General features: G+C 65.0%; 50 protein-coding genes (2 of these 50 only partly in view). 25 read left to right on the top strand and 25 right to left on the bottom strand.

Annotated features, from left to right (window positions below; translation table 11 throughout):
- The 7 genes from EPD66_RS05660 to uvrB form a co-directional block, all read right to left on the bottom strand.
- Positions 1-199, bottom strand: partial view of a molybdenum cofactor biosynthesis protein MoaE gene (locus EPD66_RS05660; protein WP_142847512.1) — the start only. The gene continues 284 nt to the left of window position 1, outside the view; 199 of the gene's 483 nt are visible here — the first part of the coding sequence; the start codon lies at positions 197-199; its stop codon lies beyond the left edge, outside the window.
- Between the two features lie 4 nt (positions 200-203).
- Complete coding sequence (gene moaD, locus EPD66_RS05655; RefSeq protein WP_142847511.1) at positions 204-455, bottom strand: molybdopterin converting factor subunit 1; 252 nt, start codon at positions 453-455, stop codon at positions 204-206.
- 171 nt (positions 456-626) lie between these two features.
- A complete protein-coding gene (gene pgsA, locus EPD66_RS05650; RefSeq protein WP_142847510.1) occupies positions 627-1,271 on the bottom strand; it encodes a CDP-diacylglycerol--glycerol-3-phosphate 3-phosphatidyltransferase in 645 nt (214 codons plus the stop codon).
- A gap of 36 nt (positions 1,272-1,307) precedes the next feature.
- Positions 1,308-3,206 (bottom strand): excinuclease ABC subunit UvrC, encoded by a 1,899-nt coding sequence (gene uvrC, locus EPD66_RS05645; protein WP_142847575.1) that lies wholly within the window; start codon positions 3,204-3,206, stop codon positions 1,308-1,310.
- 452 nt (positions 3,207-3,658) lie between these two features.
- Positions 3,659-4,090 carry a dihydroneopterin aldolase gene (gene folB, locus EPD66_RS05640; RefSeq protein ID WP_142847509.1) on the bottom strand — a complete coding sequence of 144 codons (432 nt, stop codon included), beginning with the start codon at positions 4,088-4,090 and terminating at the stop codon, positions 3,659-3,661.
- A gap of 3 nt (positions 4,091-4,093) precedes the next feature.
- Positions 4,094-4,861 carry an SDR family oxidoreductase gene (locus tag EPD66_RS05635; protein WP_370511863.1) on the bottom strand — a complete coding sequence of 256 codons (768 nt, stop codon included), beginning with the start codon at positions 4,859-4,861 and terminating at the stop codon, positions 4,094-4,096.
- A gap of 106 nt (positions 4,862-4,967) precedes the next feature.
- Entirely contained in the window at positions 4,968-7,082 is a 2,115-nt protein-coding gene (gene uvrB / locus EPD66_RS05630) for an excinuclease ABC subunit UvrB (protein WP_142847507.1), read from the bottom strand.
- A 126-nt stretch (positions 7,083-7,208) separates the two neighbouring features.
- On the opposite strand from uvrB, the gene EPD66_RS05625 reads away from it, so the two are divergent.
- A complete protein-coding gene (locus tag EPD66_RS05625) occupies positions 7,209-8,411 on the top strand; it encodes a pyridoxal phosphate-dependent aminotransferase (protein ID WP_142847506.1) in 1,203 nt (400 codons plus the stop codon).
- Positions 8,412-8,561: 150 nt separating this feature from the next.
- A complete protein-coding gene (locus EPD66_RS05620; protein ID WP_185961269.1) occupies positions 8,562-9,734 on the top strand; it encodes a histidine kinase dimerization/phosphoacceptor domain -containing protein in 1,173 nt (390 codons plus the stop codon).
- A 31-nt stretch (positions 9,735-9,765) separates the two neighbouring features.
- Here the strand turns inward: EPD66_RS05620 and EPD66_RS05615 are convergent, their stop codons facing one another.
- The gene (locus EPD66_RS05615; protein WP_142847504.1) at positions 9,766-10,611 is read right to left on the bottom strand and encodes an FRG domain-containing protein; all 846 of its coding nucleotides are present in this window, start codon (positions 10,609-10,611) and stop codon (positions 9,766-9,768) included.
- A gap of 101 nt (positions 10,612-10,712) precedes the next feature.
- On the opposite strand from EPD66_RS05615, the gene EPD66_RS05610 reads away from it, so the two are divergent.
- Positions 10,713-12,734, top strand: a complete 2,022-nt coding sequence (locus EPD66_RS05610) for an elongation factor G (protein WP_142847503.1) — start codon at positions 10,713-10,715, stop codon at positions 12,732-12,734.
- 83 nt (positions 12,735-12,817) lie between these two features.
- Here the strand turns inward: EPD66_RS05610 and EPD66_RS05605 are convergent, their stop codons facing one another.
- On the bottom strand, positions 12,818-13,924 hold the full coding sequence (locus EPD66_RS05605) for an ABC transporter substrate-binding protein (protein WP_221930884.1): 1,107 nt from the start codon (positions 13,922-13,924) through the stop codon (positions 12,818-12,820).
- Positions 13,925-14,262: 338 nt separating this feature from the next.
- Between EPD66_RS05605 and EPD66_RS05600 the strand changes: the two genes are divergently transcribed.
- Positions 14,263-14,574, top strand: coding sequence for a hypothetical protein (locus EPD66_RS05600; RefSeq protein ID WP_370511864.1), 312 nt, complete (start codon positions 14,263-14,265; stop codon positions 14,572-14,574).
- A gap of 15 nt (positions 14,575-14,589) precedes the next feature.
- Complete coding sequence (locus tag EPD66_RS05595) at positions 14,590-15,408, top strand: family 1 encapsulin nanocompartment shell protein (protein ID WP_142847501.1); 819 nt, start codon at positions 14,590-14,592, stop codon at positions 15,406-15,408.
- Between the two features lie 55 nt (positions 15,409-15,463).
- Here the strand turns inward: EPD66_RS05595 and EPD66_RS05590 are convergent, their stop codons facing one another.
- The 4 genes from EPD66_RS05590 to EPD66_RS05575 form a co-directional block, all read right to left on the bottom strand.
- Positions 15,464-16,000, bottom strand: a complete 537-nt coding sequence (locus tag EPD66_RS05590; RefSeq protein WP_142847500.1) for a nucleoside 2-deoxyribosyltransferase — start codon at positions 15,998-16,000, stop codon at positions 15,464-15,466.
- Positions 16,001-16,085: 85 nt separating this feature from the next.
- Entirely contained in the window at positions 16,086-18,344 is a 2,259-nt protein-coding gene (locus EPD66_RS05585; RefSeq protein WP_142847499.1) for an MHYT domain-containing protein, read from the bottom strand.
- A 217-nt stretch (positions 18,345-18,561) separates the two neighbouring features.
- A complete protein-coding gene (locus tag EPD66_RS05580; protein WP_142847498.1) occupies positions 18,562-21,648 on the bottom strand; it encodes an efflux RND transporter permease subunit in 3,087 nt (1,028 codons plus the stop codon).
- On the bottom strand, positions 21,645-22,799 hold the full coding sequence (locus tag EPD66_RS05575; protein ID WP_221930883.1) for an efflux RND transporter periplasmic adaptor subunit: 1,155 nt from the start codon (positions 22,797-22,799) through the stop codon (positions 21,645-21,647). Before EPD66_RS05575 ends, EPD66_RS05580 begins: the two co-directional genes overlap by 4 nt.
- Before the next feature lie 83 nt (positions 22,800-22,882).
- On the opposite strand from EPD66_RS05575, the gene EPD66_RS05570 reads away from it, so the two are divergent.
- The 3 genes from EPD66_RS05570 (at position 22,883) to queE (ending at position 25,830) form a co-directional block, all read left to right on the top strand.
- Positions 22,883-24,403 carry a class I SAM-dependent methyltransferase gene (locus tag EPD66_RS05570; protein WP_142847497.1) on the top strand — a complete coding sequence of 507 codons (1,521 nt, stop codon included), beginning with the start codon at positions 22,883-22,885 and terminating at the stop codon, positions 24,401-24,403.
- Positions 24,404-24,492: 89 nt separating this feature from the next.
- On the top strand, positions 24,493-25,050 hold the full coding sequence (locus tag EPD66_RS05565; protein WP_142847496.1) for a 6-carboxytetrahydropterin synthase: 558 nt from the start codon (positions 24,493-24,495) through the stop codon (positions 25,048-25,050).
- A 144-nt stretch (positions 25,051-25,194) separates the two neighbouring features.
- Positions 25,195-25,830, top strand: coding sequence for a 7-carboxy-7-deazaguanine synthase (gene queE, locus EPD66_RS05560; protein ID WP_142847495.1), 636 nt, complete (start codon positions 25,195-25,197; stop codon positions 25,828-25,830).
- A 9-nt stretch (positions 25,831-25,839) separates the two neighbouring features.
- On the opposite strand, the gene EPD66_RS05555 is transcribed toward queE, so the two are convergent.
- A complete protein-coding gene (locus EPD66_RS05555) occupies positions 25,840-26,346 on the bottom strand; it encodes a hypothetical protein (protein ID WP_142847494.1) in 507 nt (168 codons plus the stop codon).
- 162 nt (positions 26,347-26,508) lie between these two features.
- Between EPD66_RS05555 and EPD66_RS05550 the strand changes: the two genes are divergently transcribed.
- Complete coding sequence (locus EPD66_RS05550) at positions 26,509-27,969, top strand: NAD-dependent succinate-semialdehyde dehydrogenase (protein WP_221930882.1); 1,461 nt, start codon at positions 26,509-26,511, stop codon at positions 27,967-27,969.
- Between the two features lie 91 nt (positions 27,970-28,060).
- Positions 28,061-28,636 (top strand): septation protein A, encoded by a 576-nt coding sequence (locus EPD66_RS05545; RefSeq protein ID WP_142847492.1) that lies wholly within the window; start codon positions 28,061-28,063, stop codon positions 28,634-28,636.
- 12 nt (positions 28,637-28,648) lie between these two features.
- Here EPD66_RS05545 and EPD66_RS05540 read toward each other — a convergent pair whose 3' ends face one another.
- Positions 28,649-29,386 carry a class I SAM-dependent methyltransferase gene (locus tag EPD66_RS05540; protein ID WP_142847491.1) on the bottom strand — a complete coding sequence of 246 codons (738 nt, stop codon included), beginning with the start codon at positions 29,384-29,386 and terminating at the stop codon, positions 28,649-28,651.
- Between the two features lie 96 nt (positions 29,387-29,482).
- Here EPD66_RS05540 and gor point away from each other — a divergent pair, with 96 nt between their 5' ends.
- The 4 genes from gor (at position 29,483) to EPD66_RS05520 (ending at position 34,562) form a co-directional block, all read left to right on the top strand.
- Entirely contained in the window at positions 29,483-30,862 is a 1,380-nt protein-coding gene (gor, locus tag EPD66_RS05535) for a glutathione-disulfide reductase (protein ID WP_142847490.1), read from the top strand.
- A 173-nt stretch (positions 30,863-31,035) separates the two neighbouring features.
- The gene (locus EPD66_RS05530) at positions 31,036-31,911 is read left to right on the top strand and encodes a radical SAM protein (protein ID WP_142847489.1); all 876 of its coding nucleotides are present in this window, start codon (positions 31,036-31,038) and stop codon (positions 31,909-31,911) included.
- A gap of 105 nt (positions 31,912-32,016) precedes the next feature.
- Positions 32,017-33,396, top strand: coding sequence for a class II 3-deoxy-7-phosphoheptulonate synthase (locus EPD66_RS05525; protein ID WP_142847488.1), 1,380 nt, complete (start codon positions 32,017-32,019; stop codon positions 33,394-33,396).
- A 17-nt stretch (positions 33,397-33,413) separates the two neighbouring features.
- Positions 33,414-34,562, top strand: coding sequence for a nicotinate phosphoribosyltransferase (locus tag EPD66_RS05520; RefSeq protein WP_142847572.1), 1,149 nt, complete (start codon positions 33,414-33,416; stop codon positions 34,560-34,562).
- 184 nt (positions 34,563-34,746) lie between these two features.
- On the opposite strand, the gene sppA is transcribed toward EPD66_RS05520, so the two are convergent.
- From sppA to fabI, 5 genes are all read right to left on the bottom strand, one after another.
- Positions 34,747-36,507 (bottom strand): signal peptide peptidase SppA, encoded by a 1,761-nt coding sequence (gene sppA / locus EPD66_RS05515; protein ID WP_142847487.1) that lies wholly within the window; start codon positions 36,505-36,507, stop codon positions 34,747-34,749.
- Positions 36,508-36,590: 83 nt separating this feature from the next.
- The gene (locus tag EPD66_RS05510) at positions 36,591-36,881 is read right to left on the bottom strand and encodes a HigA family addiction module antitoxin (RefSeq protein WP_142847486.1); all 291 of its coding nucleotides are present in this window, start codon (positions 36,879-36,881) and stop codon (positions 36,591-36,593) included.
- Positions 36,882-37,146: 265 nt separating this feature from the next.
- Positions 37,147-37,461, bottom strand: a complete 315-nt coding sequence (locus EPD66_RS05505; protein WP_142847485.1) for a rhodanese-like domain-containing protein — start codon at positions 37,459-37,461, stop codon at positions 37,147-37,149.
- Between the two features lie 20 nt (positions 37,462-37,481).
- The gene (gene aroC / locus EPD66_RS05500; RefSeq protein WP_142847484.1) at positions 37,482-38,561 is read right to left on the bottom strand and encodes a chorismate synthase; all 1,080 of its coding nucleotides are present in this window, start codon (positions 38,559-38,561) and stop codon (positions 37,482-37,484) included.
- A 10-nt stretch (positions 38,562-38,571) separates the two neighbouring features.
- Positions 38,572-39,384 (bottom strand): enoyl-ACP reductase FabI, encoded by an 813-nt coding sequence (gene fabI / locus EPD66_RS05495; RefSeq protein ID WP_142847483.1) that lies wholly within the window; start codon positions 39,382-39,384, stop codon positions 38,572-38,574.
- Between the two features lie 119 nt (positions 39,385-39,503).
- Here fabI and EPD66_RS05490 point away from each other — a divergent pair, with 119 nt between their 5' ends.
- Positions 39,504-40,805 carry a YihY family inner membrane protein gene (locus EPD66_RS05490; protein WP_185961268.1) on the top strand — a complete coding sequence of 434 codons (1,302 nt, stop codon included), beginning with the start codon at positions 39,504-39,506 and terminating at the stop codon, positions 40,803-40,805.
- Positions 40,806-40,860: 55 nt separating this feature from the next.
- On the opposite strand, the gene EPD66_RS05485 is transcribed toward EPD66_RS05490, so the two are convergent.
- Both EPD66_RS05485 and EPD66_RS05480 read right to left on the bottom strand, forming a co-directional pair.
- Positions 40,861-41,295: a cytochrome c family protein gene (locus EPD66_RS05485; RefSeq protein WP_142847481.1), complete on the bottom strand. Its 435-nt coding sequence runs from the start codon at positions 41,293-41,295 to the stop codon at positions 40,861-40,863.
- Positions 41,296-41,448: 153 nt separating this feature from the next.
- Positions 41,449-41,967, bottom strand: a complete 519-nt coding sequence (locus tag EPD66_RS05480; RefSeq protein WP_142847480.1) for a DNA-binding transcriptional regulator — start codon at positions 41,965-41,967, stop codon at positions 41,449-41,451.
- 228 nt (positions 41,968-42,195) lie between these two features.
- On the opposite strand from EPD66_RS05480, the gene EPD66_RS05475 reads away from it, so the two are divergent.
- The 3 genes from EPD66_RS05475 (at position 42,196) to EPD66_RS05465 (ending at position 44,630) form a co-directional block, all read left to right on the top strand.
- A complete protein-coding gene (locus EPD66_RS05475) occupies positions 42,196-42,807 on the top strand; it encodes a DUF1007 family protein (RefSeq protein ID WP_185961267.1) in 612 nt (203 codons plus the stop codon).
- Positions 42,804-43,811 (top strand): nickel/cobalt transporter, encoded by a 1,008-nt coding sequence (locus EPD66_RS05470; protein WP_185961266.1) that lies wholly within the window; start codon positions 42,804-42,806, stop codon positions 43,809-43,811. The genes EPD66_RS05475 and EPD66_RS05470 overlap by 4 nt, the downstream gene beginning before the upstream one ends.
- A 63-nt stretch (positions 43,812-43,874) precedes the next feature.
- Positions 43,875-44,630 carry an SDR family NAD(P)-dependent oxidoreductase gene (locus tag EPD66_RS05465; protein WP_142847477.1) on the top strand — a complete coding sequence of 252 codons (756 nt, stop codon included), beginning with the start codon at positions 43,875-43,877 and terminating at the stop codon, positions 44,628-44,630.
- Between the two features lie 3 nt (positions 44,631-44,633).
- Here EPD66_RS05465 and EPD66_RS05460 read toward each other — a convergent pair whose 3' ends face one another.
- On the bottom strand, positions 44,634-45,626 hold the full coding sequence (locus EPD66_RS05460) for an LLM class flavin-dependent oxidoreductase (protein ID WP_142847476.1): 993 nt from the start codon (positions 45,624-45,626) through the stop codon (positions 44,634-44,636).
- Positions 45,627-45,796: 170 nt separating this feature from the next.
- Here EPD66_RS05460 and EPD66_RS05455 point away from each other — a divergent pair, with 170 nt between their 5' ends.
- The gene (locus EPD66_RS05455) at positions 45,797-47,131 is read left to right on the top strand and encodes an alpha/beta hydrolase (protein WP_142847475.1); all 1,335 of its coding nucleotides are present in this window, start codon (positions 45,797-45,799) and stop codon (positions 47,129-47,131) included.
- Between the two features lie 9 nt (positions 47,132-47,140).
- Positions 47,141-47,875, top strand: a complete 735-nt coding sequence (locus EPD66_RS05450) for a VacJ family lipoprotein (RefSeq protein ID WP_142847474.1) — start codon at positions 47,141-47,143, stop codon at positions 47,873-47,875.
- A 45-nt stretch (positions 47,876-47,920) separates the two neighbouring features.
- Here EPD66_RS05450 and EPD66_RS05445 read toward each other — a convergent pair whose 3' ends face one another.
- On the bottom strand, positions 47,921-48,997 hold the full coding sequence (locus EPD66_RS05445) for an alpha/beta fold hydrolase (RefSeq protein WP_142847473.1): 1,077 nt from the start codon (positions 48,995-48,997) through the stop codon (positions 47,921-47,923).
- A 366-nt stretch (positions 48,998-49,363) separates the two neighbouring features.
- Positions 49,364-51,505, bottom strand: a complete 2,142-nt coding sequence (gene fusA, locus EPD66_RS05440; RefSeq protein ID WP_142847472.1) for an elongation factor G — start codon at positions 51,503-51,505, stop codon at positions 49,364-49,366.
- Between the two features lie 342 nt (positions 51,506-51,847).
- Between fusA and EPD66_RS05435 the strand changes: the two genes are divergently transcribed.
- The 5 genes from EPD66_RS05435 to EPD66_RS05415 all read left to right on the top strand — a co-directional run.
- Positions 51,848-52,225, top strand: a complete 378-nt coding sequence (locus tag EPD66_RS05435) for a response regulator (RefSeq protein WP_142847471.1) — start codon at positions 51,848-51,850, stop codon at positions 52,223-52,225.
- A 47-nt stretch (positions 52,226-52,272) separates the two neighbouring features.
- Positions 52,273-54,015 (top strand): CHASE domain-containing protein, encoded by a 1,743-nt coding sequence (locus EPD66_RS05430; RefSeq protein ID WP_142847470.1) that lies wholly within the window; start codon positions 52,273-52,275, stop codon positions 54,013-54,015.
- Positions 54,016-54,167: 152 nt separating this feature from the next.
- Complete coding sequence (locus EPD66_RS05425) at positions 54,168-54,572, top strand: hypothetical protein (protein ID WP_142847469.1); 405 nt, start codon at positions 54,168-54,170, stop codon at positions 54,570-54,572.
- A gap of 128 nt (positions 54,573-54,700) precedes the next feature.
- Positions 54,701-56,008 carry a TolC family outer membrane protein gene (locus tag EPD66_RS05420; protein ID WP_142847468.1) on the top strand — a complete coding sequence of 436 codons (1,308 nt, stop codon included), beginning with the start codon at positions 54,701-54,703 and terminating at the stop codon, positions 56,006-56,008.
- 44 nt (positions 56,009-56,052) lie between these two features.
- Positions 56,053-57,126, top strand: partial view of a peptidase domain-containing ABC transporter gene (locus tag EPD66_RS05415; protein ID WP_142847467.1) — the 5' portion only. The gene runs 669 nt beyond the window's last position; only the first 1,074 of its 1,743 coding nucleotides appear in the window; it begins with the start codon at positions 56,053-56,055; the stop codon falls past the right edge of the window.

The following is a 57,126-nucleotide window of genomic DNA, read 5'->3' as shown; positions in this document are numbered from 1 at the left end:
CCTCGGCCTCGATGGCTTCCAACTGGCGCTCGGTCATGCCCGGGTAATGTTCCAGCGTCATGGCGCGCACGGTTTCGCCGTCGCCCGCATGATCGCGCACGAGGCCGACGAAGCTGGCCACCGCGCCGACCTTGCCGCTGCCCGACAGGCGGGCGATCTCGGCGCCCACGTCGAAATCCTCGCGCTGTACCCGGATCATGGCCTCAGCCTCCGGTGACGGGGGGGAAGAAGGCGACCTCGTCGCCGCGCTTCACGGGATGGCTCAGGGGCACGTAGTCCTGGTTGATGGCGCAACGCACCACGCCCAGATCCTTGAAGGCCTCCTGATGGCCCGGTCCGCGCGCCTTCAGCCATTCGATCAGTCCGGCGACATCGGCCACCTCGGCCGGGGGATCGATCTCTTCTTCGCCGATGCCGGTCTTGGCGCGCAGCCAGGCGAAATACAGAACTTTCATGGGATATCCTCTTGCAGGCGGCGCGTTCTTTTTCTTTCCCGTCCTTCCCGCGAAAGCGGAAATTCGTACCGCAATCATCGCCTATAGTCGGTCAAAGCGGCGAGCGGTGCAATATGGCCCCCCGCTTTCGCGGGGGGGGGACGGAGAAGCAGTCGGTGCGGCCTTACTCCTCTAGCCTTGTCCGGCTCCGGCATTCTTGCGGGTGTCGGCCTCGGCCGCCTTGGCCTGGATGGCCAGATTGGGCGGCGGGGCGGGATGCTCGCGCATATGCTTCAGCCCGGCGCGCAGATAGTCCCAGCCGGTGATCAGGGTCAGCACGGCGGCCACCCACAGGCAGACCTCGCCGATCTCGCGGATCGGCAGGTTCAGCAGGCGGGTTCCCGCATCGCCCACCAGCAGAACCGGCAGGGCGATCATCTGGATGGTGGTCTTCCACTTGGCGAGCTTGGAGACAGGCATGCTGACGCGCAGTTCGGCCAGGAATTCCCGCAGTCCCGAAACCAGGATCTCGCGCATCAGGATGACGGCGGCGGGCAGGTAGCTCCATTCGCCGATATGCTGGAAGGCGGCCAGCATCAGCAGCACGGCGGCGACCAGCAGCTTGTCGGCAATAGGGTCGAGGAAGCGACCCAGATTAGAGGTCTCGCCCCAGGCGCGGGCTAGGTAGCCATCGAAGAAATCGGTGATGGCGGCTGCCACGAACAGGCCGCAGGCGACCCAGCGGGCGGTGTCGCCGGGAATGTAGAAGGCGGCGATCACCAGGGGGATCACTACGATCCGCGAGAGTGTCAGCAGGTTGGGCAGGCTCGTAACCATGATCATCCAGAAGTCGGGCGCGACGTGGCGGCGATCTTAGCCGCCGGGATGGAAGTGATCATAGATTTTTTTCGCCATGGTGCGACTGATCCCTTCAACGGCTTCCAGGTCGGCCAGGCCGGCATTGGCCACTTCGCGGGCCGAGCCGAAATGATGGAGCAGGGCTTTCTTGCGCCGGGCCCCGATTCCGGCCACGTCGTCCAGCTGCGACTGGCCGATCGCCTTCGAGCGCCGGGCGCGGTGGGTGCCGATCGCGAAGCGGTGGGCCTCGTCGCGCAGCCTTTGCAGGAAATAGAGCACCGGATCCTTCATGTCGAGCATGAAGCTCTCGCGCCCGGCCATATGGAATTGTTCGCGCCCGGCATTGCGGTCGGGGCCCTTGGAGATGGCGACCAGCGCCACGTCTTCCACGCCCAGGTCGGCGAAGACCTCGCAGGCGACGGAAAGCTGGCCCTTGCCGCCATCGATCAGCACCAGATCGGGCCACAGGCCGCGATCGCGGTCGGGGTCTTCCTTCTGGGCGCGCTTGAAGCGCCGCGTCAGCACCTCGCGCATCATGGCATAATCGTCGCCCGGCGTCAGTTCGTCGCCGCGGATGTTGAACTTGCGGTAGGCCGCCTTCATCAGCCCTTCCGGCCCGGCGACGATCATGCCGCCGACGGCATTGCTGCCCATGATGTGGCTGTTGTCGTAGACCTCGATGCGCTGGGGCGGGGCGTCCAGGCCGAAGATGTCGGCCACGCCCTGCAGCAGCTTGGCCTGGGACGAGCTTTCCGCCAGCCGCCGCCCCAGGGCCTCGCGGGCATTGGTCAGGGCGTGGTCGATCAGCTTGCGCTTGTCGCCGCGCTTGGGCACCGTCACGCCGACCTTGCGACCGGCACGGACCGCCAGGGCCTCGACCAGCAGGTCGTGATGGGGCAGGTCGTCGGACAGCAGGATGTCGCGGGGCGGCATCTTGTCGGCATAGAACTGGCCGATGAAGGCCTCCAGCACCTCGCCTGGCTCGGCATCCTGGGCGTGGGCGGGGAAATAGGCGCGCGTGCCGTAATTGCAGCCCGAGCGGAAGAAGAAGACCTGGATGCAGGACTGCCCGCCCGCCTGATGCAGGGCGATCACATCGGCCTCCTCGATCGAGGGCAGGTTGATGTCCTGGCGGGCCTGGATGCGGGCCAGCGCCCGGATGCGGTCGCGGAAGGCAGCCGCTTCCTCGTAATCCAGCCGTTCCGCGGCGTCTTCCATGCGGCGGGAAAGTTCCTGCTGGATCTTCTGGCTGTGGCCCGACAGGAAGGCGCGGGCCTCCTCGACCAGGGCCATGTAATCCTGATGCGAGATGCGCTCGACGCAAGGCGCCGAGCAGCGCTTGATCTGGTAGAGCAGGCAGGGCCGGGTGCGGCTGGCGAAGACGGCATCCGAGCAGGAGCGCAGCAGGAAGGCTTTCTGCAGATGGGACAGGGTCTGGTTGACCGCCCCGGCAGACGCGAAGGGACCGAAATATTCCCCCTTCACCGAGCGGGCGCCGCGATGCTTGACGATCTGCGGCCAGTCATGGTCCCCGGTGATCAGGATATGGGGGAAGGACTTGTCGTCCTTGAGCAGGATATTGTAGCGCGGCCCCAAACGCTTGATCAGGTTGCTTTCCAGCAGCAGGGCTTCGGCTTCGGTATGGGTGGTGACCACTTCCATGGTCACGGTTTCCGATACCATGCGCTGCAGGCGGAGCGGCAGCCGGTCCGAACGGGTATAGGCCACCACCCGCTTCTTCAGGTTTTTCGCCTTGCCGACATACAGCGCGTCGCCCCGTGCGTTGAGCATGCGGTAGACGCCGGGGCTGGAGGGCATGGTCTTGAGATAGGCTTCGATGACGGCGACACCGCGCGCGCAGGGACCTTCGGGGGATGCCTCCTGGGGGGTGATCGTTTCCGGCTGCTCTTCCATTGGGGCGGTCACTTTTTTTGCTCTGTCCGGTCCATCCGCGATGCCGTTTTTCCACACTGCCTTAAAAAAGTCAGGATTCCCGTCGCTTTCCCGCGATATCCACCACGTCTGTGGATAAGTCTGTTGGAAACTTGTGTGGCAAGGGGCGCTCTCCAAGGGAGTCCTTGGCTTTCACCGCTTTGCCTAAATTTTGTGCTAATATAAAAATCACTTTAGAAATCAAATAGTTATTACTTGTCAAGATGGCTTCGTTGGGAGAGGCCCTGTTCCAGCCCCGGTTTGTCCCGCCGTTCTCGGCTTGTCCCATGCCCTGTGTAAAACTTCAGTGCGCAAGGGCCATGTCAACCCCTATGTATTAGGGCAGACGGCAATTTCGAGGCTTGCCGGGTGCCGCGAGAGACGATAAAAAGACTCGCGGCAGCGTCTTGGCCGGCGCTGGGGAAATCCCTTCGTCAGGGCAGGGGATTGAGGCGTTCGATCTCGACGCCGACGCTGGCGGCATCCTCGAACACATCCAGCTTTTCCACGCGCACGCGGGCCGTGCGGACACGGGGGTCGAGCAGGCACATCTCGGCGATGCGCTCGGCCAGGGTCTCGACCAGATTCACATGGCCGTCGGCGACGATGGCGCGCACGCCCGTCACGATCTTCTCGTAGCAGACGACATTGCCGATCTCGTCGCCGATCATGGCGGGGTCCAGTTCGCGCACCCCCAGGTCCAGGTTCACCCGCACGCGCTGGGGTGCCATCTTTTCATGCGCATAGACGCCGATGGAGCAATCGAGCACGAGATCACGCACGAAGACGTGACGCATGGACCCCTGCGCGTCGGCGATCCGCAAGGGGGACACCCGCAAGGGCTGTATGACTTTCGCCTGGCTCATCGCTCACTCCTCGGGGGGCGTGTCGGAGAGCGCCCAGCCCAGATGCTGGCCGCCATCCAGGGCAATCATTTGCCCGGTCATGGACGAGGCGGCAAGGATAAACCGTACCGTCTCGCAGATCTCTTGGGGTGATGTGCCCCGCCGCAGGGGCATGTCCGCGCATTGGCGGTCGAATTGTTCCTGGGTCTGGCGCTTGCTCGGCAGGGCCGGGCCGGGGCCGATGGCATTGACGCGGATGTGCGGCGCCAGGGCCAGGGCCAGGGTCTGGGTCAGCGTCCACAATCCCGCCTTGCTCAGCGTGTAGGTGGTGAACCAGGGCGTCAGGTTCCATACGCGCTCGTCGATCAGGTTGATCACGGCGCCTTGGGCATTCTCGGGTAGGCGGCGGGCCATCTCCTGGATCAGGACAAAGGGCGCGCGCAGATTGACGTTCATATGTGCGTCCCAGCTTTCCCGGCTGGCCGTCAGCACCGAATCTTCCTCGAACAGCGAGGCGTTGTTGATCAGGCAGCCCACGGGGCCCAGCGCGGCTTCCGCCTGGGGCAGCAGGGCCGCGACCTCTTCCTCGCGGGCGAGTTCGGCCTGCACGGCCACGGCACGGCGGCCCAGGGCCTCGATCGCGCTCACGACCTCGGCGGCATCCTGGGCCGAGCCGTTGTAATGGACCGCAACGTCCCAGCCATGCCGGGCCAAGTCGAGGGCGATGGCGCGTCCGATGCGCTTGGCCGCGCCGGTGACCAGGGCGACCCTGGGCGTGGATGATGAAAGCATGGATGTCGTCATGGGCGCAGAAAATGGCGCAAGGACGGGCGCTGTGCAAGTCGCGCCGCAACGGCCTCCGATCCGAAGCGGCGTGAAGCCTCTGAGCGTCCAGCCCCTATTTCCGCCGCCCCCGTCCCTTGGATTTCGCCTGGGGCTTGAGCGGCACCGACGTTCCCTTGTCCGGCCCGGCGGGCAGGCCCAGTTCCTGGGCCTCCAGGCGGCGGAGCTCGTCGCGCAGGCGGGCGGCTTCCTCGAATTCCAGGTCGGCGGCGGCTTGGCGCATGCGCTTTTCCAGATCGGCCAGATGGGCCTTCAGGTTGTGGCCGACCAGATGCTTGGCGCCCGCATCATTGGTCGAGACGGTGACGTAATCCTGCTCGTAGACGCTGTCGAGGACGTCGCTGATGCCCTTGCGCACGCTCATCGGCGTGATGCCGTTGGCGGCGTTGTAGGCCTGCTGCTTCTCGCGGCGGCGGTTGGTCTCGCTGATGGCGTAGTCGAGCGACGCCGTCATCTTGTCGGCATAGAGCAGCACCCGGCCTTCCACGTTGCGCGCGGCGCGGCCAATGGTCTGGACCAGCGAGGTCTTCGAGCGCAGAAAGCCTTCCTTGTCGGCATCCAGGATCGCCACCAGGGCGCATTCGGGGATATCCAGGCCCTCGCGCAGCAGGTTGATGCCGATCAGCACGTCGAACGCCCCCAGGCGCAGGTCGCGGATGATCTCGATGCGCTCCAGCGTGTCCACATCCGAATGCAGATAGCGCACGCGGATGCCATGTTCGTGCAGATACTCCGTCAAATCCTCGGCCATGCGCTTGGTCAGCGTCGTGACCAGAACGCGGTATCCGGCCGCCGTCGTGATCTTGATCTCGCCCAGCAGGTCGTCGACCTGATGTTCCACGGGGCGAATGATACAGACCGGATCGACGAGGCCGGTGGGGCGGATGACCTGTTCGACGAAGACGCCGCCGGTGCGTTCCATTTCCCATGGGCCGGGCGTGGCCGAGACGAAGACCGTCTGGGGCCGCATGGCGTCCCATTCCTCGAATTTCAGCGGCCGGTTGTCGACGCAGGAGGGCAGGCGGAAGCCGAATTCCGCCAGCACGGATTTGCGGTTGAAGTCGCCCCGGAACATGCCGCCGATCTGCGGCACGGTGACGTGGCTTTCATCGACGATCAGCAGCGCGTCCTCGGGCAGGTATTCGAACAGGGTCGGCGGCGGCTCGCCCGGCTTGCGGCCCGTCAGGTAGCGGGAATAGTTCTCGATGCTTTTGCAATGCCCGGTCGCTTCCATCATCTCCAGGTCGAAGATGGTGCGCTGTTCGAGCCTTTGCGCCTCCAGCAGCTTGCCGTCGGCATGGAAGCGGTCCAGCGTCTGCTTCAGCTCGGCCTTGATGCCCTTGATGGCCTGGGTGATGGTCGGGCGGGGCGTGACGTGGTGGCTGTTGGCGTAGATGGCGATTTCGTCCAGGCCGCAGGTCTTCTCTCCGGTCAGCGGATCGAATTCGTTCATCGCCTCGATATCGTCGCCGAACAGGCTGATGCGCCAGGCGCGGTCCTCGTAGTGAGCCGGGAAGACTTCCACCAGGTCGCCGCGCACGCGGAAGGTGCCGCGGGTGAAGGCCTGGTCGTTGCGCTTGTACTGCAGCTCGACCAGGCGGCGCAGAAGCTCGGTGCGCGAGATCGTGTCGCCGGTCTTCAGGCGGATCACCATCTCGGAATAGGATTCCACCGAGCCGATGCCGTAGATGCACGAGACCGAGGCGACCAGGATCACGTCGCGCCGTTCGAGAAGCGCCCGCGTGGCGGCATGGCGCATCCGGTCGATCTGTTCGTTGATCGCCGAATCTTTCTCGATATAGGTGTCCGTGCGCGGCACATAGGCTTCGGGCTGGTAGTAATCGTAATACGAGACGAAGTACTCCACCGCATTGTTGGGGAAGAAGCTCTTCATCTCGGCGTAAAGCTGCGCCGCCAGGGTCTTGTTGGGCGCCAGGATCAGCGTCGGCCGCCCGGTATTGGCGATCACATGGGCCATGGTGAAGGTCTTGCCCGACCCGGTCACGCCCAGCAGCACCTGGTCGCGTTCGTTCGCCTCGATGCCTTTGGTCAGTTCGGCAATGGCCTGGGGCTGGTCGCCGGCGGGCTTGTAATCCGACACCAGATCGAAGACCGCGCGCGGCCCGGCGGCCGGACGCTGGTACTGAGGGAGGAGGAGGGGTGCGCTCATAGGCGTAAAGATATGCCGTTTAAGGCCAGTGCGCCAGGGTATGACCTTGAAAGAAGGCGGTCACAGGCGTAGTGTCGCCTGCGTTTTTTCTTCACGCCCCCATCGATACGATAATAGAGGGATCAAATGGCTTTTCTTGCCTCGCGCCTGTCCGCCATCCAGCCGTCGCCGACCATCGCGGTGACCCAGAAGGCGGCTGAACTCAAGGCCCAGGGACGCGACGTGATCGGTCTCGGCGCCGGCGAGCCCGACTTCGACACCCCCGATAATATCAAGGCTGCCGCCAAGGTTGCCATCGACAAGGGCGAGACCAAATACACTGCGGTGGCCGGTACCCTGGCCCTGCGCAAGGCCATCTGCGACAAGTTCAAGCGCGAGAACGGCCTGGACTACACCCCCGACCAGGTGACGGTCGGCTGCGGCGGCAAGCAGGTGATCTACAACGCCATGGTCGCCACCCTGGACGAGGGTGACGAGGTGATCATCCCCGCCCCCTACTGGGTGTCCTATCCCGACATCACCCTGCTGTGCGGCGGCAAGCCGGTCTTCGTGGCCTGCCCGGAAGAGACCGGCTTCAAGCTGCGTCCGGAAGACCTGAAAGCGGCGATCACGCCCAAGACCAAGTGGCTGGTCCTCAACTCGCCCTCGAACCCCACCGGTGCGGCCTATTCCTGGGACGAGATGAAGGCCCTGACCGACGTGCTGGTCAAGCATCCCCATGTCTGGGTGATGAGCGACGACATGTACGAGCATCTGGTCTACGACGACTTCAAGTTCTGCACGCCCGCCCAGGTCGAGCCCAAGCTCTATGACCGCACGCTGACCATGAACGGCGTGTCGAAGGCCTATGCCATGACCGGCTGGCGCGTCGGCTATGCCGCCGGTCCGCTGCCGCTGATCAAGGCCATCAACATGATCCAGAGCCAATCCAGCACCCATACCTCGTCGATCAGCCAAGCGGCGGCGGTCGAGGCGCTGAACGGCGACCAGAGCTTCATCCCGAAGAATGCCGAGGTCTTCAAGGCCCGCCGCGATCTGGTGGTCAAGATGCTGAACGACGCCGAAGGCATCACCTGCAAGACCCCCGAAGGCGCCTTCTACGTCTATCCCTCCTGCGCGGGTGTGATCGGCAAGAAGACTCCCGAGGGCAAGGTGATCGAGACAGACAGCGACTTCGCCACCGCGTTGCTGGAAGCCGAGGGCGTGGCCGTGGTCCAGGGCGTGGCCTTCGGCCTGTCGCCCTTCTTCCGCATCTCTTACGCCACCTCGACCGAGGCCCTGACCGAAGCCTGCACGCGCATCCAGCGCTTCTGCGCCTCGCTGAAGTAAACTTCAGGTTCAGGAACCATCCGGAAGGGCGCCTGGAGCAATCCAGGCGCCCTTTTTCCTATCCCGATGCGTGGTCGCCGCCATCTACCCAATTCTGTTAGTACCGTCTTAAGCTTTTGGGCAGTGAACGGAAGGGATGGCGGAGGTATCATGAATGAATTACTCCCCCGTGCGGGGCATGCTCCGCGCATCCTCGCCGTACTGCATCGGGCTGCGGAAGTCCTGCTCTCCTATGATGACCCCGCCGATGCAGCGCAGGTGATCTTCGGCGAGATCGCGGGCGACTTCGATCTCGACGTCTATTGCAACTTCATGGTGGCGGAAGACGGCAAGGGATTGGTCCTGCATTCCTGTGCCGGCATCGACCCGCAGGAGAAGGCGGGCCTCGCCAGCCTTGCTTACGGCCAGACCGTATGCGGCATGGTGGCCGAGCGCGGCCGCGCCATGATCATCCCAGACGTTCAGCGTTCCGACAGCCCCCTGGTCGAGATCATCAAGGCCTCGGGGGTGAAGGCCTATGTCGGCCTGCCTCTCTGGGCCAAGGGGCGGCTTCTGGGTGTCCTGTCCTTCGGCTCGCGCTCCCGCATCTCCTTCACCGAGGAGGAGGTCGAGGCGCTGCGAACCATCTGCCATTACGTCGCCAGCGCCCATGAACGCGCTTGGCTCTGCGCGGAGCTGGACCGGCGCGTGGGGGAACTGGCCCATGCCCTGGAGGAAAAGGAAGCCGCCCTGCGCCGCAAGGACTTGCTGGCGAAGGAGGTCGATCACCGGGTCAAGAACTCGCTGCAGCTGGTCTCCAGCCTGCTGGAAATGCACCGGCTGGACCTGGGAGACAGCGAAGCCGGGCAGAAGCTGGCCGATGCCGGGCGCCTGGTCCATGCCGTCGCCCAGGTACACCGGCGCCTGTATCGCAGCGAGGATGTCGCGGTGGTGGATATCGGCCTTTACCTGCGCGATCTTTGCGACGATCTCTCCCGCTCGGTCGGCGAGGAATATACCGTGACGGTGGATGCCTCCTGCGAGCGCGTCGCCACCGACAAGGTGGTCAGCATCGGCCTGATCGTCACCGAGCTGGTGCTGAATGCCTGCAAGCATGCCTTCGTCGGCAGCCAGGGCGGCACCATCTGTGTCTCCTTCGCCTCTGCGGGCGGCGAAGCCCGGTTGAGCGTGTCCGATGACGGCATCGGCCTGCCGGAGGACGGGAAAGGCGGCTCGGGCCTGGGAATGAAGATCGTCCGCGCCCTGACCCGGCAATTGGACGGGTCGCTGTTCGTCGAGAAGCCCGCCCGGGGCTGCCGCTACGAGATCACCCTGCCGCTGTGACGGGAAGAGGGGGGCATTCCCCTTCTTCCGCCTACCATAGCCATTCCGCCACCCAGCGCCGGTGGGCGGTGAGGCCGGTCAGGTCGGGGAAAAGGCGGCCGGTCTCGACGCCCAGCATGTTGAGATGGGTCAGGATCTCGAAGCGGGAGGGGCCGGGAATGGTAACCTGCGTCACCTTCAGCCCAGACCGGGCCGCTTCTTCGGGGAAGGAGCGTTCGCTCAACTGCTCCGAGAAGCTGAACAGCCCTTCCTGAGAGGCGATGCGCGACGAGATCAGGGGCGGGTTGAACAGGATGATGCCCTCGGCACGGCTGTCCCCGCTTTCCACGTCCGAGATCCGGCCCTGTCCGCGCGGACGCAAGTTCTTGACCCGGTCCAGCGGCAGCATGTGGTGCTGGGCGTCCAGCTCGCCGCTGATTTCCCACATGAAGACATAGACGTCCGGCCATTCCTCGGGCGGCATGTAGTCCCCCCGGTTGTTGGCGGCGAAATAAAGGGCGATCAGCGGATTGCGGGTCCAGTCCAGCAGCCTTGTCGGCAGGTGGTAATGCTGGGCGATCGCCAGCCAGTTCAGGTGGCAGTCGGGCACGGTCTCCAGGAAGGGCAGGGCCTGGCGCTTGAAGGCCTCGATCAGCCGGGCTTCGTAATCCCATAATTCCAGTTTCGGCTTGTCGCGCAAATCCTGCCGGATCCGGCGGTTGCGCCGCCAGGAACGCACCACGCTGGGGGTCATGCCGCTGTCGGGATTCTTGGCGCCGCGATAGGTGACGGTGTGGTCCACGAAATCGGAGATGAAGTCGATATAGTCCCTGAGCGACGTGATGCAGACCTCTTCCATGTCGGCGGCTCCTTCCTGGCTGAGGCTGATCTGGGGCAAGGCCTGCCCGCCTGCAAGGGTGGGGGTCCTACGCCGGATTCCCAGTTGCTCCGGAGGGCGTGTGGTGGAAGCATGGTGGGGAATGTCGATGGGAGGGCAAAATGACCAAACCCGTTTCGGCTCCGCGGGCCGCGGCCCTGATCGGCCCCTTTTCCAGCGGAAAGACGACGCTTCTCGAAAGTCTCCTCTTCGTTAGCGGCAGCCTGGCGCGCAAGGGCGGCGTCAAGGACGGCACCAGCGCCGGAGACGCCAGTCCCGAGGCCCGCCAGCATCAGATGAGTGTCGAGCCCAATATTGCCGGCACCACCTATCTGGAAGACCGATGGTGCTTCATCGACTGCCCCGGTTCGGTGGAATTCCTGCAAGACAGCTATAACGTCCTCAGGGTGGTGGATGCGGCGGTGGTGGTGGTCGAACCCGATCCCGCCCGCGCCGTGATGGTGGCCCCCTTCCTGAAATTCCTCGACGACCACAAGATCCCCCACTTCCTCTTCCTCAACAAAATGGACGACAGCAAGGCCCGCCTGCGCGAGACGCTGGAGGCCTTGCAGGCGGTGTCCGAGCGCCCCCTGGTGCTGCGCGAGATTCCCATGCTCGAGGGCGACAAGGTGGTCGGCCATGTCGACCTGGTGTCCGAGCGGGCCTGGCGCTGGCGCGAAGGCAAGCCCTCGGACCTAGTCAAGTTGCCCGAGCGCGGGCGCGGCGACGAGATGCAGGCGCGGCAGGAGATGCTGGAGCATCTGGCCGATTTCGACGACCATCTGCTCGAGGAATTGCTGGAAGACACCATTCCGGCGACCGACGAGATCTACCAGAACCTGACCCGTGATTTTCACCAGGACCTGATCGTGCCGGTCTTCTTCGGTTCGGCGCTGTCGGACCATGGCGTGCGCCGTCTGCTCAAGGCGCTGCGCCACGAAGTGCCGGAATATGACGTGACGGCCGCCCGGCTGGGCCTGGGCGAGGGTGGGCCGTCGGTGGCCCAGGTCTTCAAGACCATCCATGCTCAGCATACCGGCAAGCTGTCCTTCGCCCGTGTCCTGCGTGGCGCCTTCGTCGAGGGCGAGACGGTGGGCGGCGCCAAGCTGTCGGGCTTGCTGGCGCCCCAGGGCGTGCAACTGTCCAAGCAGGGAAAGGCCGAGGCCGGAGAGGTGGTGGCCTTCCCCCGCCTGGACAGCGTGGCCACCGGCGATACCGTCGGTGCGATCGAGGAACGCCTGTCCTGGCCGGCGCCCTTGGCGCCGCTTTTTGCATTGGCGGTGCAGACGGCGCGCAAGGCCGACGAGGTCAAGCTGACCACGTCGCTGGTCAAGCTGATCGAGGAAGACCCCTCGCTGTCCATCGAGCAGAATCCCGAAACCGGTGAAATCCTGCTCTGGGGGCAGGGCGAGATCCATCTGATGGTGGCGATGGAAAGGCTGAAGAACCGCTTCAACCTGGAAGTCCTGAGCCACCGCCCGCAGGTGCCCTACAAGGAAACCATCCGCAAATCCACCAGCGTGCATGGCCGCCACAAGCGCCAGACCGGCGGGCATGGCCAGTTCGGCGACGTGTATCTCGACATCGCCCCCTTGCCGCGCGGGGAGGGCTTCGCCTTCATCGACAAGATCGTCGGCGGCGTGATTCCCCGGCAATACATTCCCTCGGTGGAGGAGGGGGTGAAGGATTATCTGCGCCAGGGTCCGCTCGGCTTCCCCGTCGTGGATGTCGCCGTGACTCTGACCAACGGGTCGTTTCACAGCGTCGACAGCTCGGACATGGCCTTCAAGACGGCGGCGCGCATCGCCATGACCGAGGGCATGCCCAATTGTGATCCGGTGCTGCTGGAGCCGATCCTGGCGGTGGAGATTTCGGTTCCCACCGAGCACACCTCGAAGGTCCAGCGCATCGTCTCGGGACGGCGCGGGCAGATCCTGGGCTATGACGCCAAGCCGGGATGGAAGGGCTGGGACAGCGTTTCGGCCTGCCTGCCCCAGGCGGAAATGGCCGATCTGATCATCGAACTGCGCTCGCTGACCATGGGCGTGGGCACTTTCGCCTGGAGGTTCGACCATCTGCAGGAGGTGATGGGCCGCCAGGCCCAGCAGGTGATCGGCTCCCGCAGGGCCGCCCTGGCGAGCTGACCCGCCCCTATGACGGGGCGGAAATGGCATAGCGGCCAAGGGCGGGAAAGCCCTTGGCCGCTGAAACCGGTCCGGTCTTGGCCTCAGTCGCGGCCGTCGGCCCAGTACACCCCTTCGGGCGAAATGCCGAGGAAGCGGGTATAGGCGACTTCCAGGGTCTTTTCCGGTTCGAGATCGGCGAAAAGATCGGGATGGAAGCGCTTGGCGAAGGCCTGGATGGCGACGACGTTGAAGGCGTTGTTGTAGAAGGGATGCCAGATCGAGAAGATCTCGCCGTCCTTCACCGCCTTCAGGGTGTTGACGCCTTCGCGGGTCTGGACCATGGCGCGCAGGCTTTCGCGGGCTTCTTCGGCGGTGACGCCGAGGCCGAGCAGGGCACCGCCCTGTCCGCCGCTGCCGGCGATGTAGATGTCGGGATTCTGTTCCGCGATCTGCTGGGGCTCGACCCGGCCGAGCGGTTCCTCCTGCAACAGGGCGCCGATATTGACCGCGCCGGCCGCCGTCAGGAAGTCGCCGAAATTACCCTTCCCCGGGGTGCCGCAGCATTCCAGGGCAGGCGGGCGCATGTCCAGGAAGACGCGGGGCTTCTGGTCTTCCGGCAGGGTGGCGGTGATATCCGTGACCTTGCGCAGATTCTCTTCATAGAAGCTGATGAATTCCGCCGCCTGGGCCTCGCGGCCCAGGGCCTTGCCGATCGCCCGGACGCTGGGGATGGTGTTCTGGCCCGGATGCTGGCGGAAATCCACATAGACCACCGTCACCCCGGCCTTTTCCAGGCTGTCGCCCAGGCTGCCGGGACGGGGGCCGCCGGGCATGATGGCGACATCCGGCTTCAGGGCCAGGACTTCGTCCGGGCCTAAGCCTTCGCCGTTCTGACCCAGCCGCAGGGCCGGGATCTGGGCCACTTCGGGATAGCGCGCGACGAAGCGCTCATAGGTTTTCTGCTCGCGGCTGGTGAAGTCGCCGCCGATGGCAACGATGCGGGAGAAGCCCAGGTCGCCTTCCGCCGCCAGGACCGCCGGGAGAAGGGCGCCCATGCCGACGACGATGCGCTCCACCTTGGCGGGGGTCTCGATGGTGCGCCCGGCGATGTCGGTGACGGTTTCCGCCCAGGCCGGCGAGGCGAGGAAAATCGCGCCGACCGCCATGGCCAAGCTGTTGCGTCTGAATCCTTTGAGCCAAGGCACCATGTTCTGTCTCCTGTGCTGCCATTCGATCTTCAAGGCTGAGGGAAGGCTTCATAACACAGTGAGACGCGATTGATAATAACAATCAAAATCATAGGGTGAAGAAGCGCCACGGTCGTCAATGGGCCGTCCTTTTCCGCCGGGCCGGGACAATCTCCAAGGCTGTACGGCTAATGCGCTGTCCCAATTCGAGAAATATCAGGGTGGACCCTGCTGGACCGGCCCCCATATTGGCACTCAAGGAGCCTGAAACCGGAGGAGATATGGGCAGCGAAAACCTGCACGCGCCGCGGGAGCGGCTATCCGCCAAGACCTTGGCCATGCACCAGGCCATCGTCTCGCTGATGGAAGAGCTGGAGGCGGCGGACTGGTACCGTCAGCGCGCCGACGACTGCGATGACGATCACCTGAGGGACATCCTGCTGCACAACATGCGGGAGGAGATCGAACACGCCGCCATGGTGCTGGAATGGCTGCGCCGGAACGATGCCGATTTCGACGAGCAGCTGCGCACCTACCTGTTCACCGAAAGCAACGTGGTGGACGTCGAGGAGGAAGAGGAAGGCAAGGGCGAAGGTGGCGCCAAGCCCCAGAAGCCCAACGGCTTCACCATCGGCAAGCTGCCCGGCAGCCCGTTGTCGCGCAGGAAATAACAAGGGAGGCTGTTCATGGATGCGCTCAACCGCTCCCAGGCCCCGTTCCCGGCAGAAGTCTGGGAGGCCATCGACGAAGCGGCGGTGGAGGCCGCTTCGGACATGCTGACGGGCCGCCGCTTCCTGGAGGTCGAAGGTCCCTTCGGCGTGGGACTGACGGCCATCGAAGTGGGCAATGACGATTACTGCCGCGAGCCCTCCGCCGACGAGGCCGCCGCCGTCCTGTCGCGCTCGATCTCGGTGCCGATGCTGCGCAAGCAGTTCCGCCTGTCGCTGCGCCGCTTGGCGGCCTATCACGAGCAGGGGCAGCCGCTCAACCTCAAGCCGGTGGAAGACGCCGCCGAAGCCATCGCCCGGCGGGAAGAGGAATTCATCTATTACGGCCAGCAGGCCTTCGGCGTGGACGGCATCCTCAATTCCGAAGGACGCTGCCATCGCAAGGGCGGCGACTGGGCCAATCTGGACCATGCCCTGAAGGACGTGCTGACGGCCGTTACCTCGCTCGACGAGGGCGGTTTCCGCGGCCCCTATGCGCTGGTGCTGGAGCCCAAGCTCTACAACAACCTGTTCCGCCGCTACGACAATACCGACATGCTGCAGGTCGAGCATCTGAGCAGGCTCTGCACCAAGGGCATCTACAAGGCCAATGTCAAAGGCGCGGCGGTGATCGACCCGCGTGTCGGCAAGCTGATCATCGGCCAGGATCTGCGGGCGGGCTATTCCAGCCAGGACGGCATCCACTGTTCGCTCTACCTGACCGAAAGCCTGGTGGTGCGCCTGGACGATCCCGGCGCCGTCTGCACCATTGAACCGGCAGAGGTCGTCGAAACCTAGGACACGAGGGGAAAGGGCCGCTTGCCCTTTCCCTTTTCCGCAAGCGTGCGAGGGCCTAGGGGCGGACTGCCGTCTTTTGCCGCCAGATCTCCGCGGCGACCATCACGGCGGACTGGAAATCGGGCTGGACCGGGACGGGACCGGCGGCCAGCATCAGGTTGTCGGCCAGGCCGAAATCCTCGACCATCATGCCGTGCTGCTTGCACCAGACGCTGCCGTCGGGGTCCTTGTCGTGGATCACCCGCTCCAGATAGGGGGCGGTTTCCTCGGTCCAGGGAATCACCGGCTTGCCCAGGGCTTCGGCATAGCCCATTTCCCAGGCCGTTCCGGCATCGGCGCCCGGTCCGCGAAAGGCGGTGACGCAGGCGATCACCATGTCGCATTCCTTAATGCGCCCGATATTGCCTTGGCGGATGGCGGCGGCTTGTTCGGCCTTGGGCAGATGCTTCAGATATCCGGTCTCCTCGACCGGTGCCACGCCTTCTAGGCCCTGTTCGGCGCAGACCTCCTTGAGGTAGCGGAAGATGGCCGCCGAGGCGGCCAGGAAAACCGCCGGGCCGGCGAGATAGACGGTGGGGCGGGTATCGGTCATGGAAGGGCCTGCGTGGTTGCGCTGCAAAGCCGGGGATTATCGGCCCGCCCGTCCTGGCCTGTCCAGCCGGGATTCCGGATGTCTTTCACGACACCGCCATCGCCAGCAGGCGCTGCAATTCTTCCGAGGATACGGGCTTGTGCAGGATGTCGAATCCGCTTTGCCGGGCTTCGTTCAGATATTCGGGCGAGGTTTCGCCGGTCAGCAGGATGGCCGGAATATGCAGCCCGCACAGGCCGTAGATATCCCGGATGGCCTCGATGCCGGTCTTGCCGTCGCGCAGGCGGAGATCCGAGACGATGGCGTCGGGATGTTCGTGCAGGGGACGCAGAAGCTGCGTCGCTTCCTCGGAGGAGGAGGCGGCGACGACCCGGTAGCCCCAGGCTTCCAGCATGGCGCGCAGGCTGAGCAGGATCAGGGCGTCGTCCTCGATCACCACCACCAGATTGCCGAAGGCCATGGTACCGGGGGCGGGCTTGCGCCGCCGGGGCATTTCGCGGGGCACCGCAAGCGGCACCGAGACGGAAAAGCGCGAGCCATGGCCGGGAGTGGAGGCGACGATCACATGGTGGTGCAGCAGCGCGGACAGGCGCTTGACGATGGCGAGGCCCAGCCCCAAACCCTGGCGGCGGTCCCGTTCGGAATTATGAAGCTGGACGAATTCGTCGAAGATTTCGGCCTGCTTGTCCTGGGGAATGCCCGGCCCGGTATCCACCACGTCGATCCGTACCCGGTCGCGCTGGCGGCGGACGCCGATCAGGATCGCGCCGTGCTCGGTATAGCGCAGGGCATTGTCGATCAGGTTCCGCAGCATCCGTTCCAGCAGTACCGGGTCGGATTCGATCCACAGGGACGAGGGCACGACGCGGAAGGTCAGGCCGCGTTCGGCGGCAAGGGGGCGGTATTCGGTCGCCAGCCGTTCGAGCAATCCGCCCAGGGCGAAGCCGATGGGATTGGCCTTGACGATGCCGGCATCGAGGCGGGACACGTCGAGCAGGCTGTCGAGCAGCATGCGCAAGGCGTCGAGCGAGGCCTCCATACTCGCCAGAACCTGGGCCGCCGGGCCTTCCTTGATCATCTGGTTGAGGGAATGGGAGAAGAAGAACAGGCTTTGCACCGGCTGGCGCAGGTCATGGCTGGCGGCGGCCAGAAAGCGCGATTTGGAGGCGCTGGCCTTTTCCGCCCGGTCCCGTTCCCCCTCGGCGCGTTCCCGTTCGGCTTCGGCGCGGAGCTGTTCATATTCCGCCTGGCCGAGCGCGTGCCGCAGGGCATCGGCGGCGGCTTTCTGTTCGCTGATGTCGCGCATGATCCAGGTGAAATGGCGCCGGCCCGCAGCCTCCCACGAAGCCACCGAGAGCAGAAGCGGGAAGCCGCGTCCGTCCTTGCAGCGGCCTTCCGTCTCGCGGCCTGATTCCTTGCCCCCGCCTTCCTGACAGATGGTGCGGAACAGGGGTTTCCGCAGCAGCATGTCGATGGGCTGGGAAAGGGCTTCCGCCGCGTCGTAGCCGAAGGCGGTTTGGGCCGCCTTGTTGAGGGATTCGATGCGGCCATCCTGATCGACGACGACGATGGGATCGGCGGCATTGTCCACCACGGCCCGGTAGCGCGCCTGTTCCGCCATGACCCGCTTCGCCGTTGCGCGCCGTTCTGCCGCCGATCCGGCCAGCAGCAGGGCCAGCAGGGCGGAGATCAGCAGCGCCACGGCCATGGCTAGGCGGTCGCTGTGCAGGGCGCCGTCCGGCAGGGCGGATATTCCCAGCTCCATCGGCACGAAGGTCGCCGCCGCCATGCCGCAGTAATGCATGGAGATGACGGCCATGCCCAGGACCACGGCCCCCAGGGCTTTCTCGGTGAAGCCCGAGGCGCGGAAAGCCAGCCACAATCCGGCCGTGGAGGCCGTCACGGCGATCGCCACGGACAGGGCGACCAGGGAAGGATCGTAAAGGATGCGGCCTTCCATGCGCATGGCCGCCATCCCCAGGTAATGCATCGAGACGATGCCTATCCCCATGACGCCGCCACCCAGCGCATAGGCCCTCAAGCTGCCCGCCAGCCGCATCACGCAGTACAGCCCCAGCCCAGAAACGAAGATGGGCAGGACGAAGGAGGCGAAGGTCAGGCCCAGGTCGTAGGAAACCGGCATGGCCATCTGGAAGGCCAGCATGCCGACGAAATGCATGCTCCAGATCGCCGCCCCCATGGCGAATGCTCCGCAGCCCAGCCAGGTCATGGCCCGCCGTCCTGCTGAGGCGCGTGCCCGCTCGACCATGTCCAGCGCCGTATAGGCACCGAACACGGCGATGAGGATGGAAACCACAACAAGTAAAGGGTCGTATTCGCTCATGGGTTTTTCTGTTTATCCCCTGGCGATGTGGAGTTATTTCAAGTTCTCGAAGAGTTGGAACGTAGTCGTGGCGGCAGAAGGCCGCCAGGGATCGGAGGGGGTATTGAAATGTGATTCGAGGCGCATAGGGCTAGGCAAGGAAGGGAACTATGAGGGAAACGCATCTTTCCGGTTTCTTCTCTTCGCCGTTTCTCGCAGGAGGGGAGGGTGAAAAGGCTCATTTCCTGACCCGCCGGTTGTCGAACCAGGACAGCATGGCCGGGGTGAACAGCAGGGTCAGGACGGTGCCGAAGACCAGCCCGCCCACGATGGCGGTGGAAAGCTGCACCCAGTATTGGGTCGAGGGCGCGCCGAAATAGAGGTCGCGTCCGCTGAAATCCAGCGTCAGGGCCAGAACCATCGGCATCAGCCCGATGATGGTGGTGATGGCGGTCAGCAGCACCGGGCGCAGTCTTTGCGCCCCCGTTTCCAGGGCGGCATCGGCCGGGGCTAGGCCCTTGCGCCGCATCTCGTTGTAGGTGTCGATCAGGACGATGTTGTTGTTGACGATGATGCCGGCCAGCGCGACCACGCCGATGCCGCTCATCACCACGCTGAAGGCTTCCTGGCGGATCAGCAGCCCCATCAGCACGCCTGCGGTGGAAAAGACGATGGCGCTCAGGACCAGCAGGGACTGGAAGAAGCTGTTGAACTGGGTGACCAGGATCATGAACATCAGGAAGATGGCGAAGGCGAAAGCCATCAGCAGGAAGTTCCCGGCCTCGGCCTGGTCCTCCGCCTGTCCCCGGAAGCGGATGTCGATCCCCTCCATGTCTCTCTGGGCCAGGGCAGCCTCCAGGGCGGAGATGCGCTCGTCCACCAGCGTGCCGGGCGGCACGTCGGCTTCGACGTTATAGACCCGGCGCCCGTCGACGCGGGTGATGATGCCGGGGGCCGGGGCGGGATAGAATTCGACGAAATTACTGATGGGCACCAGGCCGCGCGGCGTGGTGATGCGCAGATTGGCCATCTGGCCCAAAGTGCGTTCGTCCGAGGGAAAGCGCAGGCGGATCTCCACTTCCTCGTCGGTGAAGTCGGGGCGGTAATTGCCGAGCAGGATGCCGTCGGTCAGCAATTGCACCGCCGCGCCCAATCCGGCCACATCGGCGCCGTAGCGGGCGGCTTCCTCGCGGTTGACGGAAAGGCGGACCTCGATGCTGGGCTGGGGGCGGTCGTCGATCACGTCGATGAAGCCGCCGAGCTGGGCTATGGTCTCGCGCACTTCTTCCACTGCCGGGGCAAGACGCTCCGGCTCGCGGGCGGCGATCTCCACCTGGATGGGGCGGCCCTCGCCGGGGCCGCGTTCCTGCTCGCGGATCTGGATCAGCAGGCCGGGCAATTCGTCGAGCCGGGCGCGCAGGCCCTGGATGATCCGCGAGGCCGGTTCGCGCCGCCGCCAATCGGTGAATTCCAGCTGGATGATGCCGATCACGTCCTCGGGCAGGTCCGATTCCAGGCGGGCCTCGGTCGAGCCGATGGTACGGGCATAGACGGTGGTGACCTGCGGCTGGCCGATCAGCTGGTTCTCGACCATGCGAACCAGCTGATCGGCCTCCCAGATCGACAGGTCGCCGCGCGCCTGCACCTGGACCTGGGCGAATTCCGGCTCGACCTGGGGGAAGAAGTCCACCCCGCGCCCCAGGACGCCATAGGCGCCATAGGTGACGAACAGGATTGCCGCCGTTCCCGCCAGGGTCAGGGCGGGATGGGCGATCAGCATCCGCAGCAGGCGCAGATAGGGGCCGACGAGGCCGCCTACGCCGCTTTCCTCGGAAGACGCCGGGCGGTCTCCGGCATCCTTGCGGCGGGACAGGCCGCCCAGCACCGGCACGAAGACCAGCGCCATGATCAGCGAGGCCAGCAGCGTCACCAGCACCGTGGCCGGCAGATAGAGCATGAACTGTCCCGCCACCCCCGGCCAGAACAGCAGCGGCAGGAAGACCGCCAGGGTGGTGGCGGTCGAGGCGGTGATGGGCCAGGCCATGCGCTGCGCCGCCTTCAGATAGGCCTCCCGCCGTTCCATTCCCTCGGCGCGTTGGCGTTCGGCCAGTTCGACCACCACGATGGCGCCGTCCACCAGCATGCCGATCACCAGGATCAGGGCGAACAGCACCACGATGTTCAGGGTGAAGCCCAGTATCCAGATGGTCAGGATGCCGGTCAGGAAGGAACCGGGAATGGCGACTCCCACAAGCAGCGAGGCGCGGATGCCCAGCACCAGGATCAGGGTCAGGACCACCAGAAGGATGGCCGAGAAGACGTTGTTCTCCAGGTCGCCCAGCAGGTTCTCCACGTCCTCTGCCTGGTCCTGCATATAGGTGACGGTGATGTCGGCAGGCCAGTCTTCCGCCGCCGCGTCGATCAGGGCGCGGGCCTCGGCCACCGTATCGATGATGTTGGCCCCCGTCGTCTTGCGGATTTCCAGGGCGATGGCGGGCTGGCCGTTGATGCGGGCGAAGCTTTCCGGGTCGTGGAAGGTCTGGCGCACCATGGCGACGTCCTGCATGCGGACGACGGTGCCGTTGGTGACATGGACGGGGATGTCCAAAACGTCGCTGATATCCTGGATGACGCCGGGGACGGTGACGCTGATGCGGCCCGCCCCGGTGTCGAAGGCCCCGGCGGCGACGAGCTGGTTGTTGTTCTGCACCGCCTGCATGACCTCTTCATAGGACAGGCGGTAGGATTCGATCGCCAGCGGATCGACCAGGATTTCCATCAAATCCTCGCGGTCGCCGACGATATCCACCTCCAGCACCCCGGGCAGGCCTTCCAACTGGTCGCGCAGGTTGCGGGCGATGGAAATCAGCGAGCGTTCCTCCACCGATCCCGACAGCATCGCGGTCAGGACGGGGAACAGGGACAGGTCGACCTCGCGCACCACCGGCGCCTCGGCGCCCGGCGGCAGGTCGGGCGTCGCCAGGTCCACCTGTTCGCGCACATCGCTCAGGGCCTGGTCGTTGTCATAGCCGGGATCGAATTCCAACTGGATCAGGGCGAAGCCCTCGCCGGCCTGGGACCGCATCTCGCGCAGCCCGGTGATGCCCTGCAATTCCCGTTGCAGCGGGCGCACCAGGAGGCGGTCGCTGTCTTCCGCCGAGATGCCCGGATAGGCCACGTTGACGAAGAAGATGGGGATCTCGATTTCCGGATTGGCTTCCTTGGGGATGGTGATGTAGGCGAACATCCCCGAAACCAGCAGCAGAAGCAGCATCAGGACGGCGACGCGGCTGCGGGCGAAGGCGGCGGCGATCAGCGTGTTCACGGCTGGCTCGCCTGCTGCGGTTGGGGGGTGTCGCGCACGCTCACCTGCTGCCCGGCCTGCACGAAGCCCTGGCCGATGGTGATGATGCGGGCTTTTTCCGGCACCCCGGTCACCCACACGCCGTCCGGTTCCGTGCGCACCAGTTCGATGGGGTGGAAGGCCACGATGCCGTCCTCGTTCACCGTCTTCACGCCCACCTGCCCTTGTTCGTCCAGGCTGACCAGGGCGGGGGAAACCTTGTGCGCCATCACCGTCTCGGTGGGAATCATGACCTCGGCGCTGATGCCCGCGGGCAGGCGGCGGTCGGGGTTGGGCACCAGGATTTCCACCCGGAAGGTGCGGGTGGCGGCATCGGCCAGGGGAGCGATGAAGTGGACCTTGCCCTCGACCGGCTCGTCGCCGATGGCGGTGACATAGGCGACGCGGCCGGGCTCGATGCGGTGGATGGCATGCTGCGGCACCTGCACGACGGCGCGCAGCGGGTCGTTGGTGACGATCTCGACGACTTCGCCGCCGATGCCGACATAATCCCCCAGATCGGCCAGGATGCGGTTCACGGTGCCGTGGATGGGGGCGCGGATTTCCGTATTCTCGATCTCGACCCGGATGGCATCCAGCTCGGCGCGGGCGGCTTCCAGTTCGGCCAGGGCCATGTCCTCGCGGATGGCCGGGGCATGGCCCTGGGCGGCCAGCTGGCTGGCGGCGTCGTAATCGCTTTGCGCCCCCGCCACCTGGGCCTCGGCCCGCCGCATCCGCGACATCCGGTCCTGCATGGCCAGGCGGGCGAGCGGGGTGCCCGGTTCGACAAGGTCGCCCAGCTCGGTCTCCAGCGCCTCCACCTGCCCGGCGGTCTGGGCGCGGACCAGCACCACCTGGTCCGGTTCCACGTCGCCATAGAGGGTCAGTTGCCGCTCGATGCGCTGGGCCTCGCTCCAGGAAGCGGCGACGGAGGTGACGGCATGCCGGGCCGGGGCGCCTTCTTCGGCGGCCTGTCCGGCGTCGTCGCGCGTCAGCACCCCACTGCCGAACCACAGCACGGCAAGGACGATGATGGCGACGAAGACGATGGTGCTGGTTTTGACCGGCGGTTTCAGGCGGACCTCGTGACGGCGGGTGGGGGTTGTGTTCCTCTCAACACCGCATCGTTTCAAGGGTTCCCCTGGACAGAAGGCTTGCCGCGAAAGGAGTGGCAGTATAGAGGAGCGCTTTCCCCATTCACGCTCAGGCGAAGAACATGCCCTCGCCCTATAACGGTTACGTCGCCGAGATCGACTATTCTCACGCCTTCTATCCCGAGATCGCGCCGACCTCGCTGGCCTTTGCCCTGTTGTTGAAGGGCGTGCAGCCGCCCAGGGTCTCGGGCGATTTCGCCTATTGCGAATTGGGTTGTGGCCAGGGCTTGTCGAGCAACCTGCTGGCGGGGATGCATCCCCGGGCGCGGTTCTGGGGCGTGGACTTCCTGCCCTCGCATATCGCCGGGGCGCGGCATTTGGCCGAGGAAGCGGGCCACGTCAATGCCGTCTTCCTGGACGACAGCTTTGAGGATTTCGCTCAAAGGCCGGGGCCGGATTTCGATATCATCGCCCTGCATGGCGTGTGGTCCTGGGTCAGTGCCGAGAACCGGGCAATCCTCGTCGATATCCTGCGGCGGCGCCTCAAGCCGGGCGGCATGGTCTATGTCAGCTACAACTGCCTGCCGGGATGGGCGGCGGACATGCCGGTGCGGCAATTGCTGCTGGACCAGGTTTCCGCTTCGGTCGGCCCCCTGCCCGAACGGATCGAGGAGGCCTTGCGCTTCGGGCAGAGGCTGTCGCGACTGGGCGGCTATTTCGACCATGTGGCCGGGGCGGGGCCGCATCTCGACAGCCTGCTGGCCAAAAGCGACAGCTATATCGCGCATGAATATCTGAACCGCGACTGGGCGCCCTTCTATCATGCCGAGGTGGCGCGCGACCTGGAGGCGGCCAAGCTGAACTTCGCCGCCTCGGCCACTTTGCTGGACCATCTGGAGGATTGGCGCCTGGCGCCCGACGCCCTGGCACTGCTGGCCGAAACGTCCGACCCGACGCGGCGCGAGACCTTGCGCGACTATCTGACCTATACCCGTTTCCGCCGCGACATCTTCATCCGCGGCCCCCGCCGCCTGGCGCCGTCGGAACGGGAAGCCCGGCTGCGGGATTTCCGCTTCGGCCTCTGCGTTCCGCGCGACGAGGTGCCGGAAAGCGTCTCCACGCCCAAGGGCGAGATCGCCTTGCCCGCCGCCCTCTACGCGCCCCTGGCCGATGCCCTGGCGGCGGGGCCGCAAGGATTGTCCGCCCTGCTGAAGCTGCCGGCCTTGGCGGAACAGGGCTTCGAGGCGGTGCTGACGGCCCTGACGGCTCTGGTCGGCCTGGGCGTGGCGGTGCCGGTGCCGCCCGAGGAAGAGGGGCGGGCGGAAGGATGCGCGCGCTTCAATCATGCGGTGTTGCGGCAGAACCGTCATGCGCCGGATCTGCGTCAACTGGCCTCCCCGGTCCTGGGAACGGGGCTTCAGGTCGACCTGCTCGACCGCCTGTTCCTGTTGGCCCGCCAGGAGGGACGGGAGCCCGCCGCCTTCGCCTGGACAATCCTGTCGGAACGGGGCAAGCGCCTGCGCCGCAATGGCGAATGGTTGGAGACGGCGGAGGAGAATCTGGCGGAATTAGGCCGCCTTCACGACGTCTTCACGCGGTCGCGCTTGCCGCTGCTGCGGGCATGGGGAATCGTGGAAGGGTAAATATTCACGCGATCACATTGCGTGGGGCAGGGTGGGGCGCGTATATCTGCCTGCGCAGAGCGCACATGCGCACAGCAAAAGGGGAATGCATGTTCAGCCTCGTCTTCAGCCGGCGCTATGCCATGGCTCACCGTTTGCTTTCCGGCAATTCGGTGAAATGTGCCGTGCCACACGGTCATAACGAAACGGTGACGGTGCGCCTTCAGGCCGTCGCGCCGGAGCGGCTGGACGGGCATGCGAATATGGTCGAATCCTTCGAGAAGGCGAAAAAGACCTGGCATCGCTGGATTGACGATGCCGTGGACCATACGTTCCAGCTTTCCGAGACCGACCCGCTGCTGGCCGTCTTCACCCAGACCGAGCCGCATCTGCTGCCGCGCCTGCTGGTGACGCCGGGCGACCCCACCACCGAGATCCTGGCGGCCTGCTTCATGTCCAAGATCAACGCCTTCCTGGCGGCGGAGGGCGGACGGCTGAGATGCGTGGAGCTGCGCATCGAGGAAACGCCGACCAATACCGTGATTTTCGAAGGCGATCCGGCGGATGTGCTGCCGCTTTCGGCGGGCGGCGACCGCTGGTGGCTGCGCGCCGATATGTCCATCAACGACCTGGCCGCGCCGCCCGGCTTGCGTCTGGCGACGCCTTAATGGTCCGCCTCGTCCTGCGGGACGCCGCTTGAAGCGGCTCCCCAGGGTGAGGCTACTGTGAAAACTGACTATAAACCTCTCCTCGTCCTGAGGCGGCCTGAAAGGCCGTCTCGCAGGACCTTGTGAGATCATGGAGCCACGGCCTTGGCCTATTCCGTCAAAGAAATCTTCTACACCCTGCAAGGCGAAGGGGCGCAGGCGGGACGTCCCGCCGTGTTCTGCCGGTTCTCGGGCTGCAATCTGTGGACGGGCCGGGAAGAAGACCGGGCGGAGGCCGTCTGCCGCTTCTGCGACACCGATTTCGTCGGCATGGACGGTGTGAACGGCGGGCGCTTCGCCACTGCTCAAGACCTGGCCCGGGCCGTTGCCGCGCAATGGCCGCAGGGGGCCGGGGGCCGTCCTTATGTGGTCTGCACCGGCGGCGAACCCCTGCTGCAATTGGACGAGCCGCTGATCCAGGCTTTCCATGACGCGGGATTCGAGATCGCCATCGAGACCAACGGCACCAAGCCCGTTCCCCCCGGCATCGACTGGGTCTGCGTCAGCCCCAAGGGCACCGCACCCCTGGCGGTCGAGGGCGGTGACGAGTTGAAGCTGGTCTATCCCCAGGAAGACGCCCGTCCCGAGGCCTTCGCCGGTCTGAACTTCCGCAATTTCTTCCTGCAGCCGATGGACAGCCCGCAACGTGCCCAGGCCCTGCAGGAAGCCATCGCCTATTGCCTGGCCCATCCGCAATGGCGCCTCAGCCTGCAGACTCACAAGCTGATCGGCATTCCCTAGGCCGTCCTGTCACCGCGTCGCCTTGATCTCGAAGGCATTGGCGATCGCGCAATCGGGGCTGGGGCACCAATAGGCTGCGGGACCGTCCTCGTCGCTTTCCATGAACAGCACGGTATAGGCGCTGCTGCCGTTGGTGCGGGCGGTCAGGCGCAGGGCCCGCTCTGCCGGCATGGCGATGCGGGCGGCGGCTTCGGACAGCTGCTCGCCTTCCAATTCCTCGACGTCGATCTCGGCGAAATGGGCCTGGTGGCCCAGCATGGCATAGATGGGCACGAAGCCTTGAGCGGGCAGGACGACCGGCGTCGTCGTGCCGGGCAGGGTCCAGGCCCAACCGGGGGGCGGGGCCAGCATATGGCCGATGACCCCGCAGGTGACACGGACCCATTGATCGGCGGGGCGGGGGATGTCCAGCCGGGCCATGCTGGGCGCACCGGTGCAGGACGGGTCGTTTCCTTCTGCCGGGGCGGGCAGGGCGATGGCGGCCAGAAGCATGACGATGATGGCGCGCGGGGGCATCACGGGCTCCTGCTCAGACGGCGGCCCTGGTGGCCGTGCGGGGGAGATGGTTCCGCCGAAAGGGTCCCGGCAGGGGAGCTAATGCCGATGCCCCCTGCCCTTGCGGCAGGGGGTGGGGCGACTATACTTGCCGTAAATCCGTGGCCCGAAAAGAGGATGTCCATGAAACTCGCCGACCCCCGTTTGCTCAAGGACCGTGCCTATGTGGGAGGGGCCTGGATCTCCGCCCATGACGGTTCCACCTTCACCGTGACCGACCCGGCCGATGGCAGTGTGATCGGCTCCGTGCCCGCGATGGGGCGTCAGGAAACCCGCGAGGCGGTGGCTGCCGCCGATCGCGCCTGGGGGCCGTGGAAGCGCCTGACCGCCAAGGAGCGGGCGGGCATCCTGCGCCGCTGGTACGACCTGATCATCGCCAATAGCGAGGATCTGGCGCAGTTGATGACCGCCGAACAGGGCAAGCCGCTGGCCGAGGCTAGGGGTGAGGTGGTCTATGGCGCCAGCTTCGTGGAATGGTTCGCCGAGGAGGCCAAGCGCGTCTATGGCGATGTGATCCCGCAGCATGCGCCGGGCCGCCGCTTGGTGGTGACGAAGGAGCCCATCGGCGTGGTCGCCGCCATCACCCCCTGGAACTTCCCCATCGCCATGATCACCCGCAAGGTCGCCCCGGCCCTGGCGGCAGGCTGCACGGTGGTGGTCAAACCGGCCGAGGATACGCCGCTCTCGGCCCTGGCCCTGGCGGAGCTGGCAGACCGCGCGGGCCTGCCCGAGGGGGTCTTCAATGTCGTCACCGCCGGTGATCCGGTGGCGGTGGGCGGTGAACTCACCGGTAATCCCATCGTCCGCAAGCTGTCCTTCACCGGCTCGACCGAGGTCGGCAGGCTCTTGATGGCGCAATGCGCGCCGACGGTGAAGAAGATATCGCTGGAACTGGGCGGCAACGCGCCTTTCATCGTCTTCGACGATGCCGACCTCGATGCGGCGGTGCAGGGAGCCATCGCGTCGAAATATCGTAATGCCGGGCAGACCTGCGTCTGCGCCAACCGCTTCCTGGTGCAGGACGGCATCTATGACGAATTCGCCGCCCGCCTGTCCAAGGCCGTCTCGGCCCTGAAGGTCGGGCGCGGCCAGGAAGAGGGCGTCACGCAAGGGCCGCTGATCAACATGCAGGCGGTGGAAAAGGTGGAACGCCATATCGACGATGCCGTCGCCAAGGGTGGGCGGGTCGTCGCGGGCGGGCGGCGCCATCCCCTGGGCGGCACCTTCTTCGAGCCGACGATCATTGCCGACGCCTTGCCCGACATGCTGTGCTTCCGCGAAGAGACCTTCGGCCCGCTGGCCCCGCTGATCCGCTTCAAGCAAGAGGAAGAGGCGGTCCGCATGGCCAACGACACGGAATTCGGCCTGGCGGCCTATTTCTATTCCCGCGATATCGGCCGCGTCTGGCGCGTTGCCGAAGCCCTGGAATACGGCATCGTCGGCATCAACGAAGGCATCATCTCCACCGAGGTGGCGCCGTTCGGCGGCATGAAGCAATCGGGCATCGGGCGTGAGGGCTCGAAATACGGCATCGACGACTTCATCGAGGTCAAATATCTCTGCATGGGCGGGATTGGTAGCTGAAATGTTGGCCTGTCACGCTTCGACGCATTACATAGGCGGTGTCGAAGCGTGATTTCCTGCTTCCGGACCCGGTAAAGATACGAAGGATTCCATGTCCACCCGCACTCCGCCCAACTGGCTGAAGCCCGTCACCGAATACGGCCCGTTGGCCGCCTTCATGCTCGCCTATTTCCAGGGCGATCTGCTGATCGCCACCGCCGTCCTGATGGTGACGACGGCCATCGGCCTGGCCCTGTCCTGGTGGTATTTGCGCAAGCTGCCGATGATGCCGGTGGTCACCGCCGCGGTGGTCGGCGTGTTCGGCGGGCTGACCCTGTGGCTGCAGGACGAGACCTTCATCAAGATGAAGCCGACCATCATCCAGGCGCTGTTCGCGGTGCTGCTGCTGGGCGGGCTGGCCCTCAACCGGGTCTTCCTCAAGCCGCTTCTGGGCTCGGCCCTGCCCATGCAGGACGAGGGCTGGCGCAAGCTGACCCTGCGCTTCGGCCTGTTCTTCGCCGCCATGGCGGTGCTGAACGAGGTGGTCTGGCGCACCCAGAGCACCGATTTCTGGGTCACCTTCAAGGTCTTCGGCCTGATGGCCCTGACCTTCGCCTTCCTGCTGTCCCAGGCGCCGCTGATCAACCGCTATCGCATCGATCAGGAAGGCGAGGCGGGCGACGCCTAGGGCCGCTGCCCCTCAGGCGGCCTTGAGGCTGTAATAGACATAGCCATAGGCGTCCGGGAAACGCCGCAGCAGGTCTATTTCGGCGCGTGCTGCGGCGATGGCGTCGGCGAGGCCGGGCATGGGATCCTCCGCCAGCATCCGGCAGCGCTCTTCCAGCGGCGCGTAATAGTCCGGCCACCATTCCGCGCTAGGCAGGGGGCGGGCGTCGAGCACCCGGTAGCCCGCGCGCTCGGCGGCCTCGCAGTTTCCTGCGATGTCGCCCATGCCAGGATAGGCCTGCTGCCAGAAGGTCTCGACCTCGTCCGGCGGAGTGGGCGTCAGCCAGGTTAGTTCGCTTGCCATCACCAAACCGTTCTCGCGCAGCAGCGGACGCCACAGGCGCAAACCCTGCTCAAAGCCAAGATTGTAGATCGCCCCTTCCGACCAGATCAGGTCCACGCTGCCTGGCGCAATGTCGAGTCGCCCCATGTCGGCGCAGCGTGTTTGGACCAGATGGCTCAGGCCTGCGTCACGGGCGCGGCTTTCCAACTCGTCGAGGAAGGGACGGTGCAGGTCCACGGCCAGGATGGGGCAGCCCAGCCGCCTTGCCAGCAGCAGCGTCTGCTTGCCGGGGCCGCAGCCCAGGTCCAGCCCGAAAGGGGAGGGCGGCAGCGGCGGCAGGGCGCCGAGCGCTTCCAGGGTGGCGCGGTCGCTGCCGGGGCCCTGGCGCGGCAGGTCCCGATGCAACCGGAAGAGCGCATCCAGGTTCATGAGGGAAAGTTCACTGCGAGTCGCAGGGCTTGTCAAGACGGCGCGCCTCGCACACCTTAGGCGCGCTTGCGAAACCAGAGGCAGCGGGAGAAGCGGATGGCCCAGTACGATTATGACCTGATTACCATCGGTGCCGGTTCGGGGGGCGTGCGCGCCAGTCGCTTGGCCTCGTCCTATGGTGCCCGTGTGGCCATCGTCGAGGAAAGCCGCGTCGGCGGGACCTGCGTCATTCGCGGCTGCGTGCCGAAGAAGCTGCTGGTCTACGGATCCCATTTCGCCGAGGATTTCGAGGACGCCGCCGGTTTCGGCTGGACCGTAGGCGAGACCAGCTTCGACTGGGCCAAGCTGATCGAGGCCAAGAATACCGAACTGAACCGGCTGGAAGGCATCTATCAGCGCATTCTGCGCGACAACGGCGTGACCATCTTGGAAGGGCGCGGCCGTCTGGTCGATGCCCATAGCGTCGAGGTGGCGGGCCGCATCTATACCGCCGAGCGCATCCTGATCGCCGTCGGCGGCTGGCCGAACTTGCCGCAGATCCCGGGCATCGAACACGCCATCACCTCGAACGAGGCCCTGGACCTGCCCAGCCTGCCCAAGCGCATCGTGATCGTCGGCGGCGGCTATATCGCCGTGGAATTCGCAGGCATCTTCAACAGCCTAGGATCGCAGGTGACGCAGGTGGTGCGCGGGGATACCATCCTGCGCGGCTTCGACCAGGACGCCCGCTCGACCCTGGCCGAGGAAATGATGAAGAAGGGTGTGAATATCCTTTCCGAAACCACGGTGCGCAGCATCGAGAAATGCCCCGACGGCAGCTATTCCCTGCGGTTGGGCGGCGAAGAGGAAATCACCGCCGATCTGGTCATGTATGCGACGGGACGCGCGCCCAAGACCGCCGGGCTGGGCCTGGAAGAGGTGGGCGTGAAGATGACCGCCGCCGGAGCGGTGATCGTGGACGAGGAATCGCGCACCAGCGTCGAGAGCATCTTCGCCGTGGGCGACGTGACCGACCGCGTCAACCTGACCCCCGTCGCCATCAACGAAGGCCGCTGCTTCGCCGAGACCTTCTACAACAACAATCCGATGCGCATGGATTACGCTTATATCCCTTCGGCGGTGTTCAGCCAGCCGCCGCTGGCCAGCGTGGGTCTGACGGAAGCGGCGGCACGCAAGCAATGCGAGGCGGTGGAAATTTACCTGTCGCGCTTCAAGCCCATGCGCAACACCCTGTCGGGCCGCGACGAGCGCACCATGATGAAGCTGGTGGTGGACAAGCCCAGTAACCGCGTCGTGGGCGTCCATATGGTCGGTCCCGACGCCGCCGAGATCATGCAGGGCTTCGCCGTCGCCCTGAAATGCGGCGCCACCAAGAAGCAGTTCGACTCCACCGTGGGCATCCATCCCTCGGCGGCGGAGGAATTCGTCACCATGCGCGACCCGGTGCCCGACCCCTGCCCGGAATGCGAGGAGTAAGGACGGGCTGCCGCCCGGAACTGCTTTTGGCCTGAGGGGGCCTCAGGCCCTTTGAATATTCTCGTCACTCCCGCGAAAGCGGGAGTCCATGGCGTCGGCAGGGCATGGATTCCGGGTCTTCGCTTCGCTACGCCCGGAATGACGACAGAAACCGTAAGGCTGGTCAGGCGACAATGACCTTCTACGACATGCCCCTCTACCGCCCGCCGAGCGAGGGCGACAATCTGATCGTGCAGGCGACGCTGGGCTGTTCCTTCAACCAGTGTTCCTTCTGCTCGATGTACAAGAGCAAGGAATACCGCGCCCGCCCGCTGGAGGATGTCTTCCGCGACATCGATATCCTGGCGCGGCACCGGCCGCAGGCCCATCGCGTGTTTCTGGCCGATGGCGATGCCCTGGTGCTGGACATGGACAGCCTGCGCGCCATTCTGGACAAGCTGGCCGCCACCTTTTCCGATCTCCAGCGCGTGACCTGCTATGCCACGCCGCAGAACATCCTGAAAAAGTCGGAAGAGGAACTGCGCGAATTGATCGCACGGCGGCTGACCCTGGTCTATCTGGGCATCGAATCGGGCTCGGACGTGATGCTGAAGCGCATTACCAAGGGATCGGCGAAACAGATGCGCATGGCCCTGGAAAAGGCCCGCGCGGTGGGGCTGAAGGTTTCGGCGACGGTGATCCTGGGCCTGGGCGGGCGGAAACACTGGCAAGAGCATATCGAGGAGACGGCGGCGCTGATCAACCAAGCACCGCCCAATTTCCTGTCCACCCTGCAACTCCATCTCGATCCCGAGGTCTCGCCGCGCTTCCACGAGCGTTTCGGCGAGCCCTTTGCCGCGCAGGACGATCGGGCCATCCTGCGCGAACAGCGCCTTCTGCTGGAGCGCCTGGACCCGCCCAATCCGGTGATTTTCCGCTCCAACCATGCCTCCAACTGCCTGCCCTTGGCGGGAACCCTGCCCAAGGACCGGGACAAGTTGCTGGCAATCGTCGATGCCGCCCTCCAGGGACAACAAAAGCTGAGACCGCTCTTGCTTCGGGGGTTATAGACCCCCTACCTTACGGTCAGTACTGTACTTTGGGTGGAATCATTGGACGTCTTTGGCGTATACATGACGTCCGCATTTTTAGGCTTGCTTAGGTCAGAGGTCGTTATGGCTGAGAAGTGGACCCCCGACAGCTGGAGAAATAAACCGATCCAGCAGGTTCCGGAATATCCCGATGCCGCCGGTCTGGCGGCTGCAGAGGAGCAGCTTCGCAGCTATCCGCCGCTGGTTTTTGCAGGCGAGGCGCGTCGTCTGAAGAAGTCGCTGGCTGATGTGGCGGAAGGCCGGGCCTTCCTGCTGCAGGGCGGCGACTGTGCCGAAAGCTTTGCCGAATTCCATCCCAACAACATCCGCGATACTTTCCGCGTCCTGTTGCAGATGGCGGTGGTGCTGACCTTCGGCGCCGCCTGCCCGGTGGTCAAGGTGGGCCGCATGGCCGGCCAGTTCGCCAAGCCGCGTTCGGCCCCGACCGAGACCGTCAACGGCGTGGAACTGCCCAGCTATCGCGGCGACATCATCAACGGCGACGAATTCACCCCCGAAGCCCGCATCCCCGATCCGCAGCGCATGGTCCGCGCCTACAATCAGTCGGCGGCCACGCTGAACCTGCTGCGCGCCTTCGCCCAGGGCGGCTATGCCGACCTGCACAAGGTGCATCAGTGGACGCTGGGTTTCGTGGCCGACAGCGCATCGGGCGAGCGATACCGCGAGATGGCCGACCGTCTGTCCGAGACGCTGAATTTCATGGCCGCTTGCGGCCTGACCTCGGAAACCACGCCGCAGATCCGCGAGACCGATTTCTTCACCTCGCATGAGGCGCTGCTGCTGCCCTACGAGCAGGCCCTGACCCGCATCGATTCGACCACCGGCGACTGGTACGATTGCTCGGCCCATATGCTGTGGATCGGCGAGCGCACCCGCCAGCCCGACGGCGCGCATGTGGAATTCCTGCGCGGGGTGGGCAATCCGCTGGGCTTCAAGGCCGGTCCGTCCTCGACGCCGGACGACCTGATGCGCCTGCTCGATGCGCTGAACCCGGAGAACGAGGCCGGCCGCATCACCATCATCACCCGCATGGGGGCCGAGAATCTCGAGAAGAAACTGCCTGCCCTGGTGCGCTTCATCCAGCGTGAAGGCCGCAAGGTGGTCTGGGCCTGCGATCCCATGCATGCCAATACCATCAAGGCGTCCAGCGGCTACAAGACCCGTATCTTCGATCACATCCTGAACGAGGTCCGGGCCTTCTTCGCCGTGCACCGCGCCGAGGGCACCCATGCCGGCGGCGTGCATTTCGAGATGACCGGCCGCGACGTCACCGAATGCGTCGGCGGTTCCGCGGCGATCACCGAAGCCCGTTTGGGCGACCGCTACCACACCGCCTGTGACCCGCGCCTCAACGCCGCCCAGGCGCTGGAACTGGCCTTCCTGATCGCCGAAGGGCTGAAGGAAGAGCGTTCGGTGACCCATCAGCGGGCAGTCGCATCGTGACGAAAGGGTCGCGTCAGATGGGAGGCCCCGGCGCGTCGGGGCCTCTTCCCGCCGAGGCGGATGTCTCCAGCCTGACCGACCACTATTTCCTGCGCAGCAAGGAGATCGTGGGGCGCTTCGGCGACAAGCGCGTCACCTATGCGGTCTTCATGCGCCGCCCGGTCCTGTCCTGCCCGCGTCTGGCCATCGACTGGCTGCATGCCATGGCGGAGGCGCGCGGCACCAAGTTCGAGATCGAGCTGAACTATCCCGAAGGCGAGTGGGTGGGAGCGGGCGAGCCGATCCTCTACATCACCGGCTCGTTCTATCATCTCGTCGACCTGGAAACCCTGTATCTGCAGAAGCTGGGGGCGGCCTGCCTGGCGGGCTACAACGCCTTCACCATGTGCGTGGACTTGCCCCATGTCGCCTTCCTTGCCATGGATGCGCGCCATTGCGCCGGTCCCGACATGGCCGAGATCATGGCCTATGCCGCTTCGGTGGGGTCGGAGGCCGCGCGCAAGCAGGCCGGGGCCAAGGGCTTCATTGGCAATGCCAGCGCCGCCACCGCCCATTATTTCGGCCAGATCAGCGGCAAGGGCACCATGCCCCACGCCCTGATCGGCTATGCCGGCAGCACCTTGCGTGCCGCCGAGATGTTCCACGAAACCTTCCCCGACGATGACCTGATCATCCTGCCCGATTATTTCGGGCGCGAGGTGACGGATACGCTGGAAGTCTGCCGCCGCTTCCCCGAACTGGCGGCGGCGGGGCGCATCGGCGTGCGCCTGGATACCCATGGCGGGCGCTTCCTGGAAGGTCTCGACCCCCAGGCCTCCTATGCCGTGCTGGAGCGCCGTGCGCCCAAATCCATCCGGGGCTACCGCACCGAGACGGAATTGCGCTATCTGGTCGGTACCGGCGTTTCCGCCGCCGCCCTGTGGGCCATGCGCGAAGCCCTGGACGAAGCCGGTTTCCCCAATGTCCGCATCATCGGCTCCTCGGGCTTCAGCCCGGCGAAATGCAAGGTGATGGCCTATGCCGAGGCCCCGCTCGACGTGGTCGGCACCGGCTCCTACTTGCCGGACAAATGGTCGGAAACCTACGCCACTTCCGACATCATCGCCTATGACGGCCAGCCCATGGTCAAGCTGGGCCGCGAATTCCTGCTGCGGAAACTGGATTAGAGCAGGGGCCTTTGATTCCACTCCTCGGTTTGTCGCTCCCGCGAAAGCGGGAGCCCATGTCAATCCAGGAAGATGAAGCGCCGGCATGGATTCCGGCTTTCGCGGGAATGACGTTTAAGATCAATGGGGGCTGGGGACCGAGTCCCCGGCGGGTGCAGGGCGGCGCCCTGCAAATCCTTCCTCTCTAACGTATCTCCATGGGCGGCATCCGCAGGTCGCCCGGCTGGGCCGCGCCCTGTTCCAGCAACGCCGCAAGGGGGCGCAGTGGGGCGAGAAGGTGGGCGATGGCCGGGTCCTGGGCGAGGATGCGCAGGCCGCCATTGCCGCCGATCAGCTCGAACAGCAAGTCCATCGGGTCTTGCGGGCTGGGCAGGATCTTCAGGCCCAGCGGCGCGTCCTCGGCGATGCCGGCGGCACGGCGGGCGGCGGCCAGGGCGGCGGGGTAGCCCCCCAGTTCGTCCACCAAGCCCAGTTCCAGGGCCTGTGCGCCCGAGAAGATGCGGCCGCGTGCCGCGCGGTCGATCTGTTCGTCGGTCAGGTTGCGAGCCTCGCGGGCCTTGCCGGTGAAATCGGCATAGACGGCATCCAGCATGGTCTCGAAGCGCTGCTGGGCCTCGGGCGAGAAGTCGCGGTTGGGGCTCCACATCGCGGCATTCTGGCCGCGCGCCACGCCGTCCCAGGAGACGCCGATCTTGTCCCAGAAATCGGCCAGGACCATCTTGCCGGCGAAGACGCCGATGGAGCCGGTGATGGTGCCGGGCTGGGCGATGATGCGGTCGGCGGGCATGGCGACGAAATAGCCGCCCGAGGCAGCCGCACGGCCCATCGAGACGATGACCGGCTTGCCCAGCTCGCGGGCGCGCTGCACCTCGCGCCAGATGGCGTCCGAGGCGGTATAGGAGCCGCCGGGGCTGTCGATGCGGAAGACGATGGCGCGGACGCTGCTGTCGTTCACCGCCTCGCGGAAGGCGTTGCGTATGGTGTTCGCGCCGACATTGGACGCGCCCGAGAGGGGATTCTCGTCGCTGTCGCCGGGCATGATGGCGCCGCTGGCGATGATGACGGCGATCTTGCCGGCGCGGTCATCCACTTCGGGCAGGGCACGCAGATAGCGCGATAGGCGGATGCGGGGCTGGACATGGCCGCCCATGCTGCTTTCCGCCTGGTCGCGATAGCCCAGCTTGTCGACCAGCCCGGCCTGCAAGGCCTCTTCCGCCAGCAGCGGCGAGCGGTCGATCAGGGCACGCACCGCCTGCGGCTCCATGTCGCGGGAGGCGGCGATGCCGTCCACCGTCTGCTCGAACAGCGAATCCACCAGGGCCGTCAGGTTCTCGCGCGCTTCCGTGGACAATTCGCCGCGGGTGAAGGTCTCGGGGGCCGATTTGTATTCATGCCGGGTCGAGAAGGCGGGACGGATCTCCAGCTTTTCCAGCGTACCGCGCAGGAAGGGGGCCTCGGCGAGGAAGCCGGTGGTCGAGACGGTGCCCGAGGGCTGGAGCCAGATCTCCGAGAAGGCGCTGGCCAGGTAATATTCCACCGTGGCCGAGCCGAATTCGCCGATGCTTTCCGAGAACAGGACCGCAGGCTTGCCCGATTGGCGGAAGCGCAGGACAGCGTCGCGCAGTTCTTGGGCCTCGGCCAGCCCGAAGCCGCCGCTGCTGAGCGTGGCGAAGACTCCGGTGACGCGGTCGTCTTCCGCCGCCCGTTCCAGTGCCATCAGCAAATCGGGCATGGTCAGCGGCGGGTCGGCGCGCAACAGGGCCAAAGGCGAGGGATCGGGCTGTTCCGTTACCCCCCGGTCCAGGTCCAGGGCCAGGATCATGCGCTCGGGCAGTCGCGGGGTCCGGTCGCCGAAGGCGAAAAACGCGCCGATCAGCAGCAGGATGACCAGGGAGCCCGTGGCGGCGAGAATGAAAAGGATCGTTCGGCCGAGAAAGCGCAACATGGGGGAAAACTCCCGGCGGGAAAAGGCGGTGGGTTTCTTCGCTGTGGTTGATACTGCCCGCCGGGAAGAGCGTCAATCACTGCTCATGCGGCCAAAGGGATGATTTCGGCCTGGATTTGAGCGGCACGGCTTTCGGCGTGGCTCATGTCGTAATCCAGCTGAGCCTGAAGCCAGAAACGGTCGGAGGTGCCGAAATAATGGGCCAGCCGCAGGCCCAGGTCGACACAGACGCGATCTCGGCCTTCGACGATCGCGGCTAGGCGGCTGGTCGGGACCTTCAGGTCCCGTGCCACATCGGTGATCGTCAGGCCATACCGGTTCAAGAATTCCTCGCGGAGAATCTCGCCCGGATGGATAGTCGGTCTTGCACTCATGAACGCTCCTTGTACTCGGCTGTCGGGCGCGAGTGTGCCGAAAAGCGCGCGGCGTTCAACGGTGCGACCTGGGTACTCCTTTCGAGGAGGGGTGGAAGCTGCAAAGGAATTGTCTTCGGCCCGCCTCGTCCTTCGATGCGCCGCTTCACGGCTCCTCGGGGCGAGGAGAACGCATTATTTCAATGAGATAAGCCTCATGCCGAGGAAGCCCGAAGGGCTGCCTCGAAGCATGGGCCGACGCTCAGGTAATTCTTTTATGAGCTTTTTAGGCTTCGGTCGGAAAACCGGCCTGTTTCCACGCCATCAGGCCGCCCTTCATATGGGTGGCGGACTTGCCGGCCTGGATCAGGCGCTGGGCGACGGCTTCCGAACGCTTGCCGCCCAGGCAGAACAGCACGGCCTTGCCGCCGCTGGGATCGGTCCAGGCGGCGGCGTCGAAGCTGGACATGGGGGCATGGATGGCGCCGGGAATGCGTTCGGCATTCCATTCCTCCTGCTCGCGCAGGTCCACCAGCAAGGCGTCGCCGGATTCGACCAGGGCCTTGACCTTGGCGGCGTCCAGTTCGGTGAAATCGGCCATCTGTTACTCCTGTCGTGTTCTTAGCCGCATTGCGCGCGATGGCGCAGCAGGTGGTCGAGAAGGGTGCAGGCCATCATGGCCTCGGCCACGGGTACGCCGCGGATGGCGACGCAGGGGTCGTGGCGGCCCTTGGTCACCACCTCCACCTCCTGGCCGTGGATATCGACGCTGCGCCGGGGGGTGAGGATGGAGCTGGTGGGCTTGACCGCCAGCCGCACCACCACGTCCTGACCAGTGGAGATGCCGCCCAGGATGCCGCCGGCCTTGTTGGACAGGAAGGTGACGCGGTCGCCTTCCATGCGCATCTCGTCGGCATTCTCCTCGCCCGACAGGGCGGCGGCGGCGAAGCCTTCGCCGATCTCGACGCCCTTGACGGCATTGATGCTCATCATCGCCTTGGCGAGGTCGGCATCCAGCTTGTCGTAGACCGGTGCTCCCAGGCCGATGGGCACGCCGCTGGCGACCACTTCGATGATGCCGCCCGCCGAGGACCCGGACTTGCGGACGGAATCGAGGAAGCCTTCCCATTCTTGGGCGGCCGTCGCGTCGGGGCACCAGAAGGGATTGCGCTCCACTTCCTCCCAATCCCAGCGGCTGCGGTCGATGGCATGCGGTCCCATCTGCACCATGGCGCCGCGAATGGAAAGCCCCGGCAACAGGCTGGCCAGGACCTTGCGGGCGACGCCGCCGGCGGCCACGCGCATGGCCGTCTCGCGCGCAGAGGAGCGTCCGCCGCCGCGATAGTCGCGGATGCCGTATTTGTGCCAATAGGTCACGTCGGCATGGCCGGGGCGGAAGCGTTCGGCGATCTCGCCGTAATCCTTCGAGCGCTGGTCGGTGTTCTCGATCAGCAGGCCGATCGGGGTGCCGGTGGTGACGCCCTCGAACACGCCCGACAGGATCTTCACCTGATCGGGCTCGCGGCGCTGGGTGGTGAAGCGCGAGGTGCCGGGCTTGCGGCGGTCGAGCCAGATTTGCAGGTCGGCTTCGGTCAGGGGGATGCGGGGTGGCACACCGTCCACCACGCAGCCGATGGCCGGACCATGGCTTTCGCCGAAGGTCGTGAAGCGGAATGCCTGTCCGAAGCCGTTGCTCGACATGGGGTCAGCCTTAGATCACGGAGATGTCGGGGGCGTCCACGGCCTTCATGCCGACGACATGATAGCCGCAATCGACGTGATGGGTCTCGCCCGACACGCCCGAGGACAGGTCGCTCAGCAGATAGAGACCGGCGCCGGCGATGTCTTCCAGCGTGACGTTGCGCTTCAGCGGGGCGTTGTACTGGTTCCACTTCAGGATATAGCGGAAATCGCCGATGCCGCTGGCCGCCAGCGTCTTGATGGGACCGGCCGACAGGGCATTGACGCGGATGTTCTGTCCGCCAAGATCGACGGCCATGTAGCGCACGCTGGCTTCCAGCGCGGCCTTGGCGACGCCCATCACATTGTAATGGGGCATGACGCGTTCGGCGCCGTAATAGGTCAGGGTCAGCAGGCTGCCGCCATCGGGCATGATTTCGGCGGCGCGGCGCGCCAGGGCGGTGAAGGAGTAGCAGGAGATCAACAGCGAGTTGCTGAAATTCTCGGCGCTGGTATCCACATAACGGCCTTTAAGCTCGTTCTTGTCGGAATAGCCGATGGCGTGAACCAGGAAGTCCAGCTTACCCCATTTTTCCTTCACGGCAGCGAAAACCGCGTCCATGCTGGCTTCATCGGTGACGTCGCACGGCAGGACCAGTTCCGCACCCACGGATTCCGCCAGCGGACGGACGCGCTTTTCCAGCGCCTCGCCCTGATAGGTGAAGGCCAGTTCGGCACCGTGGGCCCGCGCCATCTGGGCGATGCCCCAGGCAATCGAGCGGTCGTTGGCGACGCCCATGACAAGGCCCTTCTTGCCGGCCATCAGGGAAGCGGGAGCGGTCATGCGGTCCTCTTTCGGAGTGAGTATGAGTAAGGTCATGAAAAGCGGCGGGCATCCTACACGAAAGCCAGAAAGCGTCAAAGCCGCAAGCCATGACATCGACAAGGAGGAAGGAGCATGGCATGAGCGGGCTTAAGGAAAGGCTGCACAGCCTGCACGAAAGGATTCCGCCCAAGATCAGGCATCATATCGAGCCGCTGTGGAGCTTTCCTTATTTTGTCGCCAAACGCTCTATCGATGACGAGGTAACCCGGGCCGGAGCCTCGCTCAGCTATACTTCGCTCCTGGCCCTGGTGCCGCTGCTCGCCGTGGGGCTTGCGGTACTGACGGCCTTTCCCGCCTTCGAGGAAGCGCGCGAGCAATTGCAGACGGCCCTGTTCGACCTGTTCGTCCCCGATGTGGGCCTGGCAGTGCAGGAACAGGTGCTGCATTTCGTGGCCAATACGGCGCAATTGACGGCGGCGGGCATCGTCGGCTTGGCCTTCGTCTCGATCATGCTGCTGGTCACCATCGAGATGAGCCTGAACCAGATCTTCCGCGTCACCCAGGCCCGTTCGACGGTCTCGCGCCTTCTCGTCTACTGGACGGCCTTGACGCTGGGACCGCTGCTGGTCGGGAGCAGCTTCTCCATCTGGGGCTATCTGACCGCCTTCCAGGAATGGATGGGCTTCTCGCGGATGACCCATATCATCGCCCGCCCGCTGCCGACGCTGCTGATCGCCGCCGCCTTCACCGTGCTTTACGTGGCGGTGCCCAACCGCAACGTCCGCGTCAGCGATGCCCTGCTGGGGGCGCTGGTGGCGGCGTTGGCCTTCTCCATCCTGCGCTGGGGCTTCAGCCTCTATGTCGCCAATACCGATTTCTACCGCACCGTCTATGGCGCCATCGCCGCCGTCCCCTTCTTCCTGTTGTGGATGTATCTGTCCTGGACGGTGGTGCTGATCGGCGCCGAGATCGCCGCCGCCTTGCCGGAATGGCGGGCGCAAAGGGCCTTCGGGCCGGGGCCGCTGCCCGCCCGGCGCCGTCTCGCCTTGGCGCTGGACGTGCTGGCGATCCTGCAGAAGGCGGCGATACGCGGCAGCGGCGGGGTCGGACGGCGGGTGCTGCTGGACCACACCACCGCCGCCGAGGGGGCGTTGCTCGCGGTGCTGGACAAGCTGATGGCCCAGGGCTTCGTGGCGCGGGGCAGCGGCTCGCGCTATCTGCTGTCGCGCGACCTGCACGCGGTGACGCTGTATGACCTGGTGCGCGCCCTCGACCTGGGTGTGGCGCCCGAGCAGACTCACGGCGTGCGGGGCGCATGGCGCGAAAGGCTGGAGGAAAGGGTGGCGGCGGCCTGCGAGGCGGAACGCCGGAGCCTCGATATTCCCCTGTGGGAGCTTCTGTCCACGGACCTGCCGGAAAGCGGCGGCCGGATGCATTGACATGCAAACGGCGCCGGATGGTTTCCCCTCCGGCGCCGTTCGGAAGCGGCCATTTTTAGTTGGTGCAGGCCTTCAGTTCCCGCAGATAGGCGACCATTTCGCGGCGGCGGTTTTCGTCGCGCAGGCTGAAGAACATGCTGTGGCGGATGTCTTCGCCGTTGACTTTGGCCAGGAAGGCCTTGGGGTCGGCCAGGTATTCCATCAGGTTTTCTTCCGTCCATTCCACGCCCTTGGCGTTGGCGGCCTTGATGGCATCGGAATAGCGGGTGAAATCGGCGACCGAACCGACGGTCGAGCCATAGACGGCGTGGATGTTGGGGCCGGTCGGGCGAGACTTGCGGTCGGCCTCGAAGACATGGCAGCCCTTGCACTGGTTCGACACGCGTTCGCCCGCTGCGGCGGTCTCGGAAAAACTACATTCCGCAGCGCTGGCCGCTCCGACGAACAGCATGGATGCGGCCAAACCAGCCATGATGGATTTGAGTGCCATCTCTTTATCCCTCTCGTTAGCCTTCATACTCCAGCCCTGACAGCTGGTCAGGACTTGGCGAAGGAGTATCGGTCAGATGGCGAGGGGTTTCAAGCTTACTTCCCCTTCTTTTTGTGTGGATATGTAAAACTTTCGTCGTATGCGCTATATGGTTCAGTCGTCGCGCCATCTTTCAACTGCGGCGAGCGCTCCGCCTGCCGACATGTCGGGGCGGGCCAGCAGGATGGCGCGGACCGCCGCCTGGGTGCGGCTGGTATAATCCAGGCCGTCGGCCACGCCGGTGGCGATGGCGCGGCGCACGATGCGTTGCAGGTCGGCGACGGCGGCCTTGACCTCGGTCATCGGTTCTTCCGCCAGGGCCGTGGCATCCCCCTGGGTGACGGGGCCCGGCACCGCTAAGGGACTCGGCGTCGGCAAGGTTTCCGGGCCGCGCGTTTCGGCTCCGGCGGCAAAGCGCACCCCCGCGCCCAGCCCGTCCTGTGCCGACAGGAAGAGGACGCCCGCCTGCTGCAGGACCTGCATCATGGCCGCCATGTTGGCTTGGATCGGCGTGTGCCGGCCTTTTTCGAAATTGCGTACGGTGCTGAGTCCGACGCCTGCGGCATCGGCCAATTCCATCTGCGTCCAATCTAGCAGCGCCCGTGCTGCACGGCATTGTTCAGGTGTGATCATCCTCAGCGCCGATTCCCAGGTGAAAACCGTGGCTTATTCCCCTTTCATAAAATGATCTGGTTCGCTCTTTAGGGGAAGCGTTTTCCACCTATGCTTATGTCGAGGCTATGAAGTGTCACAATAGTTATGTTATATCGTAACTTCTTGTGCGCGGAGGGGAGGAGAGGTGGACATGGCGGCACGGCTCCTGTTAGACAGGGCGTCCTACTCCTTTTCGCGGACGGCATCATGGACCGGACGACGCGTTGTCTCGCGGCACTGGCGGCATGCCTGTGGCTGGGCCTTTTCCCGGCCCGCCCGGCCTTGGCCCATCCTCACGTCTTCATTGACACCGTGACGACCCTTCACTTCACCGACGGGAAGATCAGCGCCTTGGGCATGCAATGGCGCTTCGATCCCATGTTCAGCAGCGCCTTGCTGGGGGATTTCGATACCGACGGCAACGGCCGCATCGAAGGCGAGGAACTGGAGGTCCTGAAGGAAGAGGCGTTCCGGGGGCTCGACGAATTGGATTATTTCACCGATCTGCGGGTCGACGGCGAAAGGGTGACGTTCAAGGAGGTCGAGGATTTCCGCGTCTCGGTCGCCGAAGGCGTGCTGGCCTATGAATTCACCCTCCACCCGCTGCGCCTTCTGGACCCGTGGAACAGCCAGGTCAGCGTGTCCATCTACGACGAAAGTTACTACATCGACATCATGCCCGATGAACATGATCCGATCCGCTTTGCCGGGTCGGGCATGGATGGCTGCCGCTTCGCCCTGGGCGAGGACAGGAACAATCTCATTTTCCTGGGCCTGATCGCACCGCAGAAGGCCGATATATTATGTGGGACGCCATGACCGTGACATTCCCAAACCTGACCCGCTTCCTGTCGATGCTGGCCCTGCTTCTGGGGTTGGGGCTTGTCCTGTCGCCCGAGGCTTCGGCCAATTATTTCGGCCGGGGCGGCGCTACGCCGTCGCCCGAGGCCGAGGCGCTGGTCCTGCCCGGCCCCTTGCAGCCGCTGGCCGCCAAGATCATGGAGGTGCAGCGCGGCCTGCATGTGGAATTGCGGCGACAGGTGGCGCAGGTCAAGGCGGCGGAATCCTGGGCGCCGGTCGTCGCCATCGTCACCCTGTCCTTTCTCTACGGCGTCTTCCACGCCGCCGGACCCGGCCATGGCAAATTCGTCGTCAGCGCCTGGTTTCTGACCCAGCGCGCCCGCATCCTGCACGGCTTCGCCCTCAGCGGGGCGGTCGCCCTGGTCCAGGCGCTGAGCGCCATCGCCCTGGTCGCCGTCATCGGCAGCCTGATCGATCTCGGCGCGCGCGAGATCATGCGCCAAGCCCTGTGGCTGGAAGCCGCCAGCTATGCGCTGATCGCGGCGATGGGCGCCTATATCGCCTGGGGCGTGATCCGCAACCATGCCTGCTGCCATGGCGGGGCGGACCACCATCACGATCATCATGCCCATGAGCATCATGAACACGGGCATCACCACCATCATCATCACGACCACGACCATCAGGACGGGGTGATGCCCCGCCGCCAGTGGATGGCGGCCCTGGCGGTGGGGCTGCGTCCCTGCACCGGGGCGCTGATCGTGCTGCTCTTCACCCTGGCCAACGGCATTTTCGGCGTCGGCATCCTCGCCACCTTCGCCATGGCCTTCGGCGTCGCCCTGACGGTGGCCGGTGTCAGCTTCGCCAGCATGGGCCTACGCCATCTCGCCCTGCGCTTCGGCGGGGGCAGCCCCCGGCTGGATGTCGCCCGCCGCGCCGTTGCGCTGACCGGCGCGGGAGTCATCAGCCTGTTCGGCCTGACCCTGCTGGTCGCCCTGTGGCCTCAATTGATGGCGGGATGAGGCTTGGCAGACGGCGGCGCATGCTCACATGAGAGGCGGTGACCTTACCAGGGAGGAGCAGGCATGAAGGTCTTGGCCGTCACCGGCGGCGCCCAGGGAATCGGACGGGCGATCGCCTTGCGTTTCGCCCGCGAGGGGTATGCCGTATCCATCGCCGATCCCGCCGAGGATGCCGGACGGGAAATGCTGGACAAGCTGCGGGAGGCAGGCGTCAAGGCCGTGTTCGAGCCCGCGAATATCGCCGAGGCCGATCAGGTGGCGCGCTGGGTGGAACGGACGACCGCCGAACTGGGATGTCCGGACGTGCTGGTCAACAATGCCGGCATCGCGCGCGGCAAGCCCTTCCTGGAGCTCGCGCCGGAGGATTTCGATGCCGTCATCGGCGTCAATCTGCGCGGCACCTTTCTGTGCTCGCAGGCGGTGGCCCGGGCGATGGTCGGGCAGGGGAAGGGCGGCGCAATCGTCAACATCGCGTCGACCCGCGCCTTCATGTCGGAAGCGGGAACCGAAGCCTATACCGCCTCGAAGGGCGGCATCGTCGCCCTGACTCACGGTATGGCGATCAGCCTGGGCGGGTACGGCATCCGCGTCAATTGCATCAGCCCGGGTTGGATCGAGACGTCCGACTGGCAATTCTCCGCCCGCAGCAGGACGCCCCGGCATTCCGACCGCGACCGCCTGCAGCATCCGGTGGGCCGCGTGGGCTCGCCCGAGGATGTCGCCGAGGCCTGCCTGTTCCTCGTTCAGGCCGGCTTCATGACCGGCCAGAACATCACCCTCGACGGCGGCATGACGGTGAAGATGATCTACGAGGAATAGGGATCACCGTAGTTCGTCGCGCATCCCGGCCAGGATCTCGAAGGAACGCAGCCTTGCCGCATGGTCGTAGATCTGGGCGGTGACCATCAGCTCGTCCGGCTGGGTCAGGCCGATGAACTCCTTCAGGCCCTGGCGCACGGTTTCGGGCGAGCCGACCATGGAATGGAGCAGCGAGCGCGCGACCATGGCCTTTTCCTGGGGCGTCCAGAACTGGTCCATGTCGTCCACCGGCGGCGGCAGCTTGCCGGGATTGCCGTGGCGCAGGCTGAGGAATTGCTGTTGCAGCGAGGTGAACAGCCGCTGGCCCTCGGCATCGGTTTCGGCGGCGAAGACGTTCACCCCGACCATGACATAAGGGCGGTCCAACTGCTCGGAAGGCTTGAAACGGCTGCGGTAGAGGTCGACGGCCTGCATCATCATATCGGGCGCGAAATGCGAGGCGAAGGCGAAAGGCAGGCCCAGCATGGCGGCCAACTGCGCGCTGAACAGGCTCGACCCCAGCAGCCAGAGGGGAATGTTCGAGCCGCCGCCGGGGACCGCCCGGATGGCCTGGCCCGGCTGGATCGGGCCCAGCAGGGCCTGCAATTCGACCACATCCTGCGGGAAGCGGTCGCCGCTGGCTTCCAGGTCGCGGCGCAGGGCCTGGGCGGTGCGCATGTCCGTGCCGGGGGCGCGGCCGAGGCCGAGGTCGATGCGTCCGGGATAGAGGGCGTCCAGCGTCCCGAACTGCTCGGCGATGACCAGCGGGGCGTGGTTGGGCAGCATGACCCCGCCCGATCCGACGCGGATGGTCTTGGTGCCCCCGGCGACATAGCCGATGACCACTGAGGTTGCGGCGCTGGCGATGCCGGGCATGTTGTGATGCTCGGCCAGCCAATAGCGGTGATAGCCCCAGCGTTCCGCATGCTGCGCCAGATCGAGCGTGTTGCGGAAAGCCTGCGAGGCGTCGCTGTCTTGGGTGATGGGGCAAAGGTCTAGGACCGACAGCAGGGGCACGGCTTCGTCTCCGGAAGTTCAGGAAAACCTCATATAGGAGAGGCAAGGCCCTTCGGCTAGCCCGGAAGGCTTAACGGATGATTGGTTTTGCGGAACTTGTTCTCTTGACGGCTGGTTGTCATCTGGCGAAAGCTGCACATCTTTGGGGCTGGCAGGCAAAGAAACAGGCCATGATGCAAAAGAATGACGGCCCGCTGCTGTTGCGGCTCATGGGGAAGATCGGCAGCGTGATGTTCGCCTGCCTTCTGGTGGCGGCATGCGCCACCGGGCCGGAGCCGGGGGCGCGGGAGATCGTCCGGCGGGACATTCCGGCCTTCGACTATCCCTATGACAATCCCTGGATCGCGACGGTACTGCGGACGCCCGAATCGCAGCTTGCCCCCAGGTCCGAGGCCCCGCGCCGGGATGCGACCCTGCAGGTCTTCCCCGACCGGGAGGTGCCGGAAGGCTTCTGGTATTATCGCGGCCTGAATTATTCCTATTTCGCCCAGCCCCATCCCGCGCCGATGATCTTCATGATCGCTGGAACCGGAGCGGACAGCCGGTCCGGCCTAATGGATTCGCTCGGACGCATCCTCCACCATGCCGGTTTCCACGTGGTGCTGCTGCCGTCGCCCACCCATTCCAATTTCATCGTCACGGCCTCGACCACCTACCTGCCGGGAAACGGTCCCCAGGACGCCGCCGACCTGTACCGGGTCATGCGCATGATCCATGGGGAGTTGAGCCGGAGCCTCGAGATCACGGAGACGCATCTTGCCGGCTACAGCCTGGGCGCCTGGCATGCCGCCTTCACGGCGAAGCTGGACGAAGAGGAGAAGGCGCTGAACTTCCAGCGCGTCCTGCTGCTCAGCCCGCCGCTCAGCCTGTACCATTCCCTGGTGACCGTTGAGCAGTTCCTGCTGAACAACCTGCCGGGCGGGATCGACAGCCTGGACCATTTCCTCGATCAGGCCATCCAGCGCATCGCCCTGGTCTTCCAAAATACCGATGCCATGGATTTCAGCGACGAGGATTATGCCCTCCAGTCCCTGCTGCAGACGACCTTCGGCGACGAAAGGCTGGCGGCGGCGGTCGGCCTGTCCTTCCGTCTGGCCTCGGCCAACATGGTCTTCACCGCCGATGTGATGCGGCGCATGGGCTATGTCTTTCCCCGCGACCTGCCGTTCCGCTCGACCACGCCGCTGGGGCGCTATCTGGGCATCAGCCTTCGGGTCAGCTTCCTGGATTACTTCGACGACGTGTTCTCGGCCTATTACGGCGGCGAGCCGGGGCTGGATCTGATCGAGCAAAGCAGCCTGAACAGCATCGGGGAGTATCTTTCCCGTTCGGAAAAGATCGGCATGCTGACCAGCAGGGATGATATCATCCTGGGCCCCGGCGATCTGGAACAGCTTCAGGCCCTGTTCGGCGAGCGGGCGTGGATCTTTCCCCAGGGCGGACATTTGGGCAGCCTGGAGCATCGCGCCGTGGCTGCGCATCTGGTCAATTTCTTCATTCAGTGAGGTCCAGTCTTGCGCAGCCGCATCCTGATCCTTGTCTTCTGCGCGATCGGTCTTTCGGCCTGCGCGAGTGGCGCCCCGAACGGCGTCGAGCCGCCTATCTATCAGGTGGAGGAAATCGGACGGGTCTACGAACCCATCGCCGTGTCCGATCCCCTGGAAGGCATGAACCGGCGGCTCTACAAGTTCAACGCCCGTTTCGACGAGGCGATCTTCCTGCCTGTGGTGGGAGCGTATGAAGAGGTGACGCCCAGCTTCCTGCGTCAGCGGGTGTCGGACTTCTTCCTCAATATTGCCGAGATCAACACCTTCGCCAATTCCGTCCTGCAAGCCAGCCCGCAGAAGGCGTTCCCGACGGCCTTCCGCTTCATCATCAACTCGACCTTCGGCGTGTTCGGCATCTTCGACGTGGCCAGCGAAATGGGCTTGCAGCGCCACAGCGAGGATTTCGGCCAGACGCTGGGCTATTGGGGCGTGGGCAACGGTCCCTATGTCGTGCTACCCCTGCTGGGGCCGTCCAATCTCCGCGATACGGTGGGGCGTGTCACCGACTTCCTGACCCTGGCCTGGGTGACCCCGGCCGAAATCGGCGACAATCCCGCCTATCAGACGGCGCAATACGGCCTGCAGCCCATCGATGCCCGGTCGCGCACGCCCTTCCGCTATCACGGCACCGGCTCGCCCTTCGAATACGAGATGGTGCGCTTCTTCTATACCGAGATGCGCCAGATCGAGATCGGGCGATAGCGTCTTTTCCGCCGGGCCGCCTGGGGGCGGCCCGGACGGGTTCCCTCATGAATAGGGACGTGTCTCGGCGTAATTCCGCCTTTCCTCGCCGACGGCATAGAGGAATTCCTCCTCCTCGGCCGGTCGGCCGCTCAGGGCGCGGGCCACGGTATGGATGGCGTGGGCGATGCGCTGGGGATCGGCGTAATGCAGCATATGGCCGGCATCGGGCAGGACGTTCAGTTCGCTATGGGGAATGTCCTGGTGCAGGCGCATGGAATGGCGGTTCACGTCGACGATCTTGTCCTGGTCGCCGGCCATGATGGTCACGGGAATGCGTAGCTCGTGATAGCGGTGCTGCATCTCGGCGACCCAGGGGATCATAGTGGCGCTGTCCTCGGCGGCGGCGCGGATCTGCCAGGGGCGGAAGCAGAGCGAGGTGGGAAAACCCTGGGTGAAGCGCATGGGGACGGGACGGGGTGCGAACATGGCCTTGACCATGGACGGCATGGTGGCCCGGCCGATGAGCGGCGACAGGGTATAGCGCATCACATCGCCCACCACCGGCACCAGGGGGGCGGAAAGCAGGGGAACATCGGCGCGGAGCGTGGGATAGAAGTAGCCGCCCAGCAGCACCAGCCCGCTGACCGATTGCGGATGCTCCAGTGCCAGGGCCATGGCGACCATGGCTCCCCAGGAATGGCCGACGACGACGGGCGTCCGCAATCCCATCTTTTCGAAGGCGCGGCGGAACAGGGCTGCCTGCATGCGGGGAGACCAGATGGTCTCGCGCGGACGGTCGCTATAGCCGAAGCCGGGGCGGTCGAAGGCGATGACGCGATGGTCGTCGGCGATCATGTCGTGAATGCCGCTGAGGCGGAAATCCTCCGCCGAAACCATGTTGCCGTGCAGCAGGACCACCGGCGGTCCGCCCCGATCCCGTCCGCTTTCCAGGTAATGCAGGCGCATTCCCGCGACTTCGACGAACTTGCCCATGGGCGGTTCTTCCTGTTCGGTCCGGCGGGCCTGGCGCGTGTTGTAGACCGCCGCCGCCGCCAGCGCTGCCGCCGCAAGAAGCCAGCCGCGGTTCTTCCGCAGGAAGGATTCCTCTTCGGTGGATTGCTGCTTGATCGTCCGTGCCATCTGCTTCCCTTGCGCTGCGATACTCCTCTTCAGCGAACCCCGCAGGGGCGGGAAGGTTCCGCAGGTTCCGCCGATCCTTCCGGCTTTCCCATCCGGGGAAGGGGGGGCGTCTCGGCGAAAAAAATGGCTCACGGCGAAAACCGTGAGCCAAGTCAAAAAAGGGAGGTGCAGGCCAGCGGGCCGGACGGTCACCGCCAAATGACCACGGCCAAGTGACATGCTGGCTGATGTTCTGTGACGAGACACATCAATCCTGCACGAGTGAATATAGGGAATATTCCTGACATTCCGCTGTCAGGGGGCGAAAAAAGAAACGCCCGCCATGGTTTCCCATGGCGGGCGCTTGCTTCGGGGCCGAAGGCCTGATTAGGCGGCCTTGGACTTGCCGGCGACGATTTCGTCGGCGACCTGACGCGGAACCGGCTCGTAATGCGAGAATTCCATCGTGTAGGACGCACGACCGCTGGTCATGCCGCGCAGATGACCGATATAGCCGAACATTTCGTTCAGCGGCACGGTGGCTTCGACGGCGATGTTGTTGCCGCGTTCCAGCTGGCCCAGGATCATGCCGCGACGGCGGTTCACGTCGCCGATGATGTCACCCAGATATTCTTCCGGCGACACCACTTCGACCTTCATCACCGGCTCGAGCAGGATCGGCGAGGCCTTGCGGATGGCTTCGCGGAAGCAGGCCTTGGCGGCGATTTCGAAGGTCAGGGCGTTCGAGTCGACGTCGTGGTACTTGCCGTCCACCAGACGGGCGCGGAAGTCGACAGTCGGGAAACCGGCCATGACGCCGTCTTCCATCTGCATTTCCAGGCCCTTCTTGACCGACGGGATGTATTCCTTCGGCACCGAGCCGCCGACGGTTTCGTCGACGAATTCGAAGCCGGCGCCACGCTCCAGCGGTTCGAAGATGATCTTCACTTCGGCGAACTGACCCGAACCACCCGTCTGCTTCTTGTGGGTGTAGGTGTGTTCCACCGACTGGGTCAGGGTTTCGCGGTAAGCCACCTGCGGCTTGCCCATGTTGCCTTCCACACCGAATTCGGTGCGCATGCGGTCCATGGTCACTTCCAGGTGCAGTTCGCCCATGCCGCGCAGGATGGTCTGGCCGGTTTCACGGTCGGTTTCCAGACGCAGCGAGGGGTCGGCACGGACCATCTTGCCCAGAGCGGTGGAGAACTTCTCCTGTTCGGCCTTGGTCTTCGGCTCGACCGAGACGCTGATGACCGGCTCGGGGAAGTTCATGCGCTCCAGCACGACCGGGGCGCTGGGATCGCAGAGGGTGTCACCGGTATCGGTTTCGGTCAGCGAAACCAGGGCGATGATGTCGCCGGCGCGGGCTTCTTCGATCGCATTGGCTTCCTTGGCGAACATTTCGACCATACGGCCGATCTTTTCGCGCTTGCCGCGGGTCGAGTTCAGCACCGACATGCCCTTGGTCAGCACGCCCGAATAGATGCGCACGAAGGTCAGGGCGCCATAGACGTCGTTGATGACCTTGAAGGCCAGCGCCGAGAAGGGCTCGTCGTCCGAGGACTTGCGCTCGCCCACCGGGTTGCCGTCGGCGTCCACGGTCTTGATGGCGGGCACGTCGGTCGGGGCGGGCAGGTACCACACCACGGCGTCCAGGACCTGCTGCACGCCCTTGTTCTTGTAGGACGAGCCGCAGAGGACCGGGGTGAAGGAGCCGTTCAGGGTGCCGCGACGCAGGCATTCGCGCAGCACGTCGGCCGAGGGCTCTTCGCCGGATTCCAGATAGGCTTCCATGGCCGCTTCGTCCTGCTCGAGGCAGGTGTCGATCAGGTCGGCGCGGTATTCGGCGGCGGCCTTCAGGATCTCGACGTCTTCATGGACGGTGATGCCCAGCTTTTCGGCCAGGTCGTCGGTGATGTCCAGGCTGTCCCACTTGGCGTCGCGTTCGTCGGACTGCCAGACCAGGGCCTTGTACTCGACCAGGTCGATCATGCCGCGCAGATTGTCTTCCGAACCGATGGGCAGGAAGATCGGCAGCGGGCGGGCGCCCAGGCGGTTCTTGATCATGTCCACGCAACGACGGAAGTTCGCGCCCGAACGGTCCATCTTGTTGACGTAGCAGAGACGCGGAACACCGTAATTGTCGGCCAGGCGCCAGTTGGTTTCCGACTGGGGCTCAACGCCGGCCACGCCGTCGAACACGACGACCGCACCGTCGAGCACGCGCAGGGAACGGTTCACCTCGATGGTGAAGTCCACGTGGCCGGGGGTGTCGATCACGTTGATCTTCTTACCCTTCCAGAAGGCGGAAACGGCGGCCGACTGAATCGTGATGCCGCGCTTCTGCTCCTGCTCCAGGTAGTCGGTCGTGGTCGAGGACTTGAGGTCCTTGGTATCGTGGACGTCGATGATGGTGTGCTTGCGACCGGTATAATACAGGATGCGCTCGGTCGTCGTGGTCTTGCCGGCGTCGACGTGCGCAATGATACCGATGTTGCGGATGTCTGAAAGAGGAGTCTGGCGAGGCATTGCTTAAATCCGTTGCGGTGGATGTGGGCGCCGTGACGGACAGAATATCATCGCCGTCGTGCGGGCTGTTAAATCCAATCAGCTCTGGCGCATGAGCCAATGGCTATTGCACCGGCGGGGGTTTTATATGAGTTCGCCGGCGAATGCCACTGCTTCTAGGCCATACCGGGACACGCAACCGAATAATAAGCCGCGCGCGACCCGGCCACGGCATAGATAACATGCGTCGCCGCAGTGGCAAGCACGGATTGATATGGAGGGACAGGGGACGGGTGCAAATGCTTCCTTTCATCCACCGGACTTCCTATCTGTCCCTCTGAACAAGGTAAGATAACCACTGCCATGTCCGCCCGTTCGCCGCTTGTCGCGGTCATTGACGACGACCCCTATGTCCTGCAGGCATTGCAGCTTCTGCTTGAACTGCGGGGCTTCGTCGTCATCGCTGGGGAATCCGAGGCGCCGGTGCTCGCTCACCTGCGCGGCGGCGGGCCGGTGCCCCATCTCATCATCAGCGATTATCGCCTGCGCCAGGGCCATACCGGCATCCAGGCGGTGCGCCAGATCCGCAGCCAGTGCGGCCAGACGATCCCGGGCTTGCTGATCACCGGGGACACCTCGGGCGAATTGCTGGCCCAGGCCCGGAAACAGGGCTTGGCGGTGCTGCAAAAGCCGGTTCTGCCGCCCCAGTTGGAAGCGGCGATGGCTTTGGCATTGTCGTGAGCGGGGAGAGGGACAGGGGCGGTTTGAGGCGGTGGAGCCCGCGCGGCTTGCCTCTGGCCATGTTCCTGTTGTCGCTGATGCTCACGGCAGCGGCCTGGTGGGCGGTGCGCAGCTATAGCGACGCCCTGGCGGAGGCCCGGTTCGAGGCCCTGGCCGAACGCGTGGCGACCTCCGTGTCCACCCGCATGGATGATTACGCCCAGATTCTACAGGGCGGAGTCGGGTTGTTCGACGCCAGCGACGGCGTGACCCGCCAGGAATGGCGGCGCTATGTCGAGCGGCTGGGGGTCGAGCGCCGCTATCCGGGCATCCAGGGCATCGGTTTCGCCGAGCGCGTCCTGCCCGAAGAGCGGGAGGCGGAGGAGGAGAGGATCCGCCAGGATTTCCCCGATTTCGACATCACTCCGCCCGGCATGCGCGAGGTCTATTATCCCATCATCTTCCTCGAACCCTTCGTGGGGCGCAATCTGCGGGCCTTCGGCTATGACATGTTCTCCGAGCCGGTGCGTCGCGCCGCCATGGAACGGGCCCGCGACCAGGACATGCCGGCCATGACCGGCAAGGTCACCCTGGTCCAGGAAACCTTTCAGGACGTGCAGGCCGGGGCCTTGCTCTATCTGCCGGTCTATGACAGCGATGCCGACCTCTCCACCGTCGAGGGACGGCGCCAGGCCATCCGGGGCTTCGTCTACAGCCCTTTCCGCATGACCGACCTGATGCGGGGGATTCTGGGCAACCTGATGGACGAGGTGCAGATCAGCCTCTATGACGAAACCCCCCATGAGGAAACGCTTCTCTTCTCGACCTCCTCGGGCGAGGCGGCCTATCGGCGGGAAGAGGTGATCGAGCTCTATGGCCGGATCTGGGTGGTGCGGGTGGCCTCGACCCCGGCGCTGGAAAGGTCCATCGAGGAAGGCTATCCCGAACTGATCCTGGCCGCGGGTTTCATCATCAGCCTGTTGCTGACGGGCCTGACCCAGGCCGCCGTTGCCGTCCGCAACAGGGCGGCCGACCTGGCGGAGACCAATGCCGCCCTGGTCCAGGCCCGGCGGCAGGCGGAAGCCGCCAATGCGTCCAAGTCCCGTTTCCTCGCCGCTGCCAGCCACGACCTGCGCCAGCCCCTGCAATCGCTGGGGATCTATCTGTCGCTGCTCAACGAGGTCGGCCTGCAGGGACCGGCGGGGAAGATGGCGGGGAACGCGCTGGACAGCTTCGCGACGGCGCAACGGATGCTCAATTCCATCATGGATATCGCCGCGCTGGAAAGCGGGCAGGTGGAGGTGCGGGCGGAACCAGTGGATGTCACCCGGATATTGGCCGCGACGGCCGAATCGATGCGCCCCAACGTTCAGGGCAAGGGGCTGCGCATGGTCCTGCGGCTGTGCGAGGGCGCGGTGGTCAGAACCGATCGTCTGATGTTCGAGCGGATCATCCTCAACCTGCTCGACAATGCGGTGAAATACACCTCCCGGGGCGGGATCCTGGTGTCCTGCCGGAAAAGGGCGGAGGGGATCCTGCGAGTCAAGGTGCTCGATAGCGGAACGGGCATCGCCCGCGACCAGCAGGCCCTGATTTTCGAGGATTTCTACCAGATCGAGAATCCCGAACGGGACCGCAGCAAGGGCCTGGGGCTGGGTCTGGCGACGGTCGCCCGGCTGTCGCGCCTGCTGGGCTGCCGGCTGGAGGTGCATTCCCGCAAGAACTGGGGCACCGTCTTCATCCTGGAGCTTCCCCTGGCCCCCGAAACCACCGGCCAAAAAGAGGAAAGCGCGCCGCTGCGGCAGGAATAGCGGGGACGGTGCCCTGCGAGGACACCACTTTTTCTCGTCTCCCTACCACGAAGGCGTGACCCCCGAAAATGCGCTGATAATCCTTCCCCCGGCTCCCCATGCTCATGACGGAGGGGATTTATGCTTGTCCTTTTCGGAGTGAACGACGGGTCATGAGCAAAAAGGAAGAGGAAAAAAGTTTTTCCTGGACCGAAAAAGGGGTGGCCCTGTTCCTGCTGGCGCTGTTGCTGACCGGCGTCTACCGCTCGGTCTCCGGCCAGGACGCCGCCGCCGAGGCGGCGGCGCAGATGGAGGAGGCCATCGCGCTCGCCCGTTCGGTCATGGCCACGGCCGGCGAGGGCGTCTTGAGGCCGGGAAGGGAGGAGGGCGCGGCCGCAGGCGGCCTCCGCTGGGTGCGCCATATCCGTCCCTCGGCAGAGACGCCCGGTTTGTGGGAAGTGGTGGTGACGGTGACCTGGCCCAGCCTGCCCGAAGGCCTGACCCTGCGCAGCCTGCGCCCGGCCAAGACATCGGCGGAGAAGGATGGCAGAAAGGAGAATTCTGCTCTTCTATGGTAAGTCGGCTTGTCTTTTTTACTAGGACGATACTGTCTCTTGAGATATTACTCTTGTTCGTATGGGCGCGGTCCAAGCTGTAATATAGGGGGAATAGGGCCGCCATCCGATCGAGCAGGGGGAAGAAAATCGTGGGGTGGGGACTGACGAACATGCGCCTTTGGGCGCTGGCTTCCGGCTGTGCGGTGGTCTTGGCTTCGACAGCTCAAGCGCGGCAGCTGGAGCAGGAATTGCGTGATCTGGTCGAAGCACATCCCCAGATCGCGGTGGCGCAGAAGCGATTGCTTTCTTCGGAAGAGGATATCCGTGCGGCGCGTTCCGGCTTTTTGCCCACCGTCCGGTTGCGTGGCGATGCCGGTTACGAGCATGTGGACAGCCCGACCATCGACGGACGGGACAGTGACCGCCAGACCAGCGGCATCGTCGTCACGCAGAATCTGTTCGACGGCTTCGGCACCACCTCGCGGGTCGAGGGTGCCCAGATAGGGCGCGGCATGGCCGAATCCAATCTTCAGGCGGCGCGCCAGAATGTCATCCTGGAAGGCATTGCCGCCTATGTCGAAGTGCTGCGCCAGGCCGCGCTGATCGGACTGGCCCGGGACAATGAAGACAATGTGCGCAGTCAGCTCAATCTGGAAGACGAGCGGGTACGGCGCGGCTCGGGCGTGACCGTGGACGTGCTGCAGGCCAAGCAGCGCCTGCAGGTCGCCATGGAACGGCGCGTGGCCGTGACCGGTGGCTTCGAGGCGGCCGTGGCCCGTTATATCCAGGTCTTCGGCGTGGCGCCCAATATCGCCGCAATGTTCGATCCCCAGCCGCCGGTCGACCTGCTGCCGGGCAGTCTGGACGATGCCATCGAACTGGCGCGGTCCAACAATCCTGCCGTGATTGCGGGCGAAGAGAATATCCGCCTGTCCGAGACTCGCCGCACCACCGCCAAAGCGGGATATTATCCCTCCGTCGATCTGGTCGGCCGGGCCAATTACGAGCGCAACAAGGAAGGCACCCAAGGCGTGCGCCGTGATCAGGCGGTGCTGGTCGAACTGAACTGGGAATTGTTCTCGGGTTTTCGCACCACCGCCGCGACCCGTCAGGCGGCGCTGGATTACGCCGCCAGCCGCGATGCCGCGCTGGACACGAACCGCCGCGCCGAGGAGCAGGCGCGCATCGCCTGGCATGCCATCGAGACGGCGCGGGAGCGCCTGGACCTGCTGGAAAATGCAGTCAATATCGCCAACGAAGTCTTCGAGAGCCGCCGCCGCCAGCGCGAGACGGGCAATGCCACCTTGCTGGAGGTGTTGGATGCCGAAAGCGCCATCTATGGGGCCCGCATCAACTATGTGACGGCTTCCTACGACTTGCGGCTGGCGGTCTATCATTTGCTCCACGCCATGGGGCAGCTTGAACTGGACGTGATCGACCGCCGCGCCCGGAACTGAGGGGCGGGTGGGAAACGAGAACGGGACGGGGTAGGGAAGCCGTGATGCGTGAAACGAAAGCCTTCGGCTGGCTTGCCCCGATTCTTCAACCGCTCCGCCCCACCTTCCGGGAAGCAGCGCTGCTGTCGCTGTTCGTCAATCTGGTGGCCCTGGCCGTGCCGGTCTTCGTTCTGCAGGTCTATGACCGGGTGGTCTTCCATGCCGGCATGACCACCCTGCAGGGCCTGGTGATCGGCATGACGGCGCTGCTGGTCTTCGACTTCATCCTGCGCCAGGCCCGCTCGCGGTTGATGCAGCGCGTGGCCTTGCGTATCGACGTGCAGGTGGGCGAGCGTCTGTTCGCCAAGCTGATGGCCCTGCCGCTGCGCAGCCTGGAGGGCCGTCCCGCCAGTTTCTGGCAGATGCTGTTCCGCGACGTGGACACGGTGCGCAATACCTTGTCAGGGCCAACGGCGGTACTGGCCCTGGATCTGCCCTTCGCTTTTCTGTTCCTGGCGATCATCTTCCTGATTGCTCCCCCCCTGGCCTGGGTCTTCGTCGCCATGGCGGTGGCCTTCACGCTGCTGGCCTGGTATTCGGGCCGCGTGCTGCACAATGAAGGATTGCGCGAGCAGCAGGGACAAGCCAAGCGCGACGCCTTGGTGGCCGAGATCGTCGCCGGGCGCGGCACGGTCAAGGCGCTGGCCCTGGACCGGGCATTGCGCCCGTTATGGGAAGACCGTCAGGCGGCGACCATCAATACCTCCATCCAGCGCGGCGGCCTGTCGGATGGCTTCATCAATCTCAGCGCCGTTCTGGCCCTGGTTTCGACGGTGCTGCTGACCACCGTGGGGGCCGTGTTCATCGTCGAGCAGCAACTGACCATCGGTGCCTTGGTCGCCAGCAACATGCTGGCCGCCCGCCTGATCGCCCCCATGGGACAACTGGTCGGAGGGTGGCGGGCGGTGAATGCCTTTCGCCAGTCATTGCAGCGTCTGGGCCGGGTCTTCGCCGAAGCCGAAGACCGTACGGAAAGCACCCTGGCCCATGAGCGGCCGAAGGGTGAAGTGGCGCTGGAGAATTTGAGCTTCGCCTATGATCCCGATGCCAAGCCGGTCTTCTCGGGCATCACCTGCCGC

The organism is Telmatospirillum sp. J64-1, from assembly GCF_006980715.1.
Lineage (GTDB): Bacteria > Pseudomonadota > Alphaproteobacteria > Rhodospirillales > Magnetospirillaceae > Oleiliquidispirillum > Oleiliquidispirillum nitrogeniifigens.
Note: the sequence above shows the minus strand (reverse complement) of the source record. Positions and strands in the feature narration are given on the sequence as shown.

Bases quoted from the DNA above. Each gene is read 5' to 3' on its own strand.
- moaD (WP_142847511.1), bottom strand. From the start codon at position 455: ATGAAAGTTCTGTATTTCGCCTGGCTGCGCGCCAAGACCGGCATCGGC.
- pgsA (WP_142847510.1), bottom strand. From the start codon at position 1,271: ATGGTTACGAGCCTGCCCAACCTGCTGACACTCTCGCGGATCGTAGTG.
- uvrC (WP_142847575.1), bottom strand. From the start codon at position 3,206: ATGGAAGAGCAGCCGGAAACGATCACCCCCCAGGAGGCATCCCCCGAA.
- folB (WP_142847509.1), bottom strand. From the start codon at position 4,090: ATGAGCCAGGCGAAAGTCATACAGCCCTTGCGGGTGTCCCCCTTGCGG.
- EPD66_RS05635 (WP_370511863.1), bottom strand. From the start codon at position 4,861: ATGCTTTCATCATCCACGCCCAGGGTCGCCCTGGTCACCGGCGCGGCC.
- uvrB (WP_142847507.1), bottom strand. From the start codon at position 7,082: ATGAGCGCACCCCTCCTCCTCCCTCAGTACCAGCGTCCGGCCGCCGGG.
- EPD66_RS05625 (WP_142847506.1), top strand. From the start codon at position 7,209: ATGGCTTTTCTTGCCTCGCGCCTGTCCGCCATCCAGCCGTCGCCGACC.
- EPD66_RS05620 (WP_185961269.1), top strand. From the start codon at position 8,562: ATGAATGAATTACTCCCCCGTGCGGGGCATGCTCCGCGCATCCTCGCC.
- EPD66_RS05610 (WP_142847503.1), top strand. From the start codon at position 10,713: ATGACCAAACCCGTTTCGGCTCCGCGGGCCGCGGCCCTGATCGGCCCC.
- EPD66_RS05605 (WP_221930884.1), bottom strand. From the start codon at position 13,924: ATGGTGCCTTGGCTCAAAGGATTCAGACGCAACAGCTTGGCCATGGCG.
- EPD66_RS05595 (WP_142847501.1), top strand. From the start codon at position 14,590: ATGGATGCGCTCAACCGCTCCCAGGCCCCGTTCCCGGCAGAAGTCTGG.
- EPD66_RS05590 (WP_142847500.1), bottom strand. From the start codon at position 16,000: ATGACCGATACCCGCCCCACCGTCTATCTCGCCGGCCCGGCGGTTTTC.
- EPD66_RS05585 (WP_142847499.1), bottom strand. From the start codon at position 18,344: ATGAGCGAATACGACCCTTTACTTGTTGTGGTTTCCATCCTCATCGCC.
- EPD66_RS05570 (WP_142847497.1), top strand. From the start codon at position 22,883: ATGCCCTCGCCCTATAACGGTTACGTCGCCGAGATCGACTATTCTCAC.
- EPD66_RS05565 (WP_142847496.1), top strand. From the start codon at position 24,493: ATGTTCAGCCTCGTCTTCAGCCGGCGCTATGCCATGGCTCACCGTTTG.
- EPD66_RS05555 (WP_142847494.1), bottom strand. From the start codon at position 26,346: ATGCCCCCGCGCGCCATCATCGTCATGCTTCTGGCCGCCATCGCCCTG.
- EPD66_RS05550 (WP_221930882.1), top strand. From the start codon at position 26,509: ATGAAACTCGCCGACCCCCGTTTGCTCAAGGACCGTGCCTATGTGGGA.
- EPD66_RS05545 (WP_142847492.1), top strand. From the start codon at position 28,061: ATGTCCACCCGCACTCCGCCCAACTGGCTGAAGCCCGTCACCGAATAC.
- EPD66_RS05540 (WP_142847491.1), bottom strand. From the start codon at position 29,386: ATGAACCTGGATGCGCTCTTCCGGTTGCATCGGGACCTGCCGCGCCAG.
- gor (WP_142847490.1), top strand. From the start codon at position 29,483: ATGGCCCAGTACGATTATGACCTGATTACCATCGGTGCCGGTTCGGGG.
- EPD66_RS05530 (WP_142847489.1), top strand. From the start codon at position 31,036: ATGACCTTCTACGACATGCCCCTCTACCGCCCGCCGAGCGAGGGCGAC.
- EPD66_RS05525 (WP_142847488.1), top strand. From the start codon at position 32,017: ATGGCTGAGAAGTGGACCCCCGACAGCTGGAGAAATAAACCGATCCAG.
- EPD66_RS05520 (WP_142847572.1), top strand. From the start codon at position 33,414: ATGGGAGGCCCCGGCGCGTCGGGGCCTCTTCCCGCCGAGGCGGATGTC.
- sppA (WP_142847487.1), bottom strand. From the start codon at position 36,507: ATGTTGCGCTTTCTCGGCCGAACGATCCTTTTCATTCTCGCCGCCACG.
- EPD66_RS05510 (WP_142847486.1), bottom strand. From the start codon at position 36,881: ATGAGTGCAAGACCGACTATCCATCCGGGCGAGATTCTCCGCGAGGAA.
- EPD66_RS05505 (WP_142847485.1), bottom strand. From the start codon at position 37,461: ATGGCCGATTTCACCGAACTGGACGCCGCCAAGGTCAAGGCCCTGGTC.
- aroC (WP_142847484.1), bottom strand. From the start codon at position 38,561: ATGTCGAGCAACGGCTTCGGACAGGCATTCCGCTTCACGACCTTCGGC.
- fabI (WP_142847483.1), bottom strand. From the start codon at position 39,384: ATGACCGCTCCCGCTTCCCTGATGGCCGGCAAGAAGGGCCTTGTCATG.
- EPD66_RS05490 (WP_185961268.1), top strand. From the start codon at position 39,504: ATGAGCGGGCTTAAGGAAAGGCTGCACAGCCTGCACGAAAGGATTCCG.
- EPD66_RS05485 (WP_142847481.1), bottom strand. From the start codon at position 41,295: ATGGCACTCAAATCCATCATGGCTGGTTTGGCCGCATCCATGCTGTTC.
- EPD66_RS05480 (WP_142847480.1), bottom strand. From the start codon at position 41,967: ATGATCACACCTGAACAATGCCGTGCAGCACGGGCGCTGCTAGATTGG.
- EPD66_RS05475 (WP_185961267.1), top strand. From the start codon at position 42,196: ATGGACCGGACGACGCGTTGTCTCGCGGCACTGGCGGCATGCCTGTGG.
- EPD66_RS05470 (WP_185961266.1), top strand. From the start codon at position 42,804: ATGACCGTGACATTCCCAAACCTGACCCGCTTCCTGTCGATGCTGGCC.
- EPD66_RS05465 (WP_142847477.1), top strand. From the start codon at position 43,875: ATGAAGGTCTTGGCCGTCACCGGCGGCGCCCAGGGAATCGGACGGGCG.
- EPD66_RS05455 (WP_142847475.1), top strand. From the start codon at position 45,797: ATGATGCAAAAGAATGACGGCCCGCTGCTGTTGCGGCTCATGGGGAAG.
- EPD66_RS05445 (WP_142847473.1), bottom strand. From the start codon at position 48,997: ATGGCACGGACGATCAAGCAGCAATCCACCGAAGAGGAATCCTTCCTG.
- fusA (WP_142847472.1), bottom strand. From the start codon at position 51,505: ATGCCTCGCCAGACTCCTCTTTCAGACATCCGCAACATCGGTATCATT.
- EPD66_RS05435 (WP_142847471.1), top strand. From the start codon at position 51,848: ATGTCCGCCCGTTCGCCGCTTGTCGCGGTCATTGACGACGACCCCTAT.
- EPD66_RS05425 (WP_142847469.1), top strand. From the start codon at position 54,168: ATGAGCAAAAAGGAAGAGGAAAAAAGTTTTTCCTGGACCGAAAAAGGG.